This window comes from Longimycelium tulufanense (assembly GCF_014645795.1).
GTDB classification, from domain to species: Bacteria; Actinomycetota; Actinomycetes; order Mycobacteriales; family Pseudonocardiaceae; genus Longimycelium; species Longimycelium tulufanense.
On sequence record NZ_BMMK01000001.1, the window covers coordinates 57,672 to 110,336 of the forward strand.

Sequence of the window (52,665 nt, forward strand, 5' to 3'; positions counted from 1 at the left end):
TCCGGCAACAGTTCGACCTGCGACATCCCGGCCTGCTGCAGCGCGGACACCAGCGCGTGCGGGTCGGCGGGCTGTACCAGCACCCGGGTCTGCTGCGACTGCCGCAGGTTCTCCAGCGGCCCGTAGTACATGGTCTGGCCGCGGCTGATGATCACCACCTGGTCGACGGTCTGCTCGACCTCGGCCAGCAGGTGGCTGGACACCAGCACCGTGCGCCCGCTCTGGGTGAACTGGCGCAGGAAGTTGCGCAGCCAGGCGATGCCCTCGGGGTCCAGGCCGTTGGCCGGCTCGTCGAGCACCAGCACCTGGGGGTCGCCGAGCAGCGCGGTGGCCAGCGCCAGCCGCTGCCGCATGCCCAGCGAGAAACCGCCCACCTTGCGGGTGGCCGCGCCGCCGAGGCCGACCAGGGTCAGCACCTGGTCCACCCGCTCGTCGGGCACGTCCATCGCCGCTGCGTAGACGAGCAGGTGATTGCGGGCGGTGCGCTTGGGATGGAAGCTCTGCGCCTCCAGCACCGCGCCGACCACCCGCGCCGGGTTGCCGAGCTGCTCGAAGGGCCGCCCGTTGATGGTGGCCACCCCGGCGGTGGGGCGGACCAGACCGAGCAGCATGCGCAGGGTCGTGGTCTTACCCGCGCCGTTGGGACCGAGGAACCCGGTCACCGAGCCCGGTTCCACTGTGAAGCTGAGGTTCTGCACCGCGGTGACAGGACCGAACTGCTTGGTCAGGTTCTGCACCACGATCCGGCCGCTGCCGTCGTGCACACATCCTCCCGATGGCCGCCGTACGTCGTCGGCCATCCTGCCGCATGACCCCCGGTCGGTGACGGCGGATCGGGAGGATCCGGACGGTGCTCACCCGCGGCTCACCCGCAGCTGCCCGGTGGCCGCTCGTCCAGGCGCGTCCCCGGAGGCACGATCGGGGCCACGTGGATCCGCTGGCTGTCGGTCTCCAAGTGGCCGCCGATGGGGATGGGCAGCAACAGGATCGGGAGCTCGATGGTGGTCTCGGCGGGCACGACGGGGAAGGGCTCGGCCGCGTCGGCCGCGATCTCGGCGGGCGAAACGGCCCCGGGTGACGCATCCCACTCCGCACTCGCACCGGTCGAGTGAGTGGTTGCGGGGGTGGGCCGGGCCCGCCCATCGAGCGTGCCGGCGGGTTCGTCCGGTTCCGGCGTGACCTCGGCCATGGCTGAGCCGAGGTCCGGCTCCAGCCAGTCGGCCACCCGGTCGAAGGGAAGAACGGTCGCGGCGGCTTCCTGCCACTCCGGTGTGCCGCCGAGAGCGGCGGCGGGTTCGGGGGGATCGACCGGCGGAACGGCAGTGGCAGCATCCTGGTGCTGCGGGGTGTGGTCGACGGCCGCGGTGGGCTCGAGCGGGTCCCATCCCGCCCGGGGTTCGACCGGTTCCTGCCACTCGCCGGTGTCGTCGCCGGACGAGGTTGTGGGCTCCACCCACTCCCCGGGGGAGCTCCAGTCCGCCGCGGAACTCCACTCCGCGGTGGAGGCGGGCCCGTCCCGCTGGTCGGTGGGCGCCGGCGCGGTCACGATGTTGAGCGAGGGAAAGGCGGGGGCCGGTGCGGGCGGCTCCACGGCCTTCTCCTCGACGATGATCCGGTCCTCACCCAGCAGCCGGTGCGGCTGCTGGATCAGGTGCTCCATCTCCAGCGGGGGAGCGGGGGCGGCCGGCAGCGGGTCGGGCACCGGCGGGGTGGTGCGGATCCAGCCTTCGCGCGCATGGTCGGCGGGCCGCCGGCGCCGCCGGAACCGGCCCAGGGTGTTGCGCAGCGGGCGGCGTCGCTCGCGGTGCGGCAGCCCGTCACCGATCAGGTGGCGGTGTGCCATCAGCCACACCTGGCACGGCCACCGCCGCCGGCGGAACCGGCCGGGGCAGGCGCGGCACCGGCCGCCCTCGCCGGGTTGGTGGACCATCAGCAGCAGCCGCCAGCCCTCGGCGAGGCGCTGGATCTCGGTGCGGGCCACCGGCACCAGGTCGTCGGCGTTCGACTCGGCCACGACCCGGTCCAGCAACGCCAGCCGCTGCAGCACCGCGGTGATCGTCCGGCTATGGGGGCGTCCCTCGCCCGGTGCTGGCCCGCCGGGCTGGCCCTCGCACCGCGCGGTCACGCCGACCTCCTCGGCACCGGCGTGGAGCGTCGCCCGCGCCCCGGCCCGGCCGCGGGGGCGTCACCGGCCGCCTGGTCGAGGGCGACCCGCAGCCGGCTGATCTCCTGCGCGGACAGCACGGCGGTCTCGCCCGGCGGCGCCACCAGCACCACCTGGCCGTGGTCGACCAGGACGGTGACCGCCCGGTCCCGGCCGAAGGCGTCCCGGCAAGCCACCCACCAACGCTGATCGCTCATCGGCACCGCACTCCAGCACCCCCTCCGGCGGCGGGTCACTCGGTCGTCGCCGGTAGTCCCTCGTCGGCTCTCGCCCGGGACATCGGTGGGAGGGGGGTGGCGGCGCAGCGCCTTGGCCGAACTTCACTCGTTTGCCAGCCCGAGCCACCCGGACGGGCGGTCTGAGCGGAGATCGAGCGAATCGGTACCGATCCGGTGGCCACAAACGGCGCGGCTTTGCTTAGACTAGGGGTCGGCGGCTCGCTCCCGGTGACCCCCAGGCCGGTTGAGCGGGCCGCCCCTCCGCCTGGGGGACGTGTGTCCGCGGAGGGCGCGGACCGGTTGCTCCGGATTATTTTGGGGGCCGAGCCCCCAAACCTCCCACGGTGTGAGCTTGTTGCGACCCAGCGTGGTCACCTTGGCTGGTGACCAGCGCCGGAGAGTGCGTTGAAATCGCGTGGCCTTGGTGAGGGGACGCCCGGCTCAGCGTCCCCGCGGTTCATTTGTCGGCGTGGGTCGGCGCGGTGCGGTTCAGCGGGAGCCGGATTGCCACCTGCAGCCCGCCGCCGTCAGTCACCGGTCGTGGTCGGGCGGTCAGCGCGGCGTCGTGTGTGGTGGCGATCGAGCGCACGATGGACAACCCTAGCCCGACGCCGCCGGTGTCGGACCCGACCCGGCCGGCCCCGCGACGGAACGGCTCGAACAGCTCGGTCACCTGGCCGGGGTCCACCCGCGGCCCGGTGTTGGCCACCTCCACCGTGCCGTCGCCCCGGACCTCGACCCGGGCCCAACCGCCGGCGGTGTTGTGCCTCACCGCGTTGGTGACGAGGTTTGTCAGGAGTTGCCCCAGGAGCACGGGATCGCCGAGTACCTCAACGGGTTCGGTGCGTAGTTCGAGAGTTATGTCCCGGCTCTTCGCAATCGCACGGTTCCGTTCCACGACATCCGCGGCGAGTTGGTGGAGCGGCACCGGTTCCTTGTGCTCGAGGCCACGGTCGCTGCGTGCGAGAAGCAACAGGCCGTCCAAAAGCCGCTCGCTCCGTCGGTTCGCGTCCAGTAGTTGCTCCCGGACGGTGGCTATGCGTTCGGGGTCGGTGTCGGACAGTCCCACCTGGATCGCGGTGCGCTGGATCGCCAGCGGGGTGCGCAGCTCGTGGGAGGCGTTCGCGACGAACCGGCGCTGGCTCTCCGCGGCCGCCTCCAGGCGGGCCAGCATGTCGTCGAAGGTGCCGGCCAGTTCGGTCAGCTCATCGCGCGGCCCGCGCATCCCGATGCGCTCGTGCAGGTTGTCCCACGACAGCCGGCGGGCGGTGCCGGTGATGTCGCGCAGCGGGCGCAGCACCCGGCCGGCCACCCACCAGCCGGCCGCGATCGACGCGATGGCCAGGACCACCAGCGACAGCGCCGACCAGAGCAGGAGCTGCTGCAGCGCGGCGCCCGAGGACAGCGTGACCACGTCGTTCAGCTCGGACCGGGGCACGGTCGGCAGGGCGGGCACCGTGAGCTGTCCGGGGATCTCGTCGGCGCGGATCGCGACGCCGATCGTGTGCGGGAGGCTCTGCCGCATCAGGAGGTAGACCACGGTGAGCAGCACCGCGCCGAAGGCCAGGAAGAGCCCGCCGTAGAGCGCGGTGAGCCGGGCGCGAACCGTGAGGCGCATCAGATCCGGTACCCCGCGCCGGGGACCGTCTCGATCACCGGTGGCTCGCCGAGCTTCGCGCGCAGCTTGGACAACGCCACCCGGACCGCGTTGGTGAACGGGTCGGCGTGCTCGTCCCACGCCAGGCGGAGCAGTTGCTCGGAGCTGACGAGGGTGCCCTCCGCCCGCATGAGTACCTCGAGCACGGCGAACTCCTTGGGGGACAACATGATGGGCCGGCCGTCGCGGGTGACCCGGCGGCGGGCGGGGTCCAGTGTGATGCCGGCCCGCCGCAACACCGGCGGCAGCGCGGGCCGGGTGCGGCGGGCGAGCGCGCGAACCCGGGCCACCAGCTCGGGGAACTCGAAGGGCTTGGCGAGGTAGTCGTCGGCGCCGAGCTCCAGGCCGTCCACCCGGTCCTCCAGGGCGCCTGCGGCCGTGAGCATCAGAACCCGTGCGCGGTTGCCGGCTTCCGTCAGCTCCCGGCAGATCCGGTCACCATGCGTGCCGGGAAGGTCACGGTCGAGGACCACGACGTCGTAGTCGTGCAGGTCCAGTCGCTCCCGGGCGGCGGTGCCGTCGTAGGCCACGTCCACCGCCATGGTCTCCCGGCGGAGCCCGTCCGCGACGAGATCCGCCAGCACCCGTTCGTCCTCGACAACGAGCACCCGCATCGCACCGTCCTCCCTGTCCGTCCGGGTCTGGCCGGCCGAGACCGCTCGGACCCATCCAGCCGGCGGCGCATTCGGCGGACCGGGTCCGTCCACTGGGGAACGAGCCTGCTGGACGGGGTGTTTCCAAAACCTCTCCATTCACAGGAAGCCCTCAGAAACACCTCGGCACGTAGATCTGGTTTCACAACGGCCCGAGGGAAGGAAGTTGACCAATGCCGAAGACCCGTTCCGCACTCCTGGCCAGTGGCACGGTGCTGACGTTCGTGGCCCTCGCCGCGTGTGGCGGCAAGTCCGACGGTGACGGGGTGGCCAGCCTGGGCGGAGAGAAGAAGTCCTCGTCACAGCAGGCTGGCGGGAACGGCGGCAAGGGTGGTGAGGGCGACCTGGTCAAGTTCGCCCAGTGCATGCGGGAGAACGGCATCGACATGCCGGACCCGGATCCGAACGGCGGTGGGATCCGGATCCAGGCACAGACCGGCGGGGAGAGCGAGGCCGACACGAAGAAGATGGAGGAGGCCAGCAAGAAATGTGAGCGGTACCTGCCCAAGGACCGGATCGATCCCAAGTCCCCGGAGTTCCAGGAGCGGGCCCGGAAGATGGCCAAGTGCATGCGCGGGCGCGGCCATGACTGGGAGGACCCCAGCCCCGACGGCAAGGGGATCGCCATCGACGCCTCGAAGATGGACGACCCGAAGTTCCGCAGGGACATGGAGGAGTGCCAGAAGGAGAGCGAGAAGAAGTGACGATCGACAAGCGCAAGCGCCGTCGGCTCGTCACCGTCGGGGTTCTGGTGGCGTTGCTCGTCGGCGGGGCTGTCACCGCGACGGTTGCGTTTCGCGGCGGTGACGCCGACGCTGCGGGACCCGAGCAGGTGAGCACCAAGACCGCCGAGATCACACGTTCCACCCTGGTGCGTAGCAAGAACGTTGACGGGAAGCTCGGTTACGCGGGCAGCTACCAGATCGCGGGCGGGCGTGACGGAACGATCACCGCCCTGCCCAAGGTGGGCGATGTCATCAACAAGGGCAAGCCGGTCTATCACGTGAATGGCAAGCCGGTCCCGCTGTTCGTCGGCGACACCCCCTTCTGGCGCGAACTGGTAGCCGGTATGAGCGACGGTCCGGACGTGAAGGTTCTGGAGCAGAACCTCAAGGACCTCGGCTTCTTCGGTGGCGTGCCGGACGAGAAGTTCACCTCCTACACCACGACGGCGATCAGAAACTGGCAGAAGTCCCTGGGACTGGAGCAGACCGGCAGGCTCGCGCCGGGTGATGTTGTCGTGCAGCCCTCGGAGCTGCGGGTGTCCAAGGTGGACGCCGCGTTGGGTGGACCGGCCCAGGGCAACGTCCTCACCGCGAGCGGCACGGACCGCGTGGTCACGGTCGATCTGTCGGTGGCCGACCAGACGCTTGCGCAGGCCGGGGCCAAGGTCGAGGTGTCCCTGCCCGGTGGCGGGCGGTCGACCGGCACCGTGCAGAAGGTCGGCACGGTGGCCAGCTCGGGGCAGAACGGGACCGGCCAGGGCCAAGGCCAGGGCAACGGGCAGGACAAGGCCACGATCCCGGTGGAGGTGTCCCTCGACGACCCGGCCGCGGCCGGGAACCTCGACGGTGCCCCGGTCTCGGTGGGTTTCACCAGCGAGCGCAAGGAGAACGTGCTCTCGGTACCGGTCAACGCGCTGCTCGCGCTCGCCGAGGGCGGCTACGCCGTCGAGGTCGTCGAGCCGGACGGCAGCAAGCGGCTGGTGAAGGTCGAGCTGGGGATGTTCGCGCAGGGCAAGGTCGAGGTCAGCGGGGACGACGTGCGCGAGGGAATGAAGGTGACGGTGGCGGGAGCATGACGAGAGTTCCGGTCATCGAGCTGGAGAACGTGTCTCGGATCTATCCCGGCGGGGTCACGGCGTTGCGGTCGGTGTCGATGCGCATCGAGGCCGGTGAGCTGCTCGCGGTGGTGGGGCCGTCGGGGTCGGGCAAGTCGACGATGCTGCAGATGATGGGCACGCTGGACCGGCCCAGCTCGGGAGTTGTGCGGCTGCTGGGGCACGACGTTGCCGAGCTGGACGATCGACAGCTCTCCGCGGTGCGGGCGAACTGGATCGGGTTCGTGTTCCAGCAGTTCTTCCTCACCGCGCACCACACGGCAGCGGAGAACGTTGCCACGGGTCTGCTCTACGGCGGTGTCTCTCCGGCGCAGCGGAAAGAACGTGCCGTCGCGGCGTTGCGTCGGGTGGGCCTGGGGCACCGGGTCGACCATCGGCCCGCGGAGCTGTCCGGCGGGGAGCGGCAGCGGGTGGCCATCGCGCGGGCCCTGGTGGGGCGGCCGGCGATCGTGCTCGCCGACGAGCCGACGGGTGCGCTGGACTCGCGTTCCGGCTCGGGTGTCGTGGAACTGCTGCGGGAGCTGAACGCGGAGGGCACGACCATCGCGGTGATCACGCACGACACCACGCTGGCGGCGTCGTTGCCCCGGCAGGTAGCGATCCTCGACGGCGCGGTCCAGCGCGATACGGCGGCGGAGCCCGGGGAGGTGGGACCGTGAGCGTGTCGGCGCCGGCCCCGGGACGGGCGATGCCGGCACCGTTGCCGAAACCGGCCCGGCTCAACCCGTGGGACCTTGTCCGTGCCGGAGTCTCCGGGGTGGTGGGGCGCCCGGTGCGTGCGGTGCTGTCCGCGCTGGGGATCGCGATCGGTGTGGCCGCGATGGTGGCGGTGCTCGGCATCAGCGCCGCCAGCCAGGCACAGATCGCCGGACAGTTGGAGCAGCTGGGCACCAACCTGCTCCGGGTGACCGCCGGCAAGACCTTCTTCGGCGACCAGTCGAAGCTTCCGGAGAACGCCGACGAGATGGTGCGCCGGATCGGACCGGTACGGCAGGCGAGCGCGACCGGTGCGGTTCCCGACACCACGGTGCGGCGAAGCAACAAGGTCGATCCCCGGGAGACCGGGGGTATCTCGGTCAACGCCGCCCGGCTCAACCTGCTGGAGTTGCTCGGGGCCAAGGTGCGGTCCGGAACGTGGCTGAACGAGGCCACGGCCCGCTACCCATCGGTGGTGCTGGGTTCGTTGGCCGCCGAACGGCTCGGGATCACCGCGCCAGGCCAGCAGGTCTACCTCGGTAACCAGTGGTTCACCGTGGCCGGGATCCTGGACGAGGTACCGCTGGCGCCGGAGATCGACCGATCGGCCCTGGTGGGCTGGCAGGTGGCCAAGGAGCAGCTCGGTTTCGACGGCCACCCCACGACGGTCTACGAAAGGTCCTCGGACGAGTCGGTGGAGGTGGTGCGCGACGTGCTCGCGCAGACGGTCAACCCGCAGAGCCCCAACGAGGTCGAAGTCAGCCGACCCTCGGACGCGCTGGCCGCCCAGCTCGCGGCCAAGTCCACCTTCACCGGGCTCTTTCTCGGGCTGGGCGCGGTAGCGCTGCTCGTCGGCGGTGTCGGGGTGGCCAACACCATGGTCGTCTCGGTGCTGGAGCGCCGGTCGGAGATCGGCCTGCGGCGCGCGCTCGGGGCCGGACGTGGACAGATCCGCAAACAGTTCCGCACCGAGGCCGTGTTGTTGTCCGGTGCCGGCGGCGTTGCAGGGGTGCTGCTGGGCCTGGGGATCAGCGCGGCATACGCGGTCAGCAGTGGCTGGCCGGTGGTGGTACCCATCACCGCGATCGGCGCCGGGGTCGGGGCCTCGGTACTGATCGGCACGCTCGCGGGCTGGTTCCCGGCCGGGCGGGCGGCGCGCATGTCACCGACCGCGGCGCTCACCGGGGGGTGAGCGCGAGGTGTGGTCCGGCGGGTTGTCGGGGGCCCGCCGGACCACCCGCGCCGACGCGGGCGGCCAAGTGTCGTCGTGGCCGAGCACGTTCAAGATCGCCAGGTCGGGACCGGGGGCTCGCCTGGATCTGGTTTGGTACGCCCGGCGCGATGCGGACGCGGTGCTCCTGGCCTCGCCCGGACCGGCCCTGCCGCGGTGATCGGCAGGGCCGGCATGGGGCGACCCTTCAGCCGGCCGCGCTCGAGGTCACCGAGCCCGGCCCCGGTCGGTGCGCTCGGCGGTTCCGGCCTCGCACGGCACCCCCGCACCGCTCGTGGGGCCGAGGTCGACAACCTCGAAGTTGTCGAGGCTGAACTCGACCCCGTTGTCCCGCACCAACTTCCGAAGTCCGACCCAGGTGTCCCCGCAGGTGCTCGCGTCGAACTCGAGTACCTCCGCACCCGGCGTCGATCTGGCCGGTAGGGGTTTCACCAGTTCCTCGTGCGGCTTGCCGTCCGGGCCATCGGTGCCGAGTACCCAGCCGTACGCGCCGTCCGCCGCGGACTCGTAGGCAAACCGCACGCGATACCGGTGCCCGGGCTCGAACCGGACGTCGGTGGGAAGGGTCCGGTAGACCAGCTGGGGCGCGTACTCGAACGACTTCAGACTCCACCTGCCCGCAAGCACGTCGTCGATCTTCTTGTTGTTCCACCCGGCCTGGGTGTACGGCGCGTTCAGCTCCGCGAGGTGGGTGCGAGAGTCGGAGCGGCTGTCACCACCGTGCACGAACGGTCCCCACCCCTGGTCGACGTCCTCGAAGTCCCAGAAGCTGACAGTGCCCTCCTTGGCTGGTCGGGCCATGCGCACGATTCGGGCGTCGTCCAAGCGAACCACGGCATCGCCACTGTCCGCCCGAACACCGAACTCCACCGCGTCGTGCCCTTCCGGAACATCGAAGAACACCCGGACTCGTTGGAAGTGGGTATCGCGTTTCTCGTCCGCCGCGACGCGGTTGGGGACAGCCGAGCGCTCCAGACGGACGCTCTCCTCACGCCCGTCACGTGGCGTGACGAACACCGTGGTGTCGCGCCGTTGCCCGGGCTCGATCTCCACCGAGATCGACGCGGAGTAGGAGCCGGGCGCCAGGCCGGACACGCGCTGTGCCAGGGTCACCTCGCCGCCACCGCGGATCACGGCCTCCTGCTGGCCCCGTTCGTTGCGTCCGACCGAGGCGGACTCTGAGTCTCCGGAAACAGACCATCGCGAGAGGTCACCGGCGTTGAAGCCGGGGTCGCGCAGCGGGGTTCCCTCGCCCCAGCCGGGGGCGGGTTGGGGCCGGCTGGGCTCGAGCCCGGGGTGGAGGACGTAAGGCACGCCGGCCTTGGCGTCCAAGGTCACCTTTCCGCCCCGCACCCGAATCATTCCCGCGTGTTTGCGACCCTGGTCGGTCAACTCGTAGCGGTGGACGGCGGGTAGTTGGCTCCACTGCGGTGGAAGCTGCCAGGTGGTGGTCCCGCCCGTGGGGTTGTAGTGGTAGGCCTTCTCGGGTCGCGCGGGGTTCCACGGCAACAGGTAGGTCCCACCGTCATAGACAAGTCGGTCACCCTGGAAGATCTGCCTGCGGCCGGCGGTGTCGGTCACCCGGACTCCGTCGGAGAGCCTGATCTCGTGCTCGCTCATCCGCCGCACCGGGAAGTGCTGCATGTACTTGGTCGGCAGGTTCTGGCGGAAGACGTTGGCCAGGAACGCGTTGTAGTCGGTCTTGGCCTGCCAACCCTCGAACTCGACGATCCGGCTTCCCATCAGTAGCGGATGCTGGACGAACACGTCCTTATGGTCGTTGCGCAGGAACCGGATGATCGCCGAGTTGATCCCCCGCACCGAGTCGGGTCCGTAGTCCAGCTCGTTCGCCCAGTGCGACCACAGTTGCTCGCGCTCCAACCGGTGCGACCACTCGGAGAGCACCTGGAAGCCCTGGCCACGCAACTCGCGCATGAGCCGTTCGGCGGTCCACCCCGTCTCGCGGAACACGTCGACGTAGAGGACGTCCAACAGTCCCGCCGTCTCGTCCCGAAGCTGGCGGAACCGGCGCTGGACATCCCCTGAGACGAGATCGTGGCGTTGGTTGATCCGGTAGGACTGGTCCATCCACGCCCAGGCCGGGTCGTTGACGTTGACCAGGTCCTCGGAGAAGGCGTGTGCCTCGGGGTAGGACTCGGTGGCGTTCACGTGGACGGCGAAGTCGACGTTCCACGGCCTTCCGTACTTCAGTAGGGCCCGTAAGTCTCGGAGACCTCCGGCGCGCTGGTTGTAGTGACCCCCGTAGTCCGGGTGCGCCGCGTCATGCCCTTCCGACTGGTAGCCCTTCAGCAGTGCCAGCTGTCGCAAGCCGTCGGTGGCGAGGCTGATCCGCTTGACATCGTCCAACGTTCGTAGGAACGGGTGGGTCGCGGTGGAGCCGATGTTGTAGGGGATGTGCGGTACCACGCGGTGCCTGGTGTGCTCCGCCCCGGCGGGCATCCACATGATCTTGCGGAATGCGATCGCCGCGTCCTGCCAGTCGACAACGGAGTCGCCGTTGCGGTCCCCGCTGAGGACGACCCTCGCCAACGGAACCGGGGTCGGTTCGGTGTCGTCGGTGCGAGCCCCGCGCGCCCGGTACGTCCACTGACCACTCCACACGCTGACCGTGGTCACGTCGCCGTTCCTGCGCGCCTGCCGCCATAGGCGGCCGTTGTCGTTGGTGTTGGGGGCACCGTCGTTGTCGTAGACCGACATCGTCTCGATCGCGGCGGCGAGCTTGCCGGTACTGACGAGGGCATAGGCCGAGCCCTGCGGCTCCGCGTCGGCCGGCGTGTCCGCCGTGACCGGGTAGATGCTGTCTCCGTTGCCGTTCTTGTCGACATCGATCCGTGCGGCGGCGACCTGCGGCGCGGGATCGTCGCTCCGCACCGAAACCAGGTCGTGGTCGGGAATGTCAATGGTGTGGACGCGGAAGCTGTCACTGTCGACCACGCGCTCGATCCAGAACTCGGTGGCCCCGTCCCGCACCATGATCGACGCATGCAACCGCACGTCGGGAAGTTCCGGGAAGGTGATCCGGTACGCGGCGCGGAAGTCCGCTTCGAGCCGGACATCGGCCTCGACCCGCACGGGCCTGCCGTTCAGCACGATCGTGTCCAGCGGCTCGTCGCGGCCGTGCAGCGTGTTGCCGCTGCTCCGGTCGGTGTAGCTGACGACGCGGGGGAACTCGGTGCCCACGAGGACCTCGACGGACGGGGTCCACAGCCGCATGGTGCCCGGCGGGACGTCGGTCACCGGCTGGGCCGCGGTCGGGACCGCGGTGACCACGGACCCGCCCGCAGCAACGAGAACCGCAGGGAGTACGGCGGTGAGCAGGGCGCTGCGTGCCGGCATGGCCCCTCCTGGCTCGGCTGCGCGAATGTGTACTTCGTAGATTTTTTATGAACAAAAGTCAACAGTTTCGCTCATGAACGTGCATGAGTAGGAACGGTCTGCGTCGGACGGGCGGCCGGGGGGAGCGGCCAGAGGTGTGGTGTGGAGCAAAGTGCTCCTCGTTTTTAACACAGATGTGCTAAAAAGTGCGGGTGGCTGAGACGACGCAGTTCGCGCCGAGGCCGGCGCGGACCGAGGGGGAACAACGGATCGTCCTGCTGGACGTGCTCCGTGGAGTGGCCATCCTGGGAACGTTGGGCACCAACATCTGGATCTTCACCGAACCCGGGGGCCTGCTCGCCGCGATCACGCGGCTGGAAGACGACGTGTCGGTGGTCGAGGCCGTGTTGCGGTTCCTGGCCAACGGGAAGTTCCTGGGGATGCTGACGATCCTGTTCGGCGTTGGCCTGGAGATCCAACGCGCCTCGGCCACCCGTCGGGGGAAGCGGTGGCCGGGTCGGTACCTGTGGCGGATGGCGCTGCTGTTCGCCGACGGGGTCCTGCACTACGTGCTGGTGGTCGAGTTCGACATCCTGATGGGGTACGCGGTCACCGGGATCGTGGTGTCGTACCTGGTCCTCACGAGTGAACGGGCGCAACGGCGATGGATGATCGCGGCCGGCGCGGTCCACGTCCTCCTCGTCACCGCGGTCACGTTCCTGCTGGCGACCGCCAGCGCCGAGGACCCGGGTGGGCCGCCGATCACGATCTACACCGACGGCAGCTATCTCGACCAGATCCGCTTCCGGTTCGAGCACATGGCGGCGTTCCGGGCCGAGCCGATCTACACGATCCCGATGGCAGTGTGCCTCTTCCTGCTCGGGACCCGTCTCTACCGCGCGGGAGCCTTCGGCGCGGACGAGCGGGGACGAGCCATTCGCCGCAGGCTGATGATCTACGGTCTGGGAATCGGGGTGCCGCTCAACCTCGCCACCGCCCTCTCGGGGAACTTCGCCCTGGGGTTCGTCGACCGGTACCTACTGCCGCCGCTGGTGGCCCTGGGCTGCATCGGCCTGCTGGGGTGGTTGATCGAGCGAGTGCGCCAGGGCTGGGTGACGGCGAGCCTGGCGTCGATGGGCCGGATGGCGCTGTCCTGCTACATGATGCAGAACATCCTTGCGTCGGTTCTCTGCTATGGCTGGGGCCTGGGTCTCGCGGCGAAGCTGGTCGACATCCGGGCGTTGTGGACGCCCCTCGCGTGGCTCGCGATCGCGCTGGTGCTGCTGGTGTTCAGCCGGCTGTGGCTCGCGCGGTTCCGCCAGGGTCCGTTCGAAGCGGTATGGCGATGGGCGGTGGAGTCGCCGCGGCGCCGTCGGCCGGCCCGCCCGAACTAGCACGAGAAGCGACCGACCACGCTGTTGCCGACGGCCCACCGGCCCGCAAGGGCTGATGGGCCATCGCTGCGTGTGGGCTGAGCCACTCATTCTCGGGCAAAGACCGCTATTGATCTACTGATTCAGTCGTAAAAACTGGCGATCTCCACCGAATCAGTACTACCTTGGACGACATCTCGCGAGGTCCGGGTTCGGTGCGAACCCGTGGACACGCGGAGCCCTCCCCCAACCGGGTCGAGCGGCGTGTGCGAATGCAATGGACGGTGAGCGATGTTCCCGGCGGAGATGGTCAGGCGTGCCCGAAGGGCCACCGTGGCCACCTTCGGCGTCATCGGTTTTCTCTTCGGTGTCTGGGCCGCCCGGATCCCGAGCCTGGCCGCCGACCTCGGCCTCGGTGCGGCCGCTGTCGGCCTCGTGGTGTTGTGCTGGGGCGTGGGTGCCCTGCTCTGCATGCAGGCCATGCGCGTGGTGCTGGCCCGGGCCGGAAGCGGCGTCGTGCTTCGCGTGGCGACCGCGGCGTCGGCCATCACGGTCCTGCCGGTCGCGTTCGCGCCCGCACTCTCCCTCCTGGTGCCAGCCGTTGTCCTCTACGGCATGGCGTTCGGCATGGCCGACGTGGCGATGAACGCACAAGCAGCCACACTCGAGCGGATCACCCAGCGCCACGTGATGAACCGGATGCACGCGGGATGGAGCGCAGGCGCGGTGGCTGGCGGTCTGTGGGGCGTGGTGAGCGCGGCCGCCGGGCTCGGCTTCACCGCCACGCTGGCGATCGGCGGTGTGGCCATGCTTCCGGTCGCACTGGGGCTCGGAACCCGCTACCTGCCGGACGGTACGGCCGCCGCGGCCACGAACACCAGCACCGAACGGAAACGCCGGGTTCGCCTGCCCGCGGTGGTCTACGTCGCGGGAGCACTGTGCTTCGGCGGTTTCATGGTCGAGGGCGCGGCGGGGGACTGGAGTGCGCTCTACCTGAGCAACACGATCCTGAGCACGGAGGCCGTCGCCGCATTGGCCTACCCGTTGTTCGAGGCGGCCATGCTGGCCGGCCGGATGCTCGGTGACCGCGTGCGTGCGGTGGTCGGCGCACGCCGGATGCTGATCGGCGCCGGCGCCCTGACCGCCCTGGCGTTCACCGTCGTGGTGACGGCCACCAGCGCCTTGCAGGCGCTGCTCGGCTTCTTTTTTGCGGGCATGGCGGTGTGCGTGGTCGTCCCCCTCGCGTTCTCCCTGGCCGGCTCACTCGTGCCGCGTGCGGTTTCCGGCGCTGCGGTCGCACAGACCGCCGTGTTCGGTTACACGGGCCTGCTCCTGGCGCCCGTGCTCATCGGTTTCCTCGCAAGTGGCACAAGCTTGCGCCTCGGTCTCGGCACCGCGGTCGTGATCGGCGCGCTCATCACGATGGGCGCATGGACCCTTCCGCGCGACCAGCAACACTCGAGCGGCGAGGAGGGCTCCCACCCGGACACCGAGGCAAGCGCCAAGGAAACCGTCACAGCGTCTCGTGCGGACGCAGGAGTTCGGTGATACCGCGGTTGGCAAGGTGCTCGGCGTCGTTCGTGCGCTCGCCGAGCACCACCGCCGGCCGTGCACCGGCCGCGGTCAACCGCATCCACGCCTCGAAGAACGCGCCACCCGGTCCGGACGGGCCGCGTCCACCCTCCAGGACCAGCGCGACCTTCCGGGGTTCCGGCCGCGGCGGGATCGCCCGTAGATGGGAGATCGTCTCGGCGAAAGCCTTGGCCAACGGTTTGCGCGACCGGTCGGATCGCAGCAGCCCCAGACCGTATTCCAGCTCCGGATAGTCGAGGAACCGGCGGCTGACGTCGTGCGAACACCACCACGTCACACCCCACACGTTCCTGGCATCAACCACATTGGACAGTGTGTGCACGGCGAACTCGGGTGCGTCATAAACGGGGATGTGTCCGTCCGGGGCGCCGACCTCCTGGACCCACACCATCCGGTTCGCGTCATCGGCGTACGCCTTCGACAGCTCCACCGCGTACTCCGCGAGATGAGTTGCCTCCACCGAGAGTGGGCCGTAGCGGCGGGCACAGTTGTTGGTGAACACCCACGGATGAACAACGGTCATCGCGCCCTTTGTCGCGGACGCACGAGGTGTGAACGGGTGACCATCGACGTACCACACGGCGTCGTAGGCACTGTGACAGTGCGGGTGCGCCGGATCCGTTTCCTGACATGCCCGGAGCAACCGATCCAGCCAAGCGTCAACTTCGCTGGGACCACAGGGATTGTGTGGCACCAGGTTGTTCGGCTCGTTACCGAGGGTGATCCCGAGGAAGTTCGGTTCGTCGCGCAACGTCTCGGCCAGGTTGGTCAGCAGGACCGCCTGCGCGTGGATCACGTCGGGATCGGTGAAGATGTTGGCCTGGTGCCAGGTTTGCGTCCACGACGGGTAGAAGTCGAAGCTCGACAGATGGCCCTGCAGCGCGTCCACGGAGATGTCGAGCCCGCATTCCCGCGCGATGTGCACCATCTCCACGAGCTGGGCGATGGCACGCGGTCGAATGGTCCCGCGGTTCGGCTGGAAAACAGGCCAGACGCAGAAGACGCGAACGTGGTCCAGCCCGAGCTCGGCCAGACCGGCGAAGTCGCGGCGGATGGAGTCGGTGTCGAAGTCGAGCCAGGTGTGCCACCAGTGTTCGGACGGGGTGTAGTTGGCGCCGAATCGGGGAGCCTCCTGCTGCGTACTGATGACGCACCTCCTCTGCCCGGGACCTGCTCGCCGCGTCGAGTAGCCACACGGTCCATTCGAGGCATAACAGGAATCCGGGGCCGGCAAAGCCACTGAACGGAGGTCAACCGAGGAGTACGTATGCCACGCCCAACAGGCCGACCGTGACGGCGAGGGCGGTGGACGCGGCGGGCAGCCGTCCGTCCGGCAGGGGCAGGTTCCCGCGGAGCCGGGCGGTGCCGCGCCGGTAACGCCGCCACGCCAGCACACCCACCGTCGCGGTCAGCGGCAGGGCGGTCGCCGTGAGCACCGCGGCGAGGGCCACGTGTCGGACCGCGGTCAGCTGGACCGCGACCAGGGCGAGCACCAGGAATGTCAGGCTCGTGCGCAGCCACGCCAGCGCCGTACGTTCGGGCTGGAGTCCGGGGTCCCAACGGGGCACGGCGTACTCACCGCCACAGGATGAGCAACACGACCAACACCCCGGCCAGGCCCAGCCCGTAGCCCAGCAACGCCGCCAGCCGGGGGGACGGCAGCGGGCGACCGGTCCGCATCGCCCGCTCGGTCCGCGCCCACCTCCCGAACGCCGTGGCCGCGGTGGCGATCCCGGCAACGAGCAACCCCAGGGCCAGCACGTCCTGCAGCCGGCTCTCCGGGGTCACCGTCTCGGCGGCCACCCCACCGGCCATCAACGCCAGGGAGGTGCGTAGCCAGGCCAGGAAGGTGCGCTCGTTGGCCAGCGTGAACCGCGGGTCCGGCTCCTCCCCGACCCGGTAGACCCGCCGCGGCCAGCGGCGATCCCGTTCGTCACCCACAAGACGACGGTATGCGCCGTTCCGCCGAGCGGCTGGCTCGACACCCGGCCGCGGGACTGGCGGGGAAGGGCGACCGGGACTCCGGAGAGGGAAGTCGATACGGAAACGGCGCCCGGGCGGGACTGCCCGGGCGCCACCTCGCAGACGTTCACGTGGGTAACAGGCTCACAGCTGCCGCAGAATGAGGTCGGCGACCCCCGCCATGCCCGCGGCGTTCGGGTGCAGCGGTGCGCCCTCGTTCTCGGGGAAGGCGTCCTCCACCCAACGCTGGTCGGCCGGGGCGCACGCGTGGCGGCCGGCGGAAGCCGCGTACACGTCAACGTGCTCGACACGGTTCTCCCCGGCCTGCCGGGCCAGCATCTCGTTCAGCGTCCGCTGGAGACCATGGAGGTAGGTGACGTCACCGGCGGCGAACGGCACGTCCGGGTGGCAGCCGGTGTCCTCCGGCATCACCTGCATGTAGTTCACCACGAGGATCCGGGCCTGCGGGGCGCGCTTGCGGATCTCGCCGAGCACGCGGTCGACCCCGGCTTCGGCCTGCTCGATGGCGGCCTGGTACTCGTCGTGCCCGTCGCGGAGCACGTCGTCGCGGCACGGGGAACCCGTCAGGTTGGTCACGCCGTGCCGGGCGCAGCGCAGGGCCAGCTCGATGTAGCCCATCTCGTTGCCGCCCAACCCGAGGGTCACGAGGTCGGTCTGCGGGGTCAGCGCGTCGAGCTGCGGCGGCTGGTTCGCGATCGCGCCGAACGGACCGCCGGTCTGCCGCGCGAACATCTCGCGGATGCCCGCACCGGCACAACTGACGTCCGCCAGGGGAACGCCGAGCCTCTCCGAGACCAGCGAGGGGTAGTTGCGGCCGGAGCGGAAGCAACCCGGCGACACCTGCGGCGGGATGAACGGCCCCGAAGTGAAGGAGTCGCCGATCGCGACGTAGCGCTGGAAGCTCGGCGCCGCGGCGGCGGGGACGGCGGGCAGGAGGAGCCCGGCGACAACGGTGAGCAGGACCAGTACCGGGCTGCTCCGCAGGGGACCTGACATGTCAACCCTCTACTGGTGAGTAGTGATGCGGGCGACTGCAGAGTGTCCTGGGTCGCATCCGGCGGTCAAGCAAGATCACTCGCCCGTGGGGACCTGTGCGGCCAACGTTGTCACCGCCCCACCCAGCACGTACTTGCCGTCCGGCCGGCGGTGCACGAAACCCCGCCGCAGCAAGGTGGTCAGCAGCCGGCTGGCGATGGAGCGGTGCAGCTCCAGCTGCCTGCCGACCTGGGTGGGGGAGAGCCCCTCCGGGGTTCGTCCCAGCAGTTCCAGCACGGCGAGCCCGCGATCGAGCGTCTGCGCGATCTCGCCGGTCCGGTGCCCGTTGTCAGAGGTAATACATCCGATCATCTCGGTCATTCTGACCCGCGTTCCGGTTTCGCGCACCCTTGGGGTGATCTTGGGCGGTCCGGCGCCGGGAGAAAGCCGGCAAATCGCCCGCAAAAGTCCGCCTCCGGCGGAATCCGTTGCCTTGTCGCGCACCCGGCCATTCCCGGATGCGAAGAATATGGGCCCGGTTCCGTCGGCGGCGCGCGTTCCACCGTTCGGAAAGTAGCGTGGTTCACGCACATGAAAACGGATTCCGGGAAACCGTCGGGAGAGCGGCGAATGCGCGGCGTCGTCGATGCCGGGTCCGACTCGCAAGGCTGCCCCCGCGTCAGTGCCGCTCGAGGTTCGACCGTGGAGCTGACCCCCGTCGCCGTAGGCCGGAGCTGCGCGGTGTCGTCAACTTCATCGGCGGGCTTCGTTAGGTCGTTGCCGTGAGGGCGTCCCAGACCTCGCGGTCGCGGGCCGCCGTCCAGATCTCCGGGTGCTCTTCCCCGGCGAGCTCCTCCCACGCGCGCTCCACATCGAAGGGCAGTACGTGCGTGTAGATCGGCATGTCCCCGTAGACGGGGGACAACGCCTCGTCGGCCGCCTGGTACGCCTCCCGAATCGTCCCGCCGCTGCGTTGCACAGCCGCCACGCACCCGATCAGCGTGGTGAGGAAACGACGGGTCAGCCCGATCGCCTCGTCAACGGCGTCCCGGCCGCGCGCCACCTCACCGCGACCACCGACGAGCGTCGTCGCACCGAGCCCCGCCACCTCGTCCAGGGTCCGCAGCCACGCGTGGTGGTAGGCGTCGCCGGTGTAGACGGCCGAGCCCGTCTCCACGAGGTCGCCGGCGAACGCCACCCGGTCCCGCGGCAGCCAGGCCACGAGGTCGCCGGCGGTGTGGCCGCGGCCGAGCCAACGCAGCTCCAGCGCGCCCCGGTCCCCACCCAGCTCGATGTGCAGCCGGTCGGTGAAGGTCAGCGTCGGCCAGGTCAGGCCAGGAATGCTCTCGTGCCCGGTGAACAGCCGGGGCATGCGGCGGAACTCGCTCTCCCAGTCCTGGGCTCCGCGCTCGGCGACAAGCCGCCTCGTCTCGGTGTGCGCGACGATCGCGTCCGCGTCGAACGCACTCGCGCCGAGCACCCGAACCGCGTGGTAGTGCGACAGCACCAGATACCGCACGGGCTTGTCGGTGTGTTCCCGCAGCCGCTCGAGCCAGCGGCGGGCCATCACCGGCGTGGCCCGCGCCTCGAAGCAGACCAGGAAGTCCTCGCCCTCGATGGCGCCGACGTTCGGATCGCCCTCGGCGGTGAGCGCGTACACGCCCTCGGCCAGCACTTCGAGCGTCTCGGTCTTCTCGGTCAGGTCCGCCGAGGACGCGAACGGTTTGACCACGGCTGCCTCCTCACGCTGATGCGGCCACAGCGCGTGGACCCGGTGGGCGTGCGCACCCGGAACGGGGCAACGGCATCGCCCCCACCCGCCACGCTCGGTTGCGAATCCCCTTCACTCTCCCGCGTGGGGAGCGCGACACCAAGCTCGCCACGCGCCCGCATCACCGGAACGGAGGGTCGGCGGGGCTGCGGCCGGCTGGTGTGATGCCGGGGGTGGACACCCTGGGGGTGCGGGCGAGGTCGTCGCCCGCTCGCGTCGCGGTCGCCAGCTCGGTCGGCAACGCCGTCGAGATGTACGACTTCCTGATCTACGGCACGGCGTCCGCAGTGGTCTTCGGCCCGCTGTTCTTCCCCACCGGCGACCCCCTCATCGGCCTGCTGCTGGCGTTCGCCAGCTTCGGCGCCGGGTTCCTGGCCCGCCCGCTGGGCGGTGTGGTGATCGGCCACTACGGCGACCGGCTGGGACGTCGCGCGATGCTGGTGCTCACCCTGGGCGCCACCGGGATCTGCACCGCCCTGATCGGCCTGCTCCCGACGTATGCGGCGATCGGGCTCTGGGCGCCGGCCGCGCTGGTCACCCTCCGCGTGGCCCAGGGCTTCTTCCTCGGCGGCGAGACGGCCGGTGCGGTGTTGATGGCGGTGGAGCACGCCCCGCCACACCGGCACGGCTGGTACGGCGGCTGGGTGTTCCTCGGCTCGCCGACCGGGTACTTCCTGTCCACCGGCGCCTTCGCACTCTCCGCGGCGATCTCGGGGGACTCCTTCCACACCTGGGGCTGGCGGATTCCGTTCCTGCTCAGCGTGGTGCTGGTGGCGATCGGCCTCTACGTCCGGCTGCGGCTGGGGGAGAGCCCCGAGTTCGAGCGGACGCGTACCGAGCAGGGGGTGGCCCGGCGTCCCGTCGTGGAGGTGCTGCGGACCTCCTGGCGCGTGGTGCTGCTCGGCGGGGGTGTCTACCTCGGGTTCAATGCCTTCATCTTCGTGCTCGCCACGTTCCTCATCGGCTACGGCAAGCAAGAGTTGGGGTTGCCGCCGTCGGTGATGCTCAACGGCGGGCTGATCGGCTCGGCCGGCCAGATCGTGGCGATCCTGGTCTTCGCGTGGCTGTCGGACCGCGTGGGCCGGCTGCCGGTGATGCTCGGCGGCGGGCTGTTCATCACGGTGTACGCGTTCCCGCTGTTCTGGCTGCTCGAGACGCGTTCCGAGCCGGTGGTACTGGTCGCGATGGCCGTGGGTTTCGTGGGATCCGGTGCGGTGTTCGGGCCGCTGGCGGCCTACCTTGCCGAGCTGTTCGCCGCCCGGGTCCGATACAGCGGACTCTCGTTGGGGCTGCAGGCCGGCGCGGTCGCGGGCGGCGGCCTGTCGCCGTTCATCGCGACCGCGCTGCTGGGCCTCGACCGCGGCGCGTCCTGGCCGATCTCGCTGTACCTGGTCGTGCTCGCCGCGGTCACCGTGGCGTGCCTGGTCAAACTCGGCGAACCACGCCACCGATCCCAGAGGCGCCAGGACCTCGGAGGGACCACCTCGGTCGCCTGATCGGCGGTACCGCACCCCCATTGGCCGGATCCGGTGGGTGCTCCGTTGGGCGCTTGCCTACGCCGTTGGAGATCTTTTGACTGTGGGCTTGTGCCCCGCCCCGCTTTCCTCCCCGACAAGCTGGACGTCGGCCTGTTCGGCCCGCGGTCGGTGACCTGGCAGCTGCACGCCGACCCGGCGATGTGGTTGGCCGGGATCTGCTCGCTGTACCTGCAGGCCCTCCACCCGCGTGCGGTCGCCGGGGTCGTGCAGAACTCCAAGTTCCGTACCGACCCGTTCGGTCGGCTCCTGCACACGGCCGCCTACGTGGTCACCGTCAGCTACGGCACGACGGCCGAGGCACAACGGGCGGCGTCCCGGGTGTGCCGGGTCCACGGGGCACTACGCGGGGTGGACCCGGAAAGCGGCGAGGAGTTCCGGATCGACGAGCCCGACCTGCTGCGATGGGTGCACTGCGCGGAGGTCTACTCGTTCCTCACCGTGGTGCGGCGTGCGGGTTTCCAGCTCACCGACGCACAGGCCGACCGGTACCTGGACGAGCAACGCAGATCGGCCGCGCTGCTGGGGCTGGATCTCGACGCGCTGCCCGGCTCGGTGAGCGAGTACGAGGACTACTTCGACCGCATGCGACCGGTGCTGCGCCGCACCCGCGACTCCGACGCCATCTACGACTTCCTGCACCGACCACCGGTGCCATGGTGGGCGCGCACGCCCAGAACCGCGTTCTACCTACCGCTCGGGCACCTGGCCTACTCCCTGTTGCCGGACTGGGCGTTGGAGTTGCACGGGCGCCGGCCGTTCCCGCGGGCGCTGGCCACGGGCGTGCTGCGGACGGTCCGCCTGGCGGGGCTGGCCGTGCCGGTGACGATGCGGATCCGGCTTCCGAACAATCCGCTCGCGAAAGCGATCGACCGGCTGGGAACCGGTGCCACGCCGTCCCGGACCCTGTTGCCGGCCTAGCGCAACGATCGGCGGGAGACACCGCGAGCGCGCCGTGCGGGCTCAGGGAGCAACCCGCGGGTCAACGCACTCGGCACCGGCGTGATGGCCGGTCAGGGCGCGGTCTCGGTGTGCAGCCAGGACAGGTAGTCGGGGTTGCCGCCGACGATCGGGGTGGCGACGATCTCGGGAACGTCGTAGTCGTGGTGGGTCCGGATGTACTCGACGAGCGCGTCCAGCCGTGCCGTCGTGGTCTTGACGACGCACTGCCACTCCCGGTCCACCTGGATCTCGCCCTGCCAGCGGTAGACGCTGCGGATCGGGCCGACGACCTGGACACACGCGCCGAGACGTTCCTCGACGATGCCCTGCGCCAGCTCCTCGGCGCCCTCGGCGGAGTCGATGGTGGTGACGACCTGGCAGTGCTCGCTCACGGGCCCCACCGTAGCGCCGGTCATGGCCGGTGACCGTCCCCGGTGATCAGCCCGTCAGGGTGACGACCTGACCCGACCGGCCCGATGCGTAGGCCGCCTCGATGACCTCCAGCGTGGCGACGCCCTCCGCGGCGGTCACCGGTGGCTCGCCACCGTTCGCCAACGCCTCCGCCACGGCCGCGTAATAGAGCTGGTACGCACCGGGATCGGTGCGTTCCAACTCGAACTCGGTGCCCGCACCCAGGCGACCCCAGACCTCCGGCGGTTCCTCGCCCCAGCCGGGGCCGCCCGGTTCCTCCCCGGCCCGCAACGCGTCCTCCTGGGGATCCATCCCGTCCTTCACGAACGCTCCGGCATCGCCGAGCAACCGGAACCGGGGCCCGAGGTTCGCGGCAACCGCGCTCATCGACAGCTGCGAGACCACGCCGTCGTCGTGGTGCAGGGCGACGAAGACGTCATCGTCGACCAATGCCCCCGCGCGCCGGGTGAGGACCTCGGCGTAGACGCGGTGCGGCCGACCGAACAACGTCATCGCCTGGTCGATCAGATGACTCCCGAGGTCGAACAGGATCCCGCCGCCATCCGCCGGGTCACTCTCCTTCCAGCTCACCTTGACCCGCGGCCGCCACCGCTCGAACCGGGACTCGAACCGCAGTGGCCGGCCCACGCGCCCCTCGGCGAGCAGCCGCCGCACCGTCCGGAAGTCCCCGTCCCAACGCCGGTTGTGGAACACCGACAGCAGCAGGCCGCGCTCGGCGGCCAACCCCGCCAGGGCGCGGGCATCCGCGCTGGTGGTCGCGAACGGCTTGTCGACGACAACGGCCAAACCGTGTTCCAGCGCGGTCCGTGCCAGCGGCGCGTGCGTGTTGTTCGGCGTGGTGACCACGACGAGGTCGAACTCGGCGGCCCGCCGCCACAGCTCGGCGACGTCGTCCACCACCTCGGCGGTGGGGTACCGCTCCCGGGCGCTGGCCTGCCGATCCGGGTTCCGCGTGACCACGGCCGCCAGCTCGAGACCGGGGGTGGTCGCCAGGAACGGGGCGTGGAAGGCCGACCCGCCGATGCCGTAACCGATCAACGCAACACGAGACGTCGTCACGGGCGTGACCCTAGACAAGCCTCCTGCCTGCGAACACCCCGCACCGGTTTCCGTTCGCACCGGTTGAACCATGGACGAGCAGCCCCGATGCTGCCGCGCGATGTCCCGGCTGGGCAGACTGAAGCCCTGTGGGAGCGCTCCGGAGACAACGGGCGCGCGGCTCGTACGTGAATGCCGTGCGCCTGAAACTATGGGAGGACCGCTGGCGTGCGGTGCCGGCACGATGGCGGGCGGTGATCACCGACGTGGTCGCGGTGCTGCTCTGGGGCGGCACCACTCTCTACGGCGAAACCGGGGCGGCGCTGGGCTGGGCGATCCTCGCGGGCGGGCTGCTGGCGTTGCGTCGCCCCCTCCCGGTTCCCACACTCCTGGCGATCGTCGCGATCCACGGCTGGAGCGGCGTCATCGTCTCGCCGGCGTTGGCGTGCGCCGCCTACACCGTCGCATCCCGCGCACGACCGTTGTCCGGCGTGCCCGCCATCGCCGCCTCAGTACTGGTGTTCTTCATCGCCCCCTTGGACGACACCTCGTTCGGCCGGCTGTTCGACCTGACCTTCATGGTGCTGCTCCCCGTCCTGCTCGGCCTGCACATGCGCCGCACCTGGGAGCTGCTCGCGGCGTACGAGGAGTACACCCAGGCCCGCCAGGAACACGAGCGGCTGGCTGCCGAACGCGCCGTCCTCCAGGAACGACACCGCATCGCGCAGGAGATGCACGATTCGCTCGGCCACAAGCTGAGCCTCATCGTGTTGCACGCGGGCGCGTTGGAACTGTCCGGCCCACGCGGCTCGCATGCGGAGCTGTTGCGTCGGACCGGCCAGGAGGCCATGCACGAGCTCCGCAAGGTCATCGGTGTGCTGCGGGCCGACGACGAGGCCGGGCACGTGGTCGACGGCGTCGATCCGGCCGACGAGAAGGCGTTCCGGGAGCTGGTGGAGAGCTCCCGGAACGCGGGCGTGCCCGTCGCGGAGGACGTCGATCCCGAGGTGTGGCGGTTGGACCCGCTGGTGCGGAGCATGGCGCACCGGGTCGTGCGCGAGGCGTTGACCAACGTGCACAAGCACGCCGGCCCGGTGCCCACCGCGCTGCGCCTGCAGGTCCGGCAGGCACAGCTGCTGATCGAGGTTTGCAACGCCGCGCCCGGCCGGGAACGGGCCTGCCGCTCCGCGGGCGCCCGCACCGGGTTGGCGACCCTCGCCGAGCGGGTCGGGATGCTCGGTGGGGAGTTGGGGCACGGGACGCTGTCGGACGGCAGCTACCGCCTGCTGGTGCGGATCCCGGTCTGCCGCTAGCGGATCGCGCCGGCGGCTGCTCGTCCTCCCGCGGTTGGCGGGTGGGACGTCGCAGGGAGTCGGGGAAACCTAGCCGGTGCGCAGCAGGCCGGCCTCATGGGCCATGATCGCCGCCTGCACCCGGTTGTCGCAGCCGAGCTTGGTGAGCACCCGGCTGACATGCGCCTTGACCGTCCCCTCGCTGAGGTGCAGCTGCTGGCCGATCTCGGCGTTGGAGTTGCCCCGGCCGATCAGCGCCAGCACATCGAGTTCCCGCTCGGTCAGACCGGACACCAGCGTGCGGGCCCGCTCGGCCGACACACCGCAGCCGGTGCTGAAGTGGTCCACCACGGTGCGGGCGACCCGCGGGGACAGCACGGCCTCGCCGCCGGCCACCACCCGGACAGCACGCACCAGCTCGGCGGGGTCGGTGTCCTTGAGCAGGTACCCGACGGCACCCGCGCGCAGGGCACGCATCACGTACTCGTCGTAGTCGAAGGTCGTGAGCACGACGACAGCAGTGGAGGGCGCGGCGCTGCGTACCGCGGTGGCCGCGAGCAGCCCGTCCATTCCCGGCATCTGCACGTCGAGCAACAGCACATCGGGCCGGTGCACCCGCACCAGCTCGACCGCGGAGCGCCCGTCGTCGGCCTCCCCGACCACCTGGACGTCGTCGGCGGTCTCCAGGATGCCCCGGACACCGGCGCGAACGAGCGCCTCGTCGTCGGCGATGCCCACTCTGATCACGGCAGCCTCCCCCTACGGCCCGCTCCGGTTCCATTGCGGGCGACCGGGTCGAGGCTAACCGCCCGCAGGGTTGTCGCGACGGTGAGTGAGTACGACTTCCGGCAGCACACAGTGCGACGAACGGCGGTTGATCTCCCGGCACACCACCTGCTTGGCCGATGGCCGTTTACCACCCGCCACGGCCACGACTGACGAAAACACCCAAAATGTCGCTTTGCCGTCATGAGATTCACGATGCGCCGTTGCCCCGCGTGTTGTGTGACGAAGAGCAACTTCGGCGAAATGGTGCGGCGGCCGTACCGCTTCCGGTACGGCCGCCGCGGGGAGTGGTCCGGTTCCGGCCTACTCGGTCGCCATCGCGGAGACCACCGAGGTGCGGGCCGCACGCCGGGCCGGCGCCACCGCCGCGATGATCGCCGCGACCAGGGCGGCCAGCAACATCGCGCCGATCTGGCCGAACGGCATGACCAGCGAGATGGCGATCTCCTCGCCGGAGATCATCGACAGCAGGGCCCAGGCGAAACCGGTGCCCAGCGCGACGCCGATCACCGCGCCCATCAGGGCCATCAGCACCGACTCGACCAGGAGCATCAGCCGGAGCTGGCCGCGGGTGAAGCCGAGCGCGCGCAGCAGCGCCGACTCGCGGGTGCGCTCCAGCACCGACAGGCTCAGCGTGTTGGCGATGCCGAACAGGGCGATCACCACGGCCATGCCGATCAACGCCCACACGAACTGCAGCATCGAGTCAACGCCCTTGTTGATCTGCTCCTTTACCTCGGCCGCGGTGACCACCTGCGCCGTCGGTAGGCCGGACAGGGCCTTGTCCACGGCGGCCTTGCCGTCGGCGGCGCCCACCCCCTGCCGCAGCTTGACCAGCACCCGGTCGAACGCCTTGGCGTCCGGCTTGATCCGTTGGATCGAGCCGAGGTCGACCATGGCCGCCGGCAGCTCCTTACCCGAGTAGATGGCCACCACCCGGAACTGCTGTGGCTGGCCCTCCTCGGCCTTCAGCGGCACGGTGTCGCCGACCTTGGCGTTCAGGGCCTGGGCCTTGTTCTCGTCGAGCGCCACGGTGCCGGCGCCGAGCTTGCCCAGATCGCCCTGGGTGACCTTGGGTCGCACCACGGAGCCGAACCCGTCCCCACGCACGCCGTCGATCTGCTCGAAGTCGCTTCCCTTGCCGCCCACCTGTCCGTAGACCGTGGCCGCGGGAACCGCCTTGTCGACGCCGGCGGCCCCAGCCAGCTTGCCGGGCAGGTCCGCCGGCAGCGGCCGGTCGTACATCATCGAGCTGACCTGGAAGTCCGCCGGCATCTGCCGGTCGACCGAGTCGTTGGCGGACTGCTTGCCCGACGCGGCGACCACCGTCACCAGCGTGACGATCGTGACACCGATCATCAGCGCGGCCGTGGTGGCGGCCGTGCGCTTCGGGTTGCGGCCGGCGTTGGCCGAGGCCAGCCTGGCCGGCACGCCGAGCACGGCACCGGGCAGCGCGCCCAGCATCCGGTTCAGCGGGCCGACGATGATCGGGCCCAGCGCGACGACCGCGGCCAGCAGGAACATCGTGCCGACGCCGGCGATCACCACGCCGGCCTGCTGGCCGACCCGCCCACCCAGCAGGAGGGCACCAGCGCCGGCCAGCGCCAGCAGCACGACCGTCGCGATGCGCAGCTTGCCGGTCCGGGCAACCTCGTCGTGGCTGTCCGGCTGGGAACGCAACGCGGCGATCGGCGCCACCGTCGTCGCCCTGCGCGCGGGCAGCACCGCCGCCGCCACAGTGACCAGGACGCCGACACCGAGCGCGGCGAGCACGGTGGTGGGCGTGACGGGCAGCAGCACGCGCCCGCCGCCCTCACCGGCGGCGTTCAGCAACGCCTGCAAGCCGGCGGACAGGCCCAGGCCGCCAACGAACCCGAGCGCCGAGGCGAACAGGCCCATGGCCACCGCCTCCACGAGCACGCTGCGGAAGAGCTGACCCCGGTCTGCGCCGACGCAGCGCAGCAACGCCAGCTCGCGGGTGCGCTGGGCGATGAGGATGGTGAACGTGTTGTAAATGACCATGGCGGCCACGACCAATGCGATCACCGCGAAGGTCAACATGAACATGGTGAAGCCGCCGGACTGCTTCTCCACCCGCTCCATGGTGTCGGCCACCGCCTGCTGGCCGGTCTTCACCTGCACGCCGGAACCCAGGGCGTCGCGGATCTCTCCGGCCAGCTGGTCCTGGCTCACACCGGATTGCGCCGCGGCGACGATCTCGCTGTACCCGCTCCCCCCGGCGTCGTCCGGGATCAGTGACTGCAGCACGTTCGGCATGAACATGAGCTGGTCGTAGAGGAACGACTGGTTCATCGCGATGCCGCGGTCGTAGGTGCCGACGACCGTGAACTTCTTGCGCTGGTCGTCCTTCTTGCCCAGCACCTCGACCTGCTGGCCGATCTTGAGGTCGTTGACCCGCGCCGTGCGCTGGTCGACGGTGACCTCGCTGTCCCGTTCCGGGAACCGGCCTTCCTTCAGGTCCACCGGGAGCAACTTGTGCTCGGAGGACGCCGCGATACCGGTGGCCATCCGCGCCTTGCCGTCCGAACCGATGATCGGCACCGCCACGGTCAGCCGCGGCTCGGCCCCGGACACGCCCGGCACCTTGCGCACGGCCGCAAGCTGCTCGTCGGTGAGCGGCTTGGCCCCCGAGTCACCGTTGCGAGCCGGGGTGATCGAGACGTCGATGTTGCGGTCGGCCTTGGTGAACTGCTCCTGCAGGCTCGCGGTCATCGCGTCGCCGAGCACCAGGGTGCCGGTCACGAAGGCGACACCCAGGGCGATGGCCACGGAGGACAGCAGCAGCCTCGCGGTACGGGCCTTCAGGCCCGCGAGTGTTGCTCGCAACATTGGTGTCAGGCTCCCAGGTTCTTCATCGCGGCGAGCACCGAGTCGGCGGTGGGCTGGTGGATCTCGCCGGCCAGCCGGCCGTCGGCCAGCAACACCACGCGGTCGGCGTAGGAGGCGGCGACCGGGTCGTGCGTGACCATGATCACCGTCTGGCCCAGCTCGCGGACCGAGGTACGCAGGAAGCCCAGTACCTCCGCGCCGGAGCGGGAGTCGAGATTGCCGGTGGGCTCGTCGGCGAACACCACGTCCGGCTTGGCCACCAACGCCCGCGCGCACGCGACGCGCTGCTGCTGGCCACCGGAGAGCTCGTTCGGCTTGTGGCCCAGCCGCTGGGCCAGGCCGGTCACCGAGACCACGGTGTCGAGCCACTCCGGGTCCGGCCTGCGGCCGGCCAGCTGCAGGCCGAGCAGGATGTTCTGCTCCGCGGTCAGCGTGGGCAGCAGGTTGAACGACTGGAAGATGAAGCCGATCCGGTCACGACGCAGCTTCGTGAGGCCCTTGTCCGACTGGCTGGTCAGCTCGACCTGTCCGATGTGGACTGATCCGGCGTCCACCGTGTCCAGGCCGGCCAGGCAGTGCATCAGCGTGGACTTGCCGGAGCCGGACGGGCCCATGATGGCGGTGAACTGGCCGGCCGCGAAGTCGACGCTCACCCCGTCCAGGGCGCGGACCGCGGTCTCCCCCTTGCCGTACACCTTCACCAGCTGGCGCGCGGCCACTGCGGTGCGCGCCTGCACGCCGGACAGCGTTGTGGACATGTGTTCCCACTCCCAGGATCGATGGGTCCGGCCGCGACGCGCGGCGGACCTGGTGCGCGATGGCAGTAGGAAAGCTATGGACGGCGCCGCTCGGCGGGCATCGCTCCGCGGGCGGAGTTGCCGGTTAGGACCGTGGGGGCAGGGCACCGACCGGCGATCAGACCAGGGGCGGAGCCGGGGTCATCCTGATGGAGTAGCGGGTCCCTTACGGGGCTCGGGCGCCCGGCCGGCGGGAAAGGCCCAGCGCAGGCCGAACGCGTAGCCGACCCCGTACAGCACGACCGCGTTGAGCAGGTGCCACAGGAAATGGGTGCCGACCCCGAAGATCGGGCAGACGGTGCCGTCCACGGTACGCAACAGCAGCGAGACGGCGAAGATCGCGGCGCAGCTCAGCAGGACACGGCCGGGGTGCGGTGCGCGGGCCAGCAGCCCCAGCCCACCCGCCAGCAGGAGGGCCAGCGGGAAGAGGTAGCCGGTACCGCCGGGCAACGGGCCGAACGTCGCGGTGGCCATGGTCACGACGGTCGCCGCGAACAGCAGGAACGCCGGCACCGCCGCCCACGCGAAGCGCCAAGGCACAGCCCAGAACCAGTGCAGGTAGCAGACCAGTCCGAACAGCAGGAAAGCGGTGATCGGCAGCACATCGGTCAGCCCGGCCCAGCCGGTGGCGAAGGTGTGGAAGGCGGTGCTGCCCAGACCGATCGCCACCACCAGCACCACCAGGGTGAGCAGGCTCGCCGGCACCGGCCGCCCGACGTGGCGCAGCATCCGCCAGAGCGCGAGGGCGGCCAACAGGAAGGCCACGTTGCTGACGGCATTGAACGGCTCGGCGAGCAGGCCGGGACCGGTCCGCTCGCAGTAGGCGTCGACGTGCTCGGTCCAGTTCACCCTTGCCCCCTCGCCTCGTGCGGCATGCCCGGGGCGGGTGCGTGTGTCAGCTCCTGACACTACTCGGCACGGTCGAGACAAGGCACTTGCCGCCTGCGGGGAGCGGGTTTGACCCGGGCGGGTTCGGTTCATCCCTCACTCGGGCTTCTCCGGTTGCCCGTCGAGGGGGCCGGGCGCAGGCTGCCGGGTGACCGGCCGACCCATCAGGAGGTGCGCATATGGCGAAGTGTGACGTGTGCGGGAACGACTACTGGATGGCGTTCGAAGTGCGCACGACCAGCGGGGACAAGTACACGTTCGACTGCTTCGAGTGCGCGATCCAGCGGCTCGCCCCCGAGTGCGAGCACTGCCGGTGCCGGATCATCGGCCACGGTGTGGAGGTGGAGGGCCGGTTCTTCTGCTGCGCCCACTGCGCCCGGGAGGGAGCCGCGGCGCTCGGCCAGCAGATCCGGGACACGGTCGGCATGCACCCGGGCTGAGTCGACTCCGGCGCGCCGATCGGCATTGCGGCCCCGGCCGTGCCGTCTGGGCCCCGTTGGTGAAGTGGCGATCGCCGGGCGAGGCGGTGGATCCGAGGCACCGGAGCCACGTGACCTCCTCGGGTCCCGTGACTTCGTCAACAGGGCTCATGCTGCTGGCCGGGGCGGCGGTGCGGCCTGTCCGCAACCGGCAACCCGGTGGCGACATCGTGATGAACCGGCGCGGCTCGGTGTGACCCGGCGCCAGGTGCGCTTTCTGCGGAGGTTGCGCACCTCGTCTGGTGCGAGCAGACGCAACCTCGCGCGCACGTCCGCCAGCAGCATCAACCGGGGATCGGCCGCAGCCGGCCACGCAGCATCGCATCCTGTACGGGAGATTCCGGAAGAACAGCGCCGTCACCCTTGAACAACGGCACCATGCACGCGGTTTCGTGACCCGGGGGGCACGATCGCGGCAACGACAAGCTCCCCGACGCGGTGGCGTCCGGCGTGCGGGCCGGCCCGGACGCCACCGCCCTAGACGACTGGCGTGATGGCGGGGCCCCGGCCCTGGGGGTACACCGGTCCCTGCCCGAAGTGCCAGTCGAGGCGCGTGCCCCGTGCGAATTCCGGCCCCTGCTTCCGGTCCTCGCGCGGCGCGCCGTCCGTCCGGCGGCTGATCGTCGGGGAGCTTGCGCTCCGGACGGACAACAGAAATATTGCCGGTCGGTCACGGGCGGGCACATCGTGCGATCGTCCAACTCCTGATAGTCACCAGGCTTACATCGGAGGAGTGACATGCCGTGACAGCCTGACATCACCGCTCGTCACAGCCATGATGACAACCCGGAAGAGGGCGAGACCTTCGGTGTGGTCCATTGGGGCGCCAGCCGGCTGGCACACCGGCCGACCGCGCCCACCCGCGGAGTCCGGCGGTGGCCGCGACGCGGCGGGGGATCACCGACACTACGCCCGCTCCCCGGTGATGACCGCCTGTTTTCGGTCAGCGAAGCGCTACCAGCGGCATCCAGTCCCGGCTGGCGCCGGCCGTGCTGCACAGGACCGCGAGCACCCCGGCGGCACCGTCGAGCAACCGCATGTTGGTCGGTGCCAGCGCGACCACCTCGTCCAGGTGTTGTTCCAGGTGCTCGCGCAGCCGGTCCCGCAGCTGCGCCGCCTCGGTGAGGTCGGCCCAGCGGGCGAACGCGTCCGCGACGGCGAGCACTCCGGCCGCGCCGTGGCAGATCGCCAGCCGGTCGCTCGCGGTGTCGCCGAACAGGTGGAAGCTCTCGTCGTAGTTGCGGCACAGCGACCGCATCGCGGTGACCGCGACGTCGCCCAGCTCCTCGGCAACGGTGCGGGTACCCCGGGCCGCCAGCGCCGCGCTGGCCTCCCACAGCGACCAGGCGACCCCCGGCGCGCCGTAACACCACGCCTGCCTGGGGTGCGCGCCCGGAGCCGGCCGCTCGCCGTCCCGGCCGGTACCGCACCAGGTGAGGATGCCGCGCTCGTCGCCGTATGCCTCGTTGGCCAGCCACCGGCCGACCCGGCGCAGCGCTGCCGCGGCCCGCTCGTCGGCCGGATCCGCCCGCACCGCGGCGGCCAGCGCGACCGCGACCCCGGGGACGCCGTGCCCGAGACCGACGTTGATCCGGTCCTGGGTCCAGTGCAGCAGCTTGTGCTCTCCGTAGACCCGGCAGCGCAGACCGTTCAGCTCGGGGTCCTCGCACAGCGTCGCCAGGTGCATGGCGAACGGGGCGAGCTCGCCGTCGCGGGGGCCGTGCACGCAGTGCGCCAGCAGGACACCGGCGGGCCCGCCGATGAGGTCGTAGTCGAGGAAGCCGACGTGCTCGGTTGCCCAGACACCCTCCCGGGCGCCCCGCGCGAGCAGGGTGGCGATGGCGTCGGCGGCGTTGCCGGCGGCCGGATGCAGGGTGGCGATCAGCCGTAGCCCGGCGAGCTGCCCGGCCAGGCCGCCGAACAGGCCGGGGTGCGCACAGGTGCGGTCGCGCAGACCCGCCAGCCAGGCCCGCAGCGCCCGCCCGACGGCCGGGTCGGTGCGGTCCAGGGTCGAGGCCAGCACGACCGGACCGGGGTCGGTGGTCGAGGCCCCGTGGTCCGCCCAGGCGAGCAGTGCCCGACTGGCGACGTCCACGGTGGACCCCGCGATGTTCCTGTCCACACGGGAAGCCACCACGGGTCCCCTTTCCTGCTCAGGGTGGGCGGGCCGGCGTGACCCGCCCACCCGGGTACGTCATCGGTTCCCTCAACACTGGTGGGTGTTCGCGTCGCAGATCCGCAGCGGGCACAGCACGGACGCCAGCGGTGCCTCCGCCTGGGGCAGCGGCACCTCGCTGATCCGCGTCTCGAGCCGGTTGATCAGCTCGTCGACGTCCGCCAGGTCCAAACTCTCGTCCATCTCCCCGTTCTCCTCCCGGGCTCGTGCTCACGGGGTGCGGCACGGTGTGGCGCGCCGCGCGCGAGGCGCGTCCTCACCGGTTCGGTGGCATGCACCTGGAGCCACCGAAGAGGGTGGTTGGCGGGTCGCCCGCGGACTCGGTCAGCTGCAGCTCGCGGATCCGAACCTCCAGGTCCGCCACGAGGTCGTCGATGTCGTCGAACTCCTTGCGTTCGCTGTCCGGCATGGGAAGTCCTCTCCTCCTCGGTTCTCCTCGTCCTGGTGCGGTCCGGTGCACCACCGGGCTGGCGTGCCCGCGCCCCGCGCTCAGCCCGCCATGCCTACCCCGACCATGACGGGTTCGATGACGTCCCGCATGTCGGCGGCGGGCGCATCCGCGTGCGGGGCCTGTGCCTCCGGAGCCGTCAGGCCGGAGTCGGCGGGGATCCGGAGCAGCAGTTGGGCGGCCAGCTGGTCGTTGGGCGCGTGTGCGGTGTCGGTGACGAGGAGCTGCCCGGGGGCCGGCAGCATCTCCTCGAACAGCAACGGACCGGTGTCCTCGGCGGCTGCCCGGGCGGCCAGTAACCGGTCGAGCTGGCGCAACGCCGGCAGGCTCGCCAGATCGAGCGGAACCGGGCGCCCGCCCACGGGTGCGGCGAAGACCCAACGGGGCAGGCGGCGGCGCCGCACCAGGCGGCCCAACGCGCGGAACTTCTCGTCCGGGTCGGCACCGGCCTCCCACAGCTCGTCGGGGTGGACCCGCCACTGTGCGCAGCTGAGGACGAGCAGCTTCCCGACGGTGATCCGGGGCAGGTGGTCCCTGCCGGGGAAGGCCGCCAGGGCGCCGCCCCAGCGATAGCCGGTGCGGGCGCCGCGCGGGCCGGCGGTCCGCAGCAGCGCGAGCACCACGTCCCACGGTGGTGAGGGAGCTCGGGTCGCGTGGTAGATCGGCCACACACGCGCACCGTGCGCCTCGGCGATGACCTCCCTGCCGTCCCGCCGCACCGTAATTTCGTGCAACGGCAGGTAATCCTGGATCGGGTGGTAACCGTAATAGGCCCGCCGGTCCGGATCCCCGGTCCACAACGGGGTGTAGTGCGGGCGCCGCACCGCGTTCGCCGCACGCTCTCCCAGTGGGGGCACCAAGACCTCGACGAACCGGCCGCCCTGGATCCGTTCCACTTCCCGCAGGAACTCGCGGTACTCCACGACGAGATCGGGCTCGGCACCGCTCAACTTGCGCAGCCCGTCGCAGAAGCGCGCATCCAGCACGCCCGGTGGCCCGACAGCTTCCAACACCGCGAGCGGTTCTCCCGCGTTCGGCGGCAGCGGACGCAGCACGCAGTCGGCGGGCCAGTCCCATTCGGCGCCCGGAGCATCGAGAACGTCGAGCAGCTCGCCGGAGATGTCGACCGTTCCGCCGGGTTCGTCCGGCTGGTTCGCCAGCAGTGTCAGGAAGTGTGCGTACCCGGAGTCGGGATCCCGCGGTTCCGGCCACCCGACGCGTGACGTGGTCGGCGTCCGGTACTCGGGGTGGTCGAACAGGAACCGGCGGACGAGGTCCGGCACCGGGTTGGGCCGGGCGTCGACCAGTTGGAGCACGTGGTGGTAGATGGCGGGGGCGTCCGCCTCCACCAACGCGGCGAGCCGCTTCACCAGCCGCATGGCCATTCCGAACCGGCGTAGGGCCGCGGCCGGCACGATTGCCGTTCCCTGCCGGTAAACGTCGACGAACTCGCTGCCCACCCCGGACTCCGCCGGGGGAGAGGTCCACCAGCCACCGACCCGGTCGGTGACCTGGCTGCTCGGCTGCACCACGCCCAGCGTCGCGAGATGGGTGAGGAACCCGGTGAGCACCTCACGGGACCGAGGGTCGCCGGTCCGCGTGCCGAGCAGGCGGGTGAGCAGCTCCGGCCACAGCAGGGGACCGTTGGCCAGGGCCCGGCGCACCGCCCGCAGCGCCGGCGTTTCCCGAAGCCGCACCTCCCGCATCCGCGACCGGTCCGCCGGATCCATCACCCAGCTCACGAACTCCGTGCCATCCGGCCAGTGCAGCCCGGTCAGGGAAACCTCGACCGACGTCAGGTCCCCGCCGCACCGGATCTCCTCCAGCGCGTGCCGCGAGGTGTGCACGTTGGACATGTGGTGGCTCGCGCACTGGCCCGCGATCGCCGGTGAACCGTCCATTGTGGATATCAGGGTGTCGTTCTTCCTCGGATTCTCCGAAACCGGGGCGAGAGCCAGATGACCGAACCAGGTTCGGGGCGTGGTCTTGGCCGCGCCCCGACCGACCAGCCGCCACAGGTAGTCCGAGCGTTGCCGCAGCCGCTTGCCGTCCCACCGCTCGCCCGCGGCCAGCCGCCGCTCGATGTCGGCCAGCACCTCCGGCGCGTCGTTGGCGAGCGCGGCCGAGCCCACCGGGGAGGACCGCAGCAGCAGCCAGGGCAGGCCCTGCAGGCGGCGCCGCTCCACGGCGAGCTCGCGCACGAGCCGCGTGTCCAGCTCGACCAGCTGGCGTGCCTCGGCCACCACCGACCGCAGCTGCGCGGCCAGTGTCGCGTCCCCGAACGCGGCGGCCCGCTCGGCCAGGCGCACGCGTTCGTCGTCGGCGACCGGGACCCCCCGGTGGAACGCCCGCCGCAGCTCCAGCACGGCGACCCGCTCGGCATCGGTCAGTTCGGGACGCGGGACGAGCTGCCTGCCCAGCCGCTCCGCGAGCGTCCGCGCGCTCCGGCGGTAGGCGCCGGCCGCGGCATCGGTCCTGGCGAGCAGGGCGAACAGCTCCGGGCAGCCACCGGCCAGCCACAGCCGTACGGGAAGCCCCGCCAGCCGGAGCAACGCGGCTCCGCCCGGCATCGCCTCCCCCGGCCTAGGCGGCACCACCCTCGACCTCCGCGGGGGTGGCCAGCGTCTCGGCGAGCAGGACCTGCCGCGCGGCGGGCAGTCCGGCCCGGTTCCAGTGGAAGACGACGTAGAACGCGGCGGCGCGGCGCGGCCCCACGCATGCCTGGCGGGTCTGGAAGTACTCGCTCCGCCAGCCGTGCGCCACCGACAGCGCCTCGCCGCGGTGCCGCTCGACGACCCGCTGCGCCCATCCCGGCAGCAGCCCGAGTAGGACGTCCGGGGCGTCCCAGAGGCGACGCAGCCTGGGTGCGGCGTCGTCCACGCCGGCGGCGGTCCGGGCCTGCGTGGACAGCCGGCGCCCGGTCTCGGTCCGGACCCGGTCCCAGACGTCCCAGTGCTCACAGCCCTCGACGCCCAGGCCCTCGAACACCGCGCGCAGCATGAGCAGCGAGACCGCCCACGTCGAGGCGGGCTCCGGGCCGTCCCGGCCGTGCACGGCGAGCCAGGCCAGGGAGTCCACGGTGAACAGGTCGTGCACGTGCCGCATCGAGGCCGGACCGCCGAACAGGTTCGCCTCCGGCTCGTAGACCGCGGGCAGCACGGTCGCCACCCCGCTGTGCCCGCGCAGCTCCTCGCTCCACCCGAGGATCCGCCGGCGCGTCTCCTCGTAACGGTCGGGTGCGGCCTGGAAGCGGACGCGCAGACCGGGCGGCTTGTGCATGAAGAAGAAGTTCGTGGCCAGCCCGCGGTCGAGCAGTTCGTGGGCGATGTCGGAGACCAGCCCGTACAACGCGGTACGTGCGTCGGCACGGGGCACGAGCCCGACCTGCACCCATTCCCGGTCCGGGGTGTCGGTGAGCGCGCCCAGCCCGCCGGCGAGGAACGCGCGTTGCGCGTCGGCCAGCGCGGGGTCGCCCGGGGGCGCGCCACGGAGGGTCCGCAGGCACCCGGCCAGCAACTCGGTCAGCGGCAGCGTGCGCCCGGCGACGACAACAGCACCGCCCGAGACGGGCGGGTCCGTGCCGGAACCGTCGTGGTCGTGATGTGCAACCATGTAACTACCCTCGGTAGTGCCGATGAGCTGAGGATGACTCCGCACCGGCGAGTAGGAAAATGGTTGCCCGACCATTCACCGGATCGTGAGAACCGCTCACGCCTGGTTCGGCGAGAACGGGTCGAGATCGATTTCTCTCCGCCCGTGGTCGGGCCCGCCATCGTCGTTTCCGGCGGCGTTCGCAGCTTTGTGGCGGGATCAGGGCACTCGTCCGGCCTACGATGTTCGTGCTGCGCGAGCCCGCACGCCGGGCCCCGCGGACCGAACCGCGGAGCCCGGCGAAATATGGCCGCCGCAATACCTGGCGCGGAAACCGCTCTCGATGCGGCCGCTTTGCGGGCACGCAGGCGTGGTCAGAAGTGGTAAAGCACCTCGGTGACCTCACTGGTGATGCTGGTGAGTCCGGTGACCGCGCAGTCCGGGTTCGTGTGGCCCACGACCGGGAGCGCCGTGATGTAGGTTCCCCGCAAGGGACCGGTGAGGGTCTTACCGCTCACCCCAAGGGTGCCGTCCTCGGCTACGAAGTCAACGCGAATCTCGAAACGGCTCTTTTCCTCGCCGGGAGACCAGTTGATCGTTCCCTCTCCGACGAGTTCCACCTGTGCGGGGCACGGGTTGGTTCCCGGCACGCTCGACGCCGTGCCCGTCCAGGGAGCGATGACCGATGACCGCAGGTTCGGGTAACTGCCGGTGGGGGACATACAGTTGGAACCGCCACCGGTGCCGGTCCAGGTCGTCTCGGTCTTCGTGGCCGTCAGCGGCTCCGCCAAGTTGAACTGGACGTTGTAGGTACAAGCCAACTCGACATCACCGACTGCATTGGCGGATGCGGCCCCCGGCGCGGTCACCGGACCGACGAGTGCGCCGAACAAGAAGGTCATCAAGAGACGGAACAAGCGCATCGTGCGGCCTCCTCGTGCTTGGTGACTTACTGGATACGCTATGGCTGAAGGCACAATGGTCAGCTGCCCGGGCGACCTGCACGAGTCCCCAATAACCCGACATATCCAGGGGAAACTCGTCCAGAACCTCCCGAAGGTGCTGGCGGGTGAGAAGGCGTGGATGTGTTGTGCTGGCACTGCCAGATCAAGTTCGGGGTGACCGACGGTCCCGTGACTTCGGGGACAGTGTGGGCGGGAGAGGAAGTGTGCGCACGTTCCTCCCGCGCTACGACATCAGATTCGCGGCGACCGTGGCGCCCAGTTCCCAGCAGCTTTCCAGGTCTGCCTTGGATGGCTCGCCCATCACCTCCACGGGTGCGGCAGCCTTCTCCCAGCCCAGCCCCTTGGTGACGCTCTCCACGCTGCGCACCGCACCCTCGGTGCCCTGGTTGCCGTGTACGTACAACCCGTACGGCCGCCCCCGCGTGGAATCGAGGCAGGGGTAATAAATGAGATCGAAAGCATGCTTCAACGCGCCACTCATGTATCCCAGGTTTGCCGGCGTGCCAAGCAGATAGCCGTCCGCCTCGAGCACGTCTACGGCGGTAACGGCGAGAGCGGCCCGCCGCACCACCTCGACACCCTCGATCTCCGGCGTGGTGGCCCCGGACATCACCGCCTCGAACATCGCCTGCAGGTGCGGCGAAGGGGTGTGATGAATGATCAGCAACCTGGCCACGCCGCGAGCCTCCCCCGCGACCCCGCGCGTACGCAACCCCAGCGGGCGCAGTCCGGACGCGCGTCGGTCGGACCCACCCGGCCCCGGCCCGGCCTGGACCGGTGGCAGGATCGGACACCGTGCTCATCGACGAGGTGCACGTCTACTCGATCCCGATGCGGACCCGCTTCCGCGGCATCACCGTCCGGGAAGGCGTGCTGCTGCGCGGACCGGCCGGCTGGGGCGAGTTCTGCCCCTTCGTCGAGTACGACGACCGGGAGGCGGCGGCCTGGCTGGCCACCGCGCTGGAGGCCGCGGAGCGCGGCTGGCCCGAGCCGGTTCGTGACCGCGTCCCGGTGAACTGCACCGTGCCGGCCGTGGACCCCGAGGAGGCCCACCACATCGTCACCAGCTCCCACTGCCGGACGGCCAAGGTCAAGGTGGCCGACCACCCCGGGTCCGCCACCGAGGACGCGGCGCGGGTCGAAGCCGTGCGCGACGCGCTCGGCCCCGGCGGCCAGGTACGCGTCGATGCCAACGGCGCCTGGGAGGTTGACACGGCTGTCGACCGGATCCGGCAGCTCGACCGCGCCGCGGGCGGCCTGGAGTACGTCGAGCAGCCGTGCCGCACGGTCGAGGAACTGGCCGCCGTGCGGCGGCGCGTCGACGTCCGTATCGCCGCCGACGAGTCGATCCGCCAGGCTGGCGATCCGTTGCGGGTCGCCCTCGCCGGTGCCGCCGACGTCGCGGTGCTCAAGTGCGCCCCGCTGGGCGGCGTGCGCCGCGCCCTCGAGGTCGCCACGGCGGCCGGGCTGCCGTGCGTGGTCTCCTCCGCGCTGGAGACCAGCGTCGGGCTGGCCGCCCAGCTCGCGCTCGCCGGTGCCCTGCCCGAGCTGGAGTTCGCCTGCGGGCTGGGCACGCTCGCCCTGCTCGAGGGCGACGTCGTCGCCGACCCCCTGCTCCCGGTGAACGGCGAGCTGCCGGTCCCGCGCACCCCGCCGGCACCCGATCCGGAGCGGCTGGCCGCGGCCACGCCCGCCGACCCCGCGCGCACCGCATGGTGGCGGGACCGGCTGCGTCGGGTGGGGGTGGTGCGCACAGCACGGTGACGGGCGGAGCGAGCATCGCGACGGGAGCGACAAGTGCGCAGCGGAGCCCGGAGGCGAGCAATCCGACACCGGATGATTAACCCGAATGGGTGGACGATTGCGCTGGACGGCGGACTGTCCGGCGGTCAATGCGGCAAAGATCACCCTCTCCTCGTTACGGTTTTCAGGTGAAGACAGCCATCCGTGGAGCCCGGCCGCGGTCCGCGGCTGGCCTTCCCGCCCTGAGCCCCGACCAGGTGGTGGACGCCGCCATCCGGCTCACCGAGGAGCACGGACTGGACGGCTGGACTATCCGGCAGCTGGCCGCCGCCATCAGAGCCTGGCCGGCGGTGGTGTACCACCACGTCGGCGATCGGGAAGCGGTCGTCGACGCCGTGCTGCAAAGCGTGGTCGCCGGGATGCCGGTGCCCGCCGACGACCTGCCGTGGCGGGACTGGTGGCACCGCTTCCTGGTCGACGGGCGGGCCACCCTGCGCCGCTACCGCGGCGTCGCGCGGCGGCTGGCCACCCGCGGACCGACCGTCCCCGCCATGCTGGCCATCGCCGACCACGGCATCCGCGTGCTGCGTCGCGCCGGCTTCGGGGCCGAGTCGTCCGACGTCTACCAGGTCCTGGTGTCGTCGTCGTTCCTGATGGTCGCCCTGGAGGACGAGTGGGCGGCCGACCCGTCCCTGCGCAGCCGCACCGCCGCCGTGCTCGCCGCACACCGGGACCGCGAGGACATGCCGGGCCTGGCCGCGCTGGCGTCACTGTGGCACCGCACATGCAACGACCAGGAGACGTTGCGGGCCCGTGACGAGTGGTTCTTCGGCTACGCCGTCGACCGCGCCCTGGACGCCGTCCAGGTCCGGCTCGACATCCTGACCGCGAAGTGAGTTCGCACCCGCGGTGGGTGTTGCCTTCCGGCGGCGGGTGACGGCAACGAGTCGTGAGTGGACTGGCGCCGTTGCTCGTGGGGTCCTTTCGCTGCCAGCGAAAGGACCTACCGTTGAGTCCGTTCGGCCCATACCTGCGGGTCAGTCCGTGAAACGTCCGATGAGCAGGAACCTGTGTCAGAACGTGTTCGGAAAGCATGCCGTGCGGGTCCACTGATCGTGACCGTGGCGTGTGGCTCCGACCGCTGCCGGCAAAGATCGAGCGATCTGTGGCGCCGGCCCCAGCCTTGCGGACACCCGCTCAGAGCGCCTGCTTGAGCAGCGGCTCCGCATCCCGCTCCAGCACGCGGTGCTGGCGGCTGGTCAACAGCGCCACGCTCGCCGAGTGGCCGGGCCCGGGGTGCAGGTCGTAGAGCCGCACCGGCGAATCGAGGGCCTGCTTGGCCGTCCACCGCACCAGCCGGGCCGGCTCGTCCGGTCCGGAAACCTCCACCGTGGCCACCCCGGCCGCCAGGCCGTGCCCGGTGGCCTTGAGCACTGCCTCCTTGCGCGTCCAGTAGGTGAAGAACGCGGTGGCACGGGCCTCGGTGGGCACGGTGTCGAACACGCGTCGCTCCGCGTCGGAGAGCACGTGGTCGACCAGCGACTGCTCGACGTTGCGGGCGTGTGCCTCGACATCCAGCCCGACCGGAACGTCCCGCACGACGGCCAACCCGACCCGCTCTCCGGAGTGGGTCAGCGAGAAGTCCAGGCCGGCCGGCGGATCCAGACGTGGCTTGCCGTGCGGGCCACCGCAGTGCAGGCAGTCCGTGGCGAACCGGAGATCGCGCGGGTCGCGTCCGGTGTGGCTGGCCAGCACCAGCCGCACCATGGCGTGCCCGACGAGGTAGCGGAACCGGTCCTCGTCGCGACGGAACCGGTCGAACCGTGCCTTCTCACCGTCGTCGAGTAGGTCGAGCAGACCGTGCAGATCCGGGTCCGGCCCGGCCCACCACACCTGGCACTCCGCCTCGGCCAGCGCGTCCAGCTCGATCACGTGCCCTTCCTCCCACTCGTCGCCGGTTCGACGCTACCCGGCTGCCCACCACCACGGGTCGGGTTTGGCGCAACCTCACGCCCCGCCGGTTGCCGGGTGGCAGGTCTGCAAAGACTTTCAGGATCACTGTCCCAGTAACTGGGTTACCCCCGAAATCCTAGCAGTACTGGTTGCAAGTATTTGCAACAGATACGGTCCGTCGGCAACGGGTAGTAAGGAGGGCCGATGGACAGGAACATCCCGGAGCGGCGTGAGCCGGACCAGCAGTGGTGGCGTGACGCCGTGATCTACCAGGTCTACATCCGCTCCTTCGCCGACGGGAACGGCGACGGAGTGGGTGATGTCAACGGCATCCGGGGTCGCCTCGACTACCTCGCCGATCTCGGCGTCGACGCGTTGTGGATCAACCCCTGGTATCTCTCCCCGATGGTCGACGGTGGCTACGACGTTGCTGACTTCCGCCGGCTCGACCCGTTGTTCGGCACGGTGGCCGACGCGGTCGCGCTCTTCCAGGAAGCGCACCGCCGCGGCCTCCGCGTCATCGTCGACCTGGTTCCCAATCACACCAGCGACCAGCACGAGTGGTTCCGGGCTGCGCTACGGGCGGACCCGGGCAGCCGCGAGCGCGCCCGCTACCACTTCCGCGACGGCCGTGGAACGAATGGGGAACTGCCGCCGAACAACTGGCGCAGTATCTTCAACGGTCCCGCCTGGACGCGGATGCCGGACGGACAGTGGTACCTCCACCTGTTCACGCCCGAGCAGCCGGATCTCAACTGGGACAACGCCGAGGTGCGCGAGGAGTTCGACGACGTGCTGCGGTTCTGGCTCGACCGTGGGGTTGACGGCTTCCGCGTCGATGTCGCGCACGGCTTGGTCAAGGACCCGGGTTATCCGGACGAGGTCGAGGAACTGACTCCGGGCCTTTTCACCCACGCCGAGGGGATGGATCACCCGTTCCTGGACCGTGAGGAGGTCCACGAGATCTACCGCCGCTGGCGCAAGGTCCTGGACTACTACCCGGGTGAGCGGATCGCCGTGGCCGAGGCGTGGGTGTTCCCACCGGAACGGCTCGCCCGCTACGTGCGCCCGGACGAGCTGCACCAGGCGTTCAACTTTGACTTCCTGCAACGCCCGTGGAGCGCCACCGAGCTCCGTGCCGGGATCGACAACGCGATTGCGGCCACCGCCTCGGTCGGCGCCTCGCCAACGTGGGTGTTGTCCAACCACGATGTGGTGCGCGTGGTCAGCCGGCTCGGCCTACCCGCTGATACCGACACCAAGGAATGGTTGCTGAGCGACGGCACCATGCCCCGGGCCGATCTCGAGCGGGGACTGCGGCGTGCGCGTGCCGCCGCGCTCCTCACCCTGGCGCTGCCCGGCTCGGCATACCTCTACCAGGGCGAGGAGCTGGGCCTGCCGGAAGTGGCCGACCTGCCGGAGAACGTGCTGCAGGACCCGATCCACCGACGTAGCGGCGGCACCGAGAAGGGCCGGGACGGTTGTCGGGTGCCGATGCCGTGGAGCGCGGAGGAACCGAACTTCGGATTCGGTCCCGGTGGGGAGCCATGGCTGCCGCAACCCTCGGAGTGGGCAATGCTGTCGGTGACCGAGCAACGTCAGGATCCGGAATCGACATTGCTGCTGCACCAATCGGCGCTACGGCTGCGTCGGTCGTTGCCGGTAAGTGGGGAGCTGAGGTGGAACGAGGACGCTCCGGCAGGCGTGCTCGACTTCTGGCGTGGCAGCGCGTTGCGTTGCTTGGTCAACCTGGGCACGGAACCGGGCGAGCTGCCCGAGCACGACCGGCTGCTGCTGGCAAGTGGCCCGCTGCCGCGGGAAGGCGGGCGAACAATTCTGCCCGTCGACACGGCGGTCTGGTTGCGGTGAGGTGATGTCCGGAAGCGGCCACCCGGGTGATTCAGGCTCCCGGGAACCAACCAGCATGCCTTAACGTCCGACTGCTGTCGGTACCACGGCATATGATGTTGGTACACCGACAGCAGTCGAGTGAGAGAAGGGTCGAGTGGAAGGAACCTGTCATGAACGAGGTGCCCTTGCCTCGCGGCGACAGGCGGTTCCAGATCTCGCAGCGCGGCGTCTTCGTGTGTGGCGGAGGGTCAACGGCCTGAAAGGCCGGCCGCTCCAACTACGCGGGGAAGCCGCGAGGGAGTGGAACTGCCCGCCGACCGGATCGGCCCCGGGGGAGAACTGATCCGGTCCGACACACGAAAAGCGCCCGTTGAGCCCAAGACCGTTCAACGGCATCACGCCTCCTCGCACGGGATGTGCGAGGAGGCGTTGCTCATTGACAGCCGCCGTGACCGTCTTCGGCGGGTGGGTGACCAGGCTTGTGCCGCAGGAAGGCGCCGCAGTTTGGCTCGACGGTACCCGGAACCGCAGGTTGGAACGATGGTTCTCGATCCGGCCCTGAAAGTTTTCCGCTTCCTCCTGGATCGCGGCGGCGACCTCGAAAACGTTTTCCTTGTCAACTAAAAGTCTTGGTTGACTCGATATATGATCGTCCGGAGACTGCGACGGCGGCATCACGCACCCCCTGGCCGTTGCTGGAATACGACGCCAGCACGCCGGACGTTGGTGGAAGGTTCGTGTCCGTGCCACCGGTGCCACAGCACAACCGACCAGGGGAGCAAGATCGCCTCTTCGTATTACTCCGTTCGTTGACAAGCCGCTCAGGGAATGACGTCGAACGCGTTGGGCAGCCCCAGCCGGTAGCTGATCCGGTCCTGCACCTTGAAGGGCTCGAACTCCGGGGGCTGGTAGAGCGTGCGGATCGTGCAGCGTGGTGCGTTCGAGCCCGCACGGTCCAACAGGGCGTTCACCGCCTCCCGCGCCGCCTCATTCGCCCCCTCCATCGTGGCCAGGTCCATATCGTTGCGGACGTAGTCGGCTGCGAGGAAGAAGTTCGGGATGCGGGTCCTCGCAGTTGGCCGGTTGTCCCATGTGCCTACGGGGTGGATCAGCAACGGCTCCTCGTTGCGTACGTGCGGTCTGCCGGCGTCGACGAGCGTCGGCGCGACGGACCACGAGTGCAGGAGGTCGTCGGGAAGGACCTCCTCACCGGTGTCCTCCAGGCTGTCCTTGATCTGTGCCCATGCCTCGCGTGCGACCTCCTCGCGGGTGCACTGCTTGGCCGTCTTTCCGAAGAGCATCCCTTCCTTCTCCCACTCCGAGAGCACGACGGACAGACAGTCGTGGACGGTGCCATCGCCGTATTCACGGGCGAAGTCCCGTCCCGGCCAGAACTGTGCCTGGCTGATGGAGGTCACCGACCAAGGAGACTCGACGTAGTCGATGTGGCCCGGGTTCAGGGGAGTGCGACGTCGTAGGAAGAACTGGACCCCGATCATCCAGTCCGTCTTCAGCTTCCGTGCGCGGGCGAGCTGCGGATCCGCGGCAATGATGTCCCTGTTCCACAGTGGAATCGCACGCTCGATCGGGACCGCGCAGATGAACCACTCGGCATCGAGCTGTCTCAGGTTTCCCTTGGGATCCCGGATCCCTGCGGACGTGACGCGCCTTCCGTCGTAGGCAAGACCTTCAACCGTCCAGCCGATCTTGAACTCGACACCCAGACTCGTGAGATGCTGGACCCAGGGGTCGATCCAAGCTTCGTTGGTCGGCGCGTCGAGGATGCGGTCCACTGGACCGTCGTTTCCGCGACCCAATGCGTTGTACAGGAACGCTTCGACGATGCGTCCGATGGTGTTGGTGCTGGCGTGCTCAGCCTTCGTGGCCACGATGTTCCTCGTGATGCCCACCGCCAGCAGCGCGCGGAAGTCGTCGGACCAGCGATCGGCGCGGACGAAGTCCCACCACGCAACCTGCTCCCACTGGCCGAAGCGACGCTCGTCGCAGCTCGTCAGGTAGACGAGTACGCGGTTGGCGAAGAACAGTGCCTCGTGTGGCGGGAGATTGCACACAGTCTCCAAGTACGCCTGCAACGCCTTCCGGAGACCATCGGGATCGAACGCAGGGATATCCAGCTTGGTTGGGATCGGGAGATCGGCCCTGCCGTGGCGGCGTGCGAACAGGACTTGGCTGACTGCGACGAGGTTGTCGTGGACACCGTTCGAATTGCCCGGGAAGGGGATCTTGCGCATGGTGTCAGGAAGGTTTTTGTAGAACCCGGGGAAGAACCGGAAGCCGTGTTCGCCGGGAAGGTCCGCTCGGCCTTCGCGTCCCGTGCCGGGGACCGGGATGCTGCGCGCCTTGCCGCCCAACGCGTTCCGTTCGTAGACCGTGACGTCAAAGCCTCTCTCGGCTAACTCGTGTGCCGCGGACAGGCCCGCGACCCCGCCTCCGAGCACCGCTACCGATCGTCCGGTGCGGGGGAGTGGGGTGGCGTTGGCGACGCCTCCTCCCGAGAGCCCGAGGCCGGCTGCTCCCGCAGCGGCCGTGGCGAGGAGGAACTGTCTGCGGGGTAAGCCGTGGGACGGGTCGTTCTCCATCGGGCACCTCCGGGAGCGCGAGCCTGGTCAAGGGCTGCCGTGCACCTCAACTTCCCGCCGTGATCGACTCCGCGAAAGACGCGAGTGGATGATCCGCAGACCGCTGATTGGCCGCCGCCGTGCTGCTCTCCGTGCAGTCACCGGAGCCGTAAGTGATCACCGCTGGTCATCTGTGTCGCAAGCAGCCCTGTGCCGCGCTTGCCTCGTCCCGTGACCTAGGGATTTCGTCCCTGCGGCTCACGTTGGGTATGCTTCTGGCCGCTGCGGGCACGGCCCGCTGGTCCGGGTGGCGGAATGGCAGACGCGCTAGCTTGAGGTGCTAGTCCCCGATCAAGGGGGTGGGGGTTCAAGTCCCCCCTCGGACACCCGAACGTCGCATCCGTGCGACATTCCACGTGTCCGTGGTCAAGTGTGCCTGGCCACGGGCTTGTCGCATCCATCCCCGTTGTGTGTGTCTTCTCGCGGGGGTGGTGCTGGTGACCACCTCGGCAATTCGCCCGGTCGTTCCCCCGCCTACCGTGGGCGCGCGGGGCGGCCGTGCCGATGCCGCCGCTGCGACTTCCCACCGAGCGCTCCCACTTCCCGCTGTGCCCGCCCCTCGGGCGGTCCCACTGGTCTACGGCCTGTCCGTGGTGGACCACCGGGACCGGATTGCTGACCAGGCGGTGTTGCGGGCCTTGGGCGGTCGCAGAGCGGGCGGGGACGCGCCTGATCCACCGCGCCCGCCCTCTCCGCGAATTCCTCTATGATCGGGCCGGCTTTCCGGTCGCCTGCCCACTCGGCAATGGCCGGTCGACCGCATGTAGACCGCGAGCCAAGCCAGGATCCGTACTCATGCACGACACCACCCGTGGCGCCAGCCGATCTCCACCGTTGGATCGTGCTTCTTGGACCACCTGGTGGGCTGACGGGCCTGGAGATCTACTCAGGCGTGCTTGACGTCGGCGGCGTCGTGGAGGCCGAGAATGTCGATGGCCTGTCGACGCATCTCGACCTTGCGGATCTTGCCGGTGACCGTCATGGGGAAGTCGTCCACGACGTGCACGTAGCGGGGGATCTTGTAGTGGGCGAGCTTGCCGAGGCAGAACTCGCGAAGGCTGTCAGAGGTAAGCGGCTCGGCGTCGGGCCGTAGCCGGACCCAGGCCATCAGCTCCTCACCGTAACGGGCGTCGGGGACACCGATCACCTGGGCGTCGAGGATGTCGGGGTGCGTGTAGAGGAATTCCTCGATCTCCCGGGGATAGATGTTCTCGCCGCCGCGGATGACCATGTCCTTGATACGACCGGTGATGTTGATGTAGCCCTCGTCGTCCATGACGGCGAGGTCGCCGGTATGCATCCAGCGCGCCGAGTCGATGGCTTCGGCGGTCCTGTCCGGCTGCTCCCAGTACCCGAGCATCACCGAGTAGCCACGGGTGCACAGTTCACCGGGAGTACCCCGCGGCACGGTCAACCCGGTTTCGGGGTCGACGATCTTGACTTCCAGGTGCGGGCCGACCCGGCCGACGGTGGAGACCCGGAGCTCGATGGTGTCGTCGGCCTGGGTCTGGGTGGAGACGGGAGAGGTTTCCGTCATGCCGTAGCAGATGGACACCTCCCGCATCCCCATGCGCTCGATGACCTGTTTCATCACCTCGATTGGGCAAGGCGAGCCGGCCATGATCCCGGTGCGCAGGCTGGAGGTGTCGTAGGTGTCGAAGGACGGGTGGTTGAGCTCGGCGATGAACATCGTTGGCACGCCGTAAAGGGAGGTACACCGCTCCTCGTCCACTGTGGCCAGTGTTGCCTTGGGATCGAAGGACGGCGCCGGAATGACCACGCACGCGCCGTGCGACGTCGCGGCAAGGTTTCCCATCACCATGCCGAAGCAGTGATAGAACGGCACCGGGATGCAGATCCGGTCGGCCTCGGTGTAGCCGCACAGCTCTCCGACGAAGAACCCGTTGTTCAGGATGTTGTGGTGCGACAACGTCGCACCTTTCGGGAAACCCGTAGTGCCCGAGGTGTACTGGATGTTGATCGGGTCGTCGGCGGAGAGCGATGCCTGCGCCTCGTCCAAGGCCGACCGATCGGTCGCGCGGCCGCGCTCCACGAGTTCGGCCCATTCCGGTCGGCCCAGGAGCAACACGTCCCGCAGGCCCGCGCACCGTGGGCGGACCTCCTCGATCATCGCCGCGTAGTCGGAAGTCTTGAAGGACGGCGCGGCCACCAGCACCGAGACGCCGGACTGGTTGAGCACGTACTCCAACTCGTGCACGCGATACGCGGGGTTGATGTTGACCAGAATCGCCCCGAGCTTCGCAGTCGCGTACTGGACGAACACCCACTCCGCGCAGTTGGGCGCCCAGATACCGACGCGATCGCCCTTTCTGACACCGAGTTCGAGCAACCCCAGTGCCACTGCGTCGATGTCGGCGGCGAGCTCGCGGTAACGCCACCGCCGGCCGCTCGGCCGGTCCACCAGAGCGTCGTGGTCGGGGAACCGTGCTGCCGTGCGGTCGAGGTTACCGCCGATCGTGTCGCCGAACAGCGGCACATCGGATGTTCCGGACGCATACGACGGCAGGGCGCGGACGACCATCGCTCCTCCGGGCAGTTAATGGACATTAACCGGTTCGGGTGACCGCGGAACGTACGGCCCGCACCGGTCGAGCGTCAACACCCGTTCGGGTTAATGGGCTGGTGTGTGCCGAGGTCAGGCGGCGGGTGCCCACGCGTTCGAGGAGGCAGTGCACGATGCGATCACGCAGAGACTTCGACTCGGTGCGCCGTCGATCCTTGACGTCGGTCCAGATCTCTGCGAACCCGTCCTTCAGATCAACGCATCAACGCCTACCTGATGCGTTGTATCCGCAAGAGATGCAAGCGGTTCCGGCCGTTCCACAGGGTCCCGCCTGCCGGCAACGCATCATCAGCCAACATCGCGGGCTCTTCGCCCACTGGGCATCGACGCCCAACGCCTGGTGATCAGGACGGCACGAGCGGAGTGACGGAGGCCGTCACATTCCGTTCTGTGGGAGCCAGGAGGTGAGACAAGGAACGAGCACACTGGACTGGACGCAGTGCAGTGCGACAGCGAAATAGACGGCTCGGCGTCGGCGAGGCACGCAAAGAGGGAGAGCACCGCGGACACGCGCCACAAGCGCACTCCTCGACAGGGGCTACCGCAGCCAGCGCCAGTGACGTGTGTCCCGGGGTACGTAGGACGGCACTGACGCCCTACGTTGCGGTTCGGCGCGCAGCCCGCGACCGTGCGGATGCCGTCGGCGGCGAATGGGCGGTTGCCGGACCGGCCCCGGATCTTGACTGTCGCTTCCGCCCTCCGATCCGAATCCGCTAGGAACTACAGGTCAAATGATTGAGATGTATGGGTGATATTGTCTTGACCCGTTCGGTCCTTTTTCTCAGAAATTTTGATTACGCGGATGCGTTGAACAGTGGTTGGCCTGGTCGGCCCAGCAGGGTCCTGAACTGGTAAGACCGAGCTGTCCGGGTCGACGGGCAGCGTGCTGCGGGGCATCCGGTGTGTCGGGCGTCGATGTTGTGCGGCACTGTGGCCTGGGTTACCTTTGAAGAGTGAGGTTGACGAAGTCGTGATGTGGTGCGTTCACGGACGACGCGCAGTGCTCACGCTCGTAGGGTCGAGAATCCCCGTTTCGGGAATAAGTGCGGACAACTGATCTTATGAGGTTTCTCCGTGAAGTTTGCCGTGTTCGGTGTAGGTGAGGACAAGTCCGGAGCGGGCGATGTCGCCGGTGCGGCAGGGGCGCGCGGTGATTCTGTGGAGCACGCACCAGGGTCGCGGGCCCATCGCGTGTTCCCGGTGCGGGGCAGGCGGGCGAGCGGGGTGGCGTGGCAGCAGCTGTCGACATCGCGGACGCGGCCGTTGTGGGGCTTCCCGGCGGGGGTGTGGATGCCGACTCCAACGCATTGACGGCCTTTGTTGCGACCAGAGACCAGCTTGCCGAGAAAATGTCAGTAATGGTACTCGTGTCGCCCGTTCGGGAGATGCTGGCAGTGTTTCCGCTGTTTAGTGAACGGCAGTAAGAAACGAGTTTTTGGGCCAATTTTTGCGTACCTTTTAGCGAAATACTCTGGGGGCTTCGTGGTGCGTATTCTTGTCGTTGTCGAAGATGCTGGCACGGCGAATGACGTTGCGGGGAGCCTGCGACGGATCGGGCATGAGACGCAAGTCGTGAACAGCGGAGCGGAAGCGCTGAACCGCCATCAGCACGCCCACCTGGTGCTGCTCGACCTGAACCTGTCCGACCTGGACGGGATCGAGGTGTGCCGCGAGATCCGCGCCTCGAGCGACACCCCGATCATTGCCATCACCGACCGTGATACCGGCGTGGACGGGGTCCTGGTGCTGCAAGCCGGGGCGGACGACTGCGTCGTGCGGCCGTACGCCTTCCGGGAGCTCACTGCCCGCATCGAGGCCGTCGTGCGTCGAAGCCGGTTGGGAGGGGAAACGGCGCGGGCGATCAGCCGGGGGCCGCTGTACGTCGACGCGAACACGCGCGAGGTGCGGTTGCATGACCAGCAGATCAGCCTCACCCGGAAGGAATTCGACTTCCTGCACCTGCTGGCCTCGCAGCCGGAGACGGTGTTCTCCCGCAGACAGATCATCGCGAAGGTGTGGGATGACGTAGTCCCGACGTCGAGCCGGACCATCGACACCCATGTCAGCAACTTGCGAAGCAAGCTCGGTGCGAGCAGGTGGATCGTCACGGTCAGAGGCGTGGGCTTCCGTCTCGGCGGAGTGTGAGCTGGACGTCGTCCTGGGCAGACACCGCACGCGGTAGTCCGTGCGATGGCCTTGATCGTCGAAGGTGCTGGCGTGGAGCAGGGTCGCCATCCCCTGGCATGCGCGACCCTGCGCGACAGCGCGAACTCCTGTGCCGTAGCCACGGCCGACCTGCCCTACCAGGCTGACCGCGCGAAGTCGGTAGCAGAGCACACCCGGCACCGCCTGTCACCTGTCTTCTCGTCAGCCGTCACCGAAGGCTTCGCGTGTCGTTGCCGACACCCGGGCGCTCCGTGGCGACCTCCGAAAGAACTGACAAAGTTGGATTGATTTTGCTGTAACGTGACAACTTTGCCGAAGTATGACATTGCCGTCCTTGACACCTGGCATCGTCGCCACGAAGGATCGTCCGTGGTTCTGGGGGTTCGTCGACATCTGGCGCGTGTATTCGCAACGCGTCTCGTCGATGTCGCGAGGGAGGAGTTCATGGCCTGGGGACGAGACGTTGGAGTGCCGCCGCTCGGTGTCTGGACCTTCGTGAAATCGTCGGGAGGCATGGCGAATAGCTGACTGTCGGGGTTTCTTGTCGTCAACCGTTTCGTCATCCCGGAGAGGGTGCCGGTCAGTACCGCTGTTATCGGCATCGTGGTTCACTGCCTGGTGGGGCCGCGTTTCGGGTGCTTATTGAGATGGGTGGGAGGCTACCACCCGTCTCTTTCACGCATTCCTGCGGCGGAGAAACCGAGATTGGACACCAATGCTTTACGTGGGGGATGGGCAAGGTCGCACAATGACGGCGAACGACGTGATCCTCGCCGAGCTCTGCTCCGCACTGTTCGCGTCGCTTCCGCGGAGCGACCAGCGCAGGAAGGGCGTTGACTACTTGCGGGGCCTGCTCGAGGCAAAAGGACGAAAGTCCATCAGGAACATCGCGGCACGCGTCGGTGGACCCGCCACCGAGCAGAGCCTGCACCACTTCATCAGCAGCTCCACCTGGGACTGGATCCCGGTGCGCCACGCACTGGCCCGGTACCTGGTTCGGCACGCACCCCCACGCGCGTGGGTGGTACGGCCCATGGTCATCCCCAAGTCCGGGCGTCATTCGGTGGGCGTGGAGAGGCGGTTCTTCCCCGTAGCAGGCCAGGTGCTGAACGCTCAGCAGGCGGTCGGCGTGTGGGCTGCGTCGGACGAGCTGAGTGCCCCAATCCACTGGCGGCTGCACGTGTCGAAGGCGTGGTTGGACGACGGGCTCCGGCGGAACGGGCCGTCGGTCCCGCGCGGTGTCAGTGGGGAGACACTGGGCGACTGCGTGGTGGGGGCGTACCTGGCCATGGTTTCGCGTAGCGTGCTACCCACGCTTCCGGTCGTGGTGGACGCACCGGAGACGGACGTCCCCGCGTTGATCCAGACGCTTCGTGCCAAAGGAATGCCCCTGCTGGTCCGGATCAGCAGCACGCTTCGCCTCGCGGTGGCCGACCCGGCTCTGGCCGGGCACGGCAGCAACACCATGCCGGCGTACCAGATCTTGGCCGCGGCCCGCGGCAGGAGGCACCCGGTCGGGTGGCCGCACCACTACGCGGAGCCGACCGAGTGGAACAGTCCTCCCACCGTTGTTCGTGTCACGCTGCCACCGGTCCCGGCGGGAGCGACACCCGCGCAGCAGGACGAGCTGCTCCTGCTCGGGACAGGAAAGGCTGACGAGTCCTGGCCGACGGAGTTGTGGCTGACAGACCTGACCAACACCCAGCCGTCCACGCTGCTGCGGTTGGCCCGGCTGATCCATCGGGTCGACCGGGATCTTGTGGAGATCAGCGAGCAAGTCGGTATTCGGGACTTCGCCGGGCGGTCCTTCGACGGTTGGCACCGTCACGTGACGCTTGCATCCGCCGCGCACGCCGTCGCCGCCCTCACCACCCTCGCAGGGCGAAGGATGACATATCTGGACCGAGTTCCGATCCCAGCCCCGTGCCGGCGTACGAGGGGTCTTGAGCCGCGAGTCGGAGCCGAGCGAGGAACGGTCTCCCCATACGCGGCCAGGCGCTCGTAACACGGCGTTGGGGGG

45 protein-coding genes and 1 tRNA gene (1 of these 46 cut by a window edge) are annotated in these 52,665 nt (G+C 69.6%); 18 read left to right on the forward strand and 28 right to left on the reverse strand.

Features of this window, described 5'->3' with window-relative positions:
- The 5 genes from IEY55_RS00250 to IEY55_RS00270 all read right to left on the reverse strand — a co-directional run.
- Window positions 1-764, reverse strand: partial view of an ABC transporter ATP-binding protein gene (locus tag IEY55_RS00250; protein ID WP_189052756.1) — the 5' portion only. 412 nt of this gene lie to the left of the window's left edge; the window shows 764 of its 1,176 coding nt (coding positions 1-764); the start codon lies at window positions 762-764; its stop codon lies off the left edge, out of view.
- A 101-nt stretch (window positions 765-865) separates the two neighbouring features.
- The gene (locus IEY55_RS00255) at window positions 866-2,125 is read right to left on the reverse strand and encodes a hypothetical protein (RefSeq protein ID WP_189052757.1); all 1,260 of its coding nucleotides are present in this window, start codon (window positions 2,123-2,125) and stop codon (window positions 866-868) included.
- Window positions 2,122-2,361, reverse strand: a complete 240-nt coding sequence (locus tag IEY55_RS00260) for a hypothetical protein (RefSeq protein ID WP_189052758.1) — start codon at window positions 2,359-2,361, stop codon at window positions 2,122-2,124. The genes IEY55_RS00255 and IEY55_RS00260 overlap by 4 nt, the downstream gene beginning before the upstream one ends.
- Before the next feature lie 478 nt (window positions 2,362-2,839).
- The gene (locus IEY55_RS00265) at window positions 2,840-4,000 is read right to left on the reverse strand and encodes a sensor histidine kinase (RefSeq protein ID WP_189052759.1); all 1,161 of its coding nucleotides are present in this window, start codon (window positions 3,998-4,000) and stop codon (window positions 2,840-2,842) included.
- Complete coding sequence (locus IEY55_RS00270; RefSeq protein WP_189052760.1) at window positions 4,000-4,653, reverse strand: response regulator transcription factor; 654 nt, start codon at window positions 4,651-4,653, stop codon at window positions 4,000-4,002. The genes IEY55_RS00265 and IEY55_RS00270 overlap by 1 nt, the downstream gene beginning before the upstream one ends.
- A 212-nt stretch (window positions 4,654-4,865) precedes the next feature.
- Between IEY55_RS00270 and IEY55_RS00275 the strand changes: the two genes are divergently transcribed.
- From IEY55_RS00275 to IEY55_RS00290, 4 genes are read left to right on the forward strand one after another with little or no spacing between them, the layout of a single operon-like run.
- On the forward strand, window positions 4,866-5,396 hold the full coding sequence (locus IEY55_RS00275) for a hypothetical protein (protein WP_189052761.1): 531 nt from the start codon (window positions 4,866-4,868) through the stop codon (window positions 5,394-5,396).
- Window positions 5,393-6,493 carry a peptidoglycan-binding protein gene (locus tag IEY55_RS00280; protein WP_189052762.1) on the forward strand — a complete coding sequence of 367 codons (1,101 nt, stop codon included), beginning with the start codon at window positions 5,393-5,395 and terminating at the stop codon, window positions 6,491-6,493. The genes IEY55_RS00275 and IEY55_RS00280 overlap by 4 nt, the downstream gene beginning before the upstream one ends.
- Window positions 6,490-7,191: an ABC transporter ATP-binding protein gene (locus tag IEY55_RS00285; RefSeq protein WP_189052763.1), complete on the forward strand. Its 702-nt coding sequence runs from the start codon at window positions 6,490-6,492 to the stop codon at window positions 7,189-7,191. The genes IEY55_RS00280 and IEY55_RS00285 overlap by 4 nt, the downstream gene beginning before the upstream one ends.
- 29 nt (window positions 7,192-7,220) lie before the next feature.
- The gene (locus IEY55_RS00290; RefSeq protein WP_189053277.1) at window positions 7,221-8,420 is read left to right on the forward strand and encodes an ABC transporter permease; all 1,200 of its coding nucleotides are present in this window, start codon (window positions 7,221-7,223) and stop codon (window positions 8,418-8,420) included.
- A 246-nt stretch (window positions 8,421-8,666) separates the two neighbouring features.
- On the opposite strand, the gene IEY55_RS00295 is transcribed toward IEY55_RS00290, so the two are convergent.
- On the reverse strand, window positions 8,667-11,816 hold the full coding sequence (locus IEY55_RS00295; RefSeq protein ID WP_189052764.1) for an endo-alpha-N-acetylgalactosaminidase family protein: 3,150 nt from the start codon (window positions 11,814-11,816) through the stop codon (window positions 8,667-8,669).
- A gap of 191 nt (window positions 11,817-12,007) precedes the next feature.
- On the opposite strand from IEY55_RS00295, the gene IEY55_RS00300 reads away from it, so the two are divergent.
- On the forward strand, window positions 12,008-13,189 hold the full coding sequence (locus IEY55_RS00300; RefSeq protein ID WP_229685787.1) for a DUF418 domain-containing protein: 1,182 nt from the start codon (window positions 12,008-12,010) through the stop codon (window positions 13,187-13,189).
- 270 nt (window positions 13,190-13,459) lie between these two features.
- On the forward strand, window positions 13,460-14,716 hold the full coding sequence (locus IEY55_RS00305) for an MFS transporter (protein ID WP_189052765.1): 1,257 nt from the start codon (window positions 13,460-13,462) through the stop codon (window positions 14,714-14,716).
- Here the strand turns inward: IEY55_RS00305 and IEY55_RS00310 are convergent.
- The 6 genes from IEY55_RS00310 to IEY55_RS00335 form a co-directional block, all read right to left on the reverse strand.
- Window positions 14,682-16,001 (reverse strand): glycoside hydrolase 5 family protein, encoded by a 1,320-nt coding sequence (locus IEY55_RS00310; protein ID WP_229685789.1) that lies wholly within the window; start codon window positions 15,999-16,001, stop codon window positions 14,682-14,684. The genes IEY55_RS00305 and IEY55_RS00310 overlap by 35 nt on opposite strands.
- Before the next feature lie 10 nt (window positions 16,002-16,011).
- Window positions 16,012-16,329, reverse strand: a complete 318-nt coding sequence (locus IEY55_RS00315) for a DUF202 domain-containing protein (RefSeq protein ID WP_189052766.1) — start codon at window positions 16,327-16,329, stop codon at window positions 16,012-16,014.
- Window positions 16,330-16,336: 7 nt separating this feature from the next.
- Window positions 16,337-16,702: a YidH family protein gene (locus IEY55_RS00320; RefSeq protein WP_189052767.1), complete on the reverse strand. Its 366-nt coding sequence runs from the start codon at window positions 16,700-16,702 to the stop codon at window positions 16,337-16,339.
- Window positions 16,703-16,867: 165 nt separating this feature from the next.
- Entirely contained in the window at window positions 16,868-17,740 is an 873-nt protein-coding gene (locus tag IEY55_RS00325) for an SGNH/GDSL hydrolase family protein (RefSeq protein WP_189052768.1), read from the reverse strand.
- A 75-nt stretch (window positions 17,741-17,815) separates the two neighbouring features.
- Window positions 17,816-18,091, reverse strand: coding sequence for a helix-turn-helix domain-containing protein (locus IEY55_RS00330; protein WP_189052769.1), 276 nt, complete (start codon window positions 18,089-18,091; stop codon window positions 17,816-17,818).
- Window positions 18,092-18,488: 397 nt separating this feature from the next.
- Window positions 18,489-19,451, reverse strand: coding sequence for an MBL fold metallo-hydrolase (locus IEY55_RS00335; RefSeq protein WP_189052770.1), 963 nt, complete (start codon window positions 19,449-19,451; stop codon window positions 18,489-18,491).
- 203 nt (window positions 19,452-19,654) lie between these two features.
- On the opposite strand from IEY55_RS00335, the gene IEY55_RS00340 reads away from it, so the two are divergent.
- Entirely contained in the window at window positions 19,655-20,986 is a 1,332-nt protein-coding gene (locus IEY55_RS00340; RefSeq protein ID WP_189052771.1) for an MFS transporter, read from the forward strand.
- 90 nt (window positions 20,987-21,076) lie between these two features.
- Window positions 21,077-21,946 carry an oxygenase MpaB family protein gene (locus IEY55_RS00345; RefSeq protein WP_229685791.1) on the forward strand — a complete coding sequence of 290 codons (870 nt, stop codon included), beginning with the start codon at window positions 21,077-21,079 and terminating at the stop codon, window positions 21,944-21,946.
- Window positions 21,947-22,038: 92 nt separating this feature from the next.
- Here the strand turns inward: IEY55_RS00345 and cutA are convergent, their stop codons facing one another.
- Both cutA and IEY55_RS00355 read right to left on the reverse strand, forming a co-directional pair.
- Window positions 22,039-22,383 (reverse strand): divalent-cation tolerance protein CutA, encoded by a 345-nt coding sequence (gene cutA / locus IEY55_RS00350; protein WP_189052772.1) that lies wholly within the window; start codon window positions 22,381-22,383, stop codon window positions 22,039-22,041.
- Between the two features lie 22 nt (window positions 22,384-22,405).
- The gene (locus tag IEY55_RS00355) at window positions 22,406-23,458 is read right to left on the reverse strand and encodes a Gfo/Idh/MocA family oxidoreductase (RefSeq protein WP_229685794.1); all 1,053 of its coding nucleotides are present in this window, start codon (window positions 23,456-23,458) and stop codon (window positions 22,406-22,408) included.
- Between the two features lie 176 nt (window positions 23,459-23,634).
- On the opposite strand from IEY55_RS00355, the gene IEY55_RS00360 reads away from it, so the two are divergent.
- Window positions 23,635-24,750, forward strand: a complete 1,116-nt coding sequence (locus tag IEY55_RS00360; RefSeq protein WP_189052774.1) for a sensor histidine kinase — start codon at window positions 23,635-23,637, stop codon at window positions 24,748-24,750.
- A gap of 69 nt (window positions 24,751-24,819) precedes the next feature.
- Here the strand turns inward: IEY55_RS00360 and IEY55_RS00365 are convergent, their stop codons facing one another.
- The 4 genes from IEY55_RS00365 to IEY55_RS00380 all read right to left on the reverse strand — a co-directional run bounded on the left by IEY55_RS00365 (window position 24,820) and on the right by IEY55_RS00380 (window position 30,011).
- Window positions 24,820-25,476, reverse strand: a complete 657-nt coding sequence (locus tag IEY55_RS00365) for a response regulator (RefSeq protein WP_189052775.1) — start codon at window positions 25,474-25,476, stop codon at window positions 24,820-24,822.
- A 342-nt stretch (window positions 25,477-25,818) separates the two neighbouring features.
- A complete protein-coding gene (locus IEY55_RS00370; RefSeq protein WP_189052776.1) occupies window positions 25,819-28,365 on the reverse strand; it encodes an ABC transporter permease in 2,547 nt (848 codons plus the stop codon).
- Between the two features lie 5 nt (window positions 28,366-28,370).
- Window positions 28,371-29,123 carry an ABC transporter ATP-binding protein gene (locus IEY55_RS00375; RefSeq protein WP_189052777.1) on the reverse strand — a complete coding sequence of 251 codons (753 nt, stop codon included), beginning with the start codon at window positions 29,121-29,123 and terminating at the stop codon, window positions 28,371-28,373.
- A 180-nt stretch (window positions 29,124-29,303) separates the two neighbouring features.
- Complete coding sequence (locus IEY55_RS00380; RefSeq protein WP_189052778.1) at window positions 29,304-30,011, reverse strand: ceramidase domain-containing protein; 708 nt, start codon at window positions 30,009-30,011, stop codon at window positions 29,304-29,306.
- Window positions 30,012-30,229: 218 nt separating this feature from the next.
- Here IEY55_RS00380 and IEY55_RS00385 point away from each other — a divergent pair, with 218 nt between their 5' ends.
- Window positions 30,230-30,490, forward strand: coding sequence for a metallothionein (locus IEY55_RS00385; protein ID WP_189052779.1), 261 nt, complete (start codon window positions 30,230-30,232; stop codon window positions 30,488-30,490).
- 982 nt (window positions 30,491-31,472) lie between these two features.
- Here IEY55_RS00385 and IEY55_RS00390 read toward each other — a convergent pair.
- The 7 genes from IEY55_RS00390 to IEY55_RS00420 all read right to left on the reverse strand — a co-directional run bounded on the left by IEY55_RS00390 (window position 31,473) and on the right by IEY55_RS00420 (window position 38,385).
- Entirely contained in the window at window positions 31,473-32,663 is a 1,191-nt protein-coding gene (locus tag IEY55_RS00390) for a lanthionine synthetase LanC family protein (RefSeq protein WP_189052780.1), read from the reverse strand.
- Window positions 32,664-32,735: 72 nt separating this feature from the next.
- Window positions 32,736-32,888 carry a hypothetical protein gene (locus IEY55_RS00395; protein WP_189052781.1) on the reverse strand — a complete coding sequence of 51 codons (153 nt, stop codon included), beginning with the start codon at window positions 32,886-32,888 and terminating at the stop codon, window positions 32,736-32,738.
- Between the two features lie 73 nt (window positions 32,889-32,961).
- Window positions 32,962-33,114, reverse strand: a complete 153-nt coding sequence (locus tag IEY55_RS00400) for a hypothetical protein (RefSeq protein WP_189052782.1) — start codon at window positions 33,112-33,114, stop codon at window positions 32,962-32,964.
- Between the two features lie 80 nt (window positions 33,115-33,194).
- Entirely contained in the window at window positions 33,195-35,723 is a 2,529-nt protein-coding gene (locus tag IEY55_RS00405) for a lantibiotic dehydratase (protein WP_189052783.1), read from the reverse strand.
- Window positions 35,724-35,736: 13 nt separating this feature from the next.
- Complete coding sequence (locus IEY55_RS00410; RefSeq protein WP_189052784.1) at window positions 35,737-36,765, reverse strand: thiopeptide-type bacteriocin biosynthesis protein; 1,029 nt, start codon at window positions 36,763-36,765, stop codon at window positions 35,737-35,739.
- Window positions 36,766-37,118: 353 nt separating this feature from the next.
- Entirely contained in the window at window positions 37,119-37,667 is a 549-nt protein-coding gene (locus IEY55_RS00415) for a hypothetical protein (RefSeq protein ID WP_189052785.1), read from the reverse strand.
- A 265-nt stretch (window positions 37,668-37,932) separates the two neighbouring features.
- A complete protein-coding gene (locus tag IEY55_RS00420; RefSeq protein WP_189052786.1) occupies window positions 37,933-38,385 on the reverse strand; it encodes a flavodoxin family protein in 453 nt (150 codons plus the stop codon).
- A 101-nt stretch (window positions 38,386-38,486) separates the two neighbouring features.
- Here IEY55_RS00420 and IEY55_RS00425 point away from each other — a divergent pair, with 101 nt between their 5' ends.
- Together IEY55_RS00425 and IEY55_RS00430 are read left to right on the forward strand one after the other, a co-directional pair.
- Window positions 38,487-39,473 (forward strand): o-succinylbenzoate synthase, encoded by a 987-nt coding sequence (locus tag IEY55_RS00425; protein ID WP_268239261.1) that lies wholly within the window; start codon window positions 38,487-38,489, stop codon window positions 39,471-39,473.
- Window positions 39,474-39,640: 167 nt separating this feature from the next.
- Window positions 39,641-40,348 carry a TetR/AcrR family transcriptional regulator gene (locus tag IEY55_RS00430; RefSeq protein ID WP_189052787.1) on the forward strand — a complete coding sequence of 236 codons (708 nt, stop codon included), beginning with the start codon at window positions 39,641-39,643 and terminating at the stop codon, window positions 40,346-40,348.
- Window positions 40,349-40,649: 301 nt separating this feature from the next.
- Here the strand turns inward: IEY55_RS00430 and IEY55_RS00435 are convergent, their stop codons facing one another.
- The gene (locus tag IEY55_RS00435) at window positions 40,650-41,384 is read right to left on the reverse strand and encodes a 4'-phosphopantetheinyl transferase family protein (RefSeq protein WP_189052788.1); all 735 of its coding nucleotides are present in this window, start codon (window positions 41,382-41,384) and stop codon (window positions 40,650-40,652) included.
- Window positions 41,385-41,609: 225 nt separating this feature from the next.
- Between IEY55_RS00435 and IEY55_RS00440 the strand changes: the two genes are divergently transcribed.
- Window positions 41,610-43,274 carry a glycoside hydrolase family 13 protein gene (locus tag IEY55_RS00440; protein ID WP_189052789.1) on the forward strand — a complete coding sequence of 555 codons (1,665 nt, stop codon included), beginning with the start codon at window positions 41,610-41,612 and terminating at the stop codon, window positions 43,272-43,274.
- Between the two features lie 282 nt (window positions 43,275-43,556).
- The gene (locus IEY55_RS00445) at window positions 43,557-43,880 is read left to right on the forward strand and encodes a hypothetical protein (protein WP_189052790.1); all 324 of its coding nucleotides are present in this window, start codon (window positions 43,557-43,559) and stop codon (window positions 43,878-43,880) included.
- A gap of 197 nt (window positions 43,881-44,077) precedes the next feature.
- On the opposite strand, the gene IEY55_RS00450 is transcribed toward IEY55_RS00445, so the two are convergent.
- A complete protein-coding gene (locus IEY55_RS00450; protein ID WP_189052791.1) occupies window positions 44,078-45,856 on the reverse strand; it encodes a hydroxysqualene dehydroxylase in 1,779 nt (592 codons plus the stop codon).
- Between the two features lie 280 nt (window positions 45,857-46,136).
- Here IEY55_RS00450 and IEY55_RS00455 point away from each other — a divergent pair.
- Window positions 46,137-46,221 (forward strand) — tRNA-Leu (locus IEY55_RS00455).
- 560 nt (window positions 46,222-46,781) lie between these two features.
- On the opposite strand, the gene IEY55_RS00460 is transcribed toward IEY55_RS00455, so the two are convergent.
- Window positions 46,782-48,437, reverse strand: coding sequence for an AMP-binding protein (locus IEY55_RS00460; RefSeq protein ID WP_189052792.1), 1,656 nt, complete (start codon window positions 48,435-48,437; stop codon window positions 46,782-46,784).
- A gap of 1,271 nt (window positions 48,438-49,708) precedes the next feature.
- Here IEY55_RS00460 and IEY55_RS00465 point away from each other — a divergent pair.
- From IEY55_RS00465 to IEY55_RS00475, 3 genes are all read left to right on the forward strand, one after another.
- Window positions 49,709-49,903 carry a hypothetical protein gene (locus IEY55_RS00465; protein WP_189052793.1) on the forward strand — a complete coding sequence of 65 codons (195 nt, stop codon included), beginning with the start codon at window positions 49,709-49,711 and terminating at the stop codon, window positions 49,901-49,903.
- Window positions 49,890-50,624 carry a response regulator transcription factor gene (locus IEY55_RS00470; RefSeq protein ID WP_189052794.1) on the forward strand — a complete coding sequence of 245 codons (735 nt, stop codon included), beginning with the start codon at window positions 49,890-49,892 and terminating at the stop codon, window positions 50,622-50,624. Before IEY55_RS00465 ends, IEY55_RS00470 begins: the two co-directional genes overlap by 14 nt.
- A 769-nt stretch (window positions 50,625-51,393) precedes the next feature.
- Window positions 51,394-52,650: an IS701 family transposase gene (locus tag IEY55_RS00475; RefSeq protein ID WP_229685796.1), complete on the forward strand. Its 1,257-nt coding sequence runs from the start codon at window positions 51,394-51,396 to the stop codon at window positions 52,648-52,650.
- Window positions 52,651-52,665 lie beyond the last annotated feature (15 nt).

Bases quoted from the DNA above. Each gene is read 5' to 3' on its own strand.
- IEY55_RS00475 (WP_229685796.1), top strand. From the start codon at position 51,394: ATGACGGCGAACGACGTGATCCTCGCCGAGCTCTGCTCCGCACTGTTC.
- IEY55_RS00275 (WP_189052761.1), top strand. From the start codon at position 4,866: ATGCCGAAGACCCGTTCCGCACTCCTGGCCAGTGGCACGGTGCTGACG.
- IEY55_RS00410 (WP_189052784.1), bottom strand. From the start codon at position 36,765: ATGGTTGCACATCACGACCACGACGGTTCCGGCACGGACCCGCCCGTC.
- IEY55_RS00370 (WP_189052776.1), bottom strand. From the start codon at position 28,365: ATGTTGCGAGCAACACTCGCGGGCCTGAAGGCCCGTACCGCGAGGCTG.
- IEY55_RS00270 (WP_189052760.1), bottom strand. From the start codon at position 4,653: ATGCGGGTGCTCGTTGTCGAGGACGAACGGGTGCTGGCGGATCTCGTC.
- IEY55_RS00405 (WP_189052783.1), bottom strand. From the start codon at position 35,723: ATGCCGGGCGGAGCCGCGTTGCTCCGGCTGGCGGGGCTTCCCGTACGG.
- IEY55_RS00340 (WP_189052771.1), top strand. From the start codon at position 19,655: ATGCCGGGGGTGGACACCCTGGGGGTGCGGGCGAGGTCGTCGCCCGCT.
- IEY55_RS00285 (WP_189052763.1), top strand. From the start codon at position 6,490: ATGACGAGAGTTCCGGTCATCGAGCTGGAGAACGTGTCTCGGATCTAT.
- IEY55_RS00440 (WP_189052789.1), top strand. From the start codon at position 41,610: ATGGACAGGAACATCCCGGAGCGGCGTGAGCCGGACCAGCAGTGGTGG.
- IEY55_RS00325 (WP_189052768.1), bottom strand. From the start codon at position 17,740: ATGTCAGGTCCCCTGCGGAGCAGCCCGGTACTGGTCCTGCTCACCGTT.
- IEY55_RS00265 (WP_189052759.1), bottom strand. From the start codon at position 4,000: ATGCGCCTCACGGTTCGCGCCCGGCTCACCGCGCTCTACGGCGGGCTC.
- IEY55_RS00395 (WP_189052781.1), bottom strand. From the start codon at position 32,888: ATGGACGAGAGTTTGGACCTGGCGGACGTCGACGAGCTGATCAACCGG.
- IEY55_RS00375 (WP_189052777.1), bottom strand. From the start codon at position 29,123: ATGTCCACAACGCTGTCCGGCGTGCAGGCGCGCACCGCAGTGGCCGCG.
- IEY55_RS00260 (WP_189052758.1), bottom strand. From the start codon at position 2,361: ATGAGCGATCAGCGTTGGTGGGTGGCTTGCCGGGACGCCTTCGGCCGG.
- IEY55_RS00385 (WP_189052779.1), top strand. From the start codon at position 30,230: ATGGCGAAGTGTGACGTGTGCGGGAACGACTACTGGATGGCGTTCGAA.
- cutA (WP_189052772.1), bottom strand. From the start codon at position 22,383: ATGACCGGCGCTACGGTGGGGCCCGTGAGCGAGCACTGCCAGGTCGTC.
- IEY55_RS00330 (WP_189052769.1), bottom strand. From the start codon at position 18,091: ATGATCGGATGTATTACCTCTGACAACGGGCACCGGACCGGCGAGATC.
- IEY55_RS00460 (WP_189052792.1), bottom strand. From the start codon at position 48,437: ATGGTCGTCCGCGCCCTGCCGTCGTATGCGTCCGGAACATCCGATGTG.
- IEY55_RS00400 (WP_189052782.1), bottom strand. From the start codon at position 33,114: ATGCCGGACAGCGAACGCAAGGAGTTCGACGACATCGACGACCTCGTG.
- IEY55_RS00415 (WP_189052785.1), bottom strand. From the start codon at position 37,667: ATGCGCTTGTTCCGTCTCTTGATGACCTTCTTGTTCGGCGCACTCGTC.
- IEY55_RS00290 (WP_189053277.1), top strand. From the start codon at position 7,221: ATGCCGGCACCGTTGCCGAAACCGGCCCGGCTCAACCCGTGGGACCTT.
- IEY55_RS00295 (WP_189052764.1), bottom strand. From the start codon at position 11,816: ATGCCGGCACGCAGCGCCCTGCTCACCGCCGTACTCCCTGCGGTTCTC.
- IEY55_RS00450 (WP_189052791.1), bottom strand. From the start codon at position 45,856: ATGGAGAACGACCCGTCCCACGGCTTACCCCGCAGACAGTTCCTCCTC.
- IEY55_RS00305 (WP_189052765.1), top strand. From the start codon at position 13,460: ATGTTCCCGGCGGAGATGGTCAGGCGTGCCCGAAGGGCCACCGTGGCC.